General features: G+C 70.3%; 54 protein-coding genes and 4 pseudogenes (1 of these 58 running past the window's edge). 25 read left to right on the top strand and 33 right to left on the bottom strand.

Features of this window, described 5'->3' with window-relative positions; all coding sequences use genetic code 11:
* Positions 1-548: 548 nt before the first annotated feature.
* On the bottom strand, positions 549-1,079 hold the full coding sequence (locus tag ACFZCD_RS11455) for a DUF6790 family protein (protein ID WP_391829584.1): 531 nt from the start codon (positions 1,077-1,079) through the stop codon (positions 549-551).
* Positions 1,080-1,136: 57 nt separating this feature from the next.
* On the opposite strand from ACFZCD_RS11455, the gene ACFZCD_RS11450 reads away from it, so the two are divergent.
* Positions 1,137-1,553, top strand: coding sequence for a MarR family winged helix-turn-helix transcriptional regulator (locus tag ACFZCD_RS11450; RefSeq protein ID WP_391829583.1), 417 nt, complete (start codon positions 1,137-1,139; stop codon positions 1,551-1,553).
* Positions 1,554-2,443: 890 nt separating this feature from the next.
* Positions 2,444-3,208 (top strand): membrane protein insertase YidC, encoded by a 765-nt coding sequence (gene yidC / locus ACFZCD_RS11445; RefSeq protein ID WP_391829582.1) that lies wholly within the window; start codon positions 2,444-2,446, stop codon positions 3,206-3,208.
* Positions 3,209-3,865: 657 nt separating this feature from the next.
* On the opposite strand, the gene ACFZCD_RS11440 is transcribed toward yidC, so the two are convergent.
* Positions 3,866-4,129, bottom strand: a complete 264-nt coding sequence (locus tag ACFZCD_RS11440; RefSeq protein ID WP_391829581.1) for a hypothetical protein — start codon at positions 4,127-4,129, stop codon at positions 3,866-3,868.
* Positions 4,130-4,233: 104 nt separating this feature from the next.
* On the opposite strand from ACFZCD_RS11440, the gene ACFZCD_RS11435 reads away from it, so the two are divergent.
* Entirely contained in the window at positions 4,234-4,671 is a 438-nt protein-coding gene (locus tag ACFZCD_RS11435; protein WP_391829580.1) for an SMI1/KNR4 family protein, read from the top strand.
* 223 nt (positions 4,672-4,894) lie between these two features.
* On the opposite strand, the gene ACFZCD_RS11430 is transcribed toward ACFZCD_RS11435, so the two are convergent.
* From ACFZCD_RS11430 to ACFZCD_RS11410, 5 genes are all read right to left on the bottom strand, one after another.
* Entirely contained in the window at positions 4,895-5,458 is a 564-nt protein-coding gene (locus ACFZCD_RS11430) for a dihydrofolate reductase family protein (protein ID WP_391829579.1), read from the bottom strand.
* 617 nt (positions 5,459-6,075) lie between these two features.
* Entirely contained in the window at positions 6,076-6,435 is a 360-nt protein-coding gene (locus tag ACFZCD_RS11425; protein WP_391829578.1) for a hypothetical protein, read from the bottom strand.
* 360 nt (positions 6,436-6,795) lie between these two features.
* Positions 6,796-6,954, bottom strand: coding sequence for a hypothetical protein (locus ACFZCD_RS11420; RefSeq protein WP_391829577.1), 159 nt, complete (start codon positions 6,952-6,954; stop codon positions 6,796-6,798).
* Positions 6,955-7,045: 91 nt separating this feature from the next.
* Positions 7,046-7,690: an NADPH-dependent F420 reductase gene (locus tag ACFZCD_RS11415; protein ID WP_391829576.1), complete on the bottom strand. Its 645-nt coding sequence runs from the start codon at positions 7,688-7,690 to the stop codon at positions 7,046-7,048.
* 53 nt (positions 7,691-7,743) lie between these two features.
* Entirely contained in the window at positions 7,744-8,553 is an 810-nt protein-coding gene (locus ACFZCD_RS11410) for an inositol monophosphatase family protein (protein WP_391829575.1), read from the bottom strand.
* 125 nt (positions 8,554-8,678) lie between these two features.
* On the opposite strand from ACFZCD_RS11410, the gene ACFZCD_RS11405 reads away from it, so the two are divergent.
* The 4 genes from ACFZCD_RS11405 (at position 8,679) to ACFZCD_RS11390 (ending at position 13,993) form a co-directional block, all read left to right on the top strand.
* On the top strand, positions 8,679-9,590 hold the full coding sequence (locus ACFZCD_RS11405; RefSeq protein WP_391829574.1) for a LysR family transcriptional regulator: 912 nt from the start codon (positions 8,679-8,681) through the stop codon (positions 9,588-9,590).
* A gap of 259 nt (positions 9,591-9,849) precedes the next feature.
* Positions 9,850-10,383, top strand: coding sequence for a hypothetical protein (locus tag ACFZCD_RS11400; protein WP_391829573.1), 534 nt, complete (start codon positions 9,850-9,852; stop codon positions 10,381-10,383).
* A 227-nt stretch (positions 10,384-10,610) separates the two neighbouring features.
* Positions 10,611-11,081 carry a hypothetical protein gene (locus tag ACFZCD_RS11395; RefSeq protein WP_391829572.1) on the top strand — a complete coding sequence of 157 codons (471 nt, stop codon included), beginning with the start codon at positions 10,611-10,613 and terminating at the stop codon, positions 11,079-11,081.
* A complete protein-coding gene (locus ACFZCD_RS11390) occupies positions 11,078-13,993 on the top strand; it encodes a BTAD domain-containing putative transcriptional regulator (protein ID WP_391829571.1) in 2,916 nt (971 codons plus the stop codon). The genes ACFZCD_RS11395 and ACFZCD_RS11390 overlap by 4 nt, the downstream gene beginning before the upstream one ends.
* A 3-nt stretch (positions 13,994-13,996) precedes the next feature.
* Here the strand turns inward: ACFZCD_RS11390 and ACFZCD_RS11385 are convergent, their stop codons facing one another.
* Together ACFZCD_RS11385 and ACFZCD_RS11380 are read right to left on the bottom strand one after the other, a co-directional pair.
* Positions 13,997-14,482: a hypothetical protein gene (locus ACFZCD_RS11385; RefSeq protein WP_391829570.1), complete on the bottom strand. Its 486-nt coding sequence runs from the start codon at positions 14,480-14,482 to the stop codon at positions 13,997-13,999.
* A 160-nt stretch (positions 14,483-14,642) separates the two neighbouring features.
* Positions 14,643-14,927, bottom strand: a complete 285-nt coding sequence (locus ACFZCD_RS11380) for a ribosomal protein L7/L12 (RefSeq protein WP_391829569.1) — start codon at positions 14,925-14,927, stop codon at positions 14,643-14,645.
* Positions 14,928-15,303: 376 nt separating this feature from the next.
* On the opposite strand from ACFZCD_RS11380, the gene ACFZCD_RS11375 reads away from it, so the two are divergent.
* The 4 genes from ACFZCD_RS11375 to ACFZCD_RS11360 all read left to right on the top strand — a co-directional run bounded on the left by ACFZCD_RS11375 (position 15,304) and on the right by ACFZCD_RS11360 (position 20,086).
* The gene (locus ACFZCD_RS11375) at positions 15,304-16,293 is read left to right on the top strand and encodes a phospholipase (RefSeq protein ID WP_391829568.1); all 990 of its coding nucleotides are present in this window, start codon (positions 15,304-15,306) and stop codon (positions 16,291-16,293) included.
* Positions 16,294-16,489: 196 nt separating this feature from the next.
* Positions 16,490-18,148, top strand: coding sequence for a helix-turn-helix domain-containing protein (locus ACFZCD_RS11370; RefSeq protein ID WP_391829567.1), 1,659 nt, complete (start codon positions 16,490-16,492; stop codon positions 18,146-18,148).
* A gap of 256 nt (positions 18,149-18,404) precedes the next feature.
* Positions 18,405-19,868 (top strand): diaminopimelate decarboxylase, encoded by a 1,464-nt coding sequence (locus tag ACFZCD_RS11365; protein WP_391829566.1) that lies wholly within the window; start codon positions 18,405-18,407, stop codon positions 19,866-19,868.
* An 11-nt stretch (positions 19,869-19,879) separates the two neighbouring features.
* Entirely contained in the window at positions 19,880-20,086 is a 207-nt protein-coding gene (locus ACFZCD_RS11360; RefSeq protein ID WP_391829565.1) for a hypothetical protein, read from the top strand.
* 15 nt (positions 20,087-20,101) lie between these two features.
* Here ACFZCD_RS11360 and ACFZCD_RS11355 read toward each other — a convergent pair.
* Positions 20,102-20,539: pseudogene (locus ACFZCD_RS11355) on the bottom strand (IS5 family transposase); the annotation flags it as partial.
* Positions 20,540-20,552: 13 nt separating this feature from the next.
* Here ACFZCD_RS11355 and ACFZCD_RS11350 point away from each other — a divergent pair.
* From ACFZCD_RS11350 to ACFZCD_RS11330, 5 genes are all read left to right on the top strand, one after another.
* Positions 20,553-21,017 (top strand): hypothetical protein, encoded by a 465-nt coding sequence (locus tag ACFZCD_RS11350; protein ID WP_391829564.1) that lies wholly within the window; start codon positions 20,553-20,555, stop codon positions 21,015-21,017.
* A gap of 152 nt (positions 21,018-21,169) precedes the next feature.
* Positions 21,170-21,382, top strand: coding sequence for a hypothetical protein (locus ACFZCD_RS11345; protein WP_391829563.1), 213 nt, complete (start codon positions 21,170-21,172; stop codon positions 21,380-21,382).
* Positions 21,383-21,410: 28 nt separating this feature from the next.
* On the top strand, positions 21,411-22,544 hold the full coding sequence (locus tag ACFZCD_RS11340; RefSeq protein ID WP_391829562.1) for a UbiA family prenyltransferase: 1,134 nt from the start codon (positions 21,411-21,413) through the stop codon (positions 22,542-22,544).
* A gap of 60 nt (positions 22,545-22,604) precedes the next feature.
* Positions 22,605-22,967, top strand: coding sequence for a hypothetical protein (locus ACFZCD_RS11335; protein ID WP_391829561.1), 363 nt, complete (start codon positions 22,605-22,607; stop codon positions 22,965-22,967).
* Positions 22,968-23,028: 61 nt separating this feature from the next.
* Positions 23,029-24,087, top strand: coding sequence for a CPBP family intramembrane glutamic endopeptidase (locus ACFZCD_RS11330; protein ID WP_391829560.1), 1,059 nt, complete (start codon positions 23,029-23,031; stop codon positions 24,085-24,087).
* 86 nt (positions 24,088-24,173) lie between these two features.
* On the opposite strand, the gene ACFZCD_RS11325 is transcribed toward ACFZCD_RS11330, so the two are convergent.
* From ACFZCD_RS11325 to ACFZCD_RS11315, 3 genes are all read right to left on the bottom strand, one after another.
* Positions 24,174-24,734 carry a CGNR zinc finger domain-containing protein gene (locus tag ACFZCD_RS11325; protein WP_391829559.1) on the bottom strand — a complete coding sequence of 187 codons (561 nt, stop codon included), beginning with the start codon at positions 24,732-24,734 and terminating at the stop codon, positions 24,174-24,176.
* A gap of 84 nt (positions 24,735-24,818) precedes the next feature.
* Complete coding sequence (locus ACFZCD_RS11320) at positions 24,819-25,019, bottom strand: hypothetical protein (RefSeq protein ID WP_391829558.1); 201 nt, start codon at positions 25,017-25,019, stop codon at positions 24,819-24,821.
* 35 nt (positions 25,020-25,054) lie between these two features.
* Complete coding sequence (locus tag ACFZCD_RS11315) at positions 25,055-26,149, bottom strand: alpha/beta fold hydrolase (RefSeq protein ID WP_391829557.1); 1,095 nt, start codon at positions 26,147-26,149, stop codon at positions 25,055-25,057.
* A 358-nt stretch (positions 26,150-26,507) separates the two neighbouring features.
* Here ACFZCD_RS11315 and ACFZCD_RS11310 point away from each other — a divergent pair, with 358 nt between their 5' ends.
* From ACFZCD_RS11310 to ACFZCD_RS11300, 3 genes are all read left to right on the top strand, one after another.
* A complete protein-coding gene (locus tag ACFZCD_RS11310; RefSeq protein WP_391829556.1) occupies positions 26,508-27,041 on the top strand; it encodes a cupin domain-containing protein in 534 nt (177 codons plus the stop codon).
* A 38-nt stretch (positions 27,042-27,079) separates the two neighbouring features.
* Positions 27,080-27,649, top strand: a complete 570-nt coding sequence (locus ACFZCD_RS11305) for a TetR/AcrR family transcriptional regulator (RefSeq protein ID WP_391829555.1) — start codon at positions 27,080-27,082, stop codon at positions 27,647-27,649.
* A 234-nt stretch (positions 27,650-27,883) separates the two neighbouring features.
* Positions 27,884-29,374 (top strand): RICIN domain-containing protein, encoded by a 1,491-nt coding sequence (locus tag ACFZCD_RS11300; protein WP_391829554.1) that lies wholly within the window; start codon positions 27,884-27,886, stop codon positions 29,372-29,374.
* Between the two features lie 125 nt (positions 29,375-29,499).
* Here ACFZCD_RS11300 and ACFZCD_RS11295 read toward each other — a convergent pair whose 3' ends face one another.
* On the bottom strand, positions 29,500-30,042 hold the full coding sequence (locus ACFZCD_RS11295) for a TetR/AcrR family transcriptional regulator (protein WP_391829633.1): 543 nt from the start codon (positions 30,040-30,042) through the stop codon (positions 29,500-29,502).
* A 208-nt stretch (positions 30,043-30,250) separates the two neighbouring features.
* Here ACFZCD_RS11295 and ACFZCD_RS11290 point away from each other — a divergent pair, with 208 nt between their 5' ends.
* The gene (locus ACFZCD_RS11290) at positions 30,251-31,693 is read left to right on the top strand and encodes an aldehyde dehydrogenase (protein ID WP_391829553.1); all 1,443 of its coding nucleotides are present in this window, start codon (positions 30,251-30,253) and stop codon (positions 31,691-31,693) included.
* Between the two features lie 118 nt (positions 31,694-31,811).
* Here the strand turns inward: ACFZCD_RS11290 and abc-f are convergent, their stop codons facing one another.
* From abc-f to ACFZCD_RS11270, 4 genes are all read right to left on the bottom strand, one after another.
* Positions 31,812-33,476, bottom strand: a complete 1,665-nt coding sequence (abc-f, locus tag ACFZCD_RS11285; RefSeq protein WP_391829552.1) for a ribosomal protection-like ABC-F family protein — start codon at positions 33,474-33,476, stop codon at positions 31,812-31,814.
* 315 nt (positions 33,477-33,791) lie between these two features.
* Positions 33,792-34,211 (bottom strand): hypothetical protein, encoded by a 420-nt coding sequence (locus ACFZCD_RS11280; RefSeq protein WP_391829551.1) that lies wholly within the window; start codon positions 34,209-34,211, stop codon positions 33,792-33,794.
* 268 nt (positions 34,212-34,479) lie between these two features.
* Positions 34,480-35,022 (bottom strand): FHA domain-containing protein, encoded by a 543-nt coding sequence (locus ACFZCD_RS11275; protein WP_391829550.1) that lies wholly within the window; start codon positions 35,020-35,022, stop codon positions 34,480-34,482.
* A 152-nt stretch (positions 35,023-35,174) separates the two neighbouring features.
* Positions 35,175-35,852 carry a macro domain-containing protein gene (locus ACFZCD_RS11270; protein ID WP_391829549.1) on the bottom strand — a complete coding sequence of 226 codons (678 nt, stop codon included), beginning with the start codon at positions 35,850-35,852 and terminating at the stop codon, positions 35,175-35,177.
* 268 nt (positions 35,853-36,120) lie between these two features.
* On the opposite strand from ACFZCD_RS11270, the gene ACFZCD_RS11265 reads away from it, so the two are divergent.
* Positions 36,121-37,749: an ADP-ribosyltransferase domain-containing protein gene (locus tag ACFZCD_RS11265; protein ID WP_391829548.1), complete on the top strand. Its 1,629-nt coding sequence runs from the start codon at positions 36,121-36,123 to the stop codon at positions 37,747-37,749.
* Positions 37,750-37,877: 128 nt separating this feature from the next.
* Here the strand turns inward: ACFZCD_RS11265 and ACFZCD_RS11260 are convergent, their stop codons facing one another.
* A complete protein-coding gene (locus tag ACFZCD_RS11260; RefSeq protein ID WP_391829547.1) occupies positions 37,878-38,912 on the bottom strand; it encodes a PQQ-binding-like beta-propeller repeat protein in 1,035 nt (344 codons plus the stop codon).
* A gap of 460 nt (positions 38,913-39,372) precedes the next feature.
* Between ACFZCD_RS11260 and ACFZCD_RS11255 the strand changes: the two genes are divergently transcribed.
* Entirely contained in the window at positions 39,373-40,632 is a 1,260-nt protein-coding gene (locus ACFZCD_RS11255; protein ID WP_391829546.1) for a serine hydrolase domain-containing protein, read from the top strand.
* Positions 40,633-40,776: 144 nt separating this feature from the next.
* On the opposite strand, the gene ACFZCD_RS11250 is transcribed toward ACFZCD_RS11255, so the two are convergent.
* The 4 genes and pseudogenes from ACFZCD_RS11250 to ACFZCD_RS11235 form a co-directional block, all read right to left on the bottom strand.
* On the bottom strand, positions 40,777-41,289 hold the full coding sequence (locus ACFZCD_RS11250) for a hypothetical protein (protein ID WP_391829632.1): 513 nt from the start codon (positions 41,287-41,289) through the stop codon (positions 40,777-40,779).
* Between the two features lie 216 nt (positions 41,290-41,505).
* Positions 41,506-41,811, bottom strand: a pseudogene (locus tag ACFZCD_RS11245) (AAA family ATPase); the annotation flags it as partial.
* A 177-nt stretch (positions 41,812-41,988) separates the two neighbouring features.
* Entirely contained in the window at positions 41,989-43,203 is a 1,215-nt protein-coding gene (locus tag ACFZCD_RS11240; RefSeq protein WP_391829545.1) for a glycosyltransferase, read from the bottom strand.
* Positions 43,200-44,000 (bottom strand): MerR family transcriptional regulator, encoded by an 801-nt coding sequence (locus tag ACFZCD_RS11235; RefSeq protein WP_391829544.1) that lies wholly within the window; start codon positions 43,998-44,000, stop codon positions 43,200-43,202. Before ACFZCD_RS11235 ends, ACFZCD_RS11240 begins: the two co-directional genes overlap by 4 nt.
* Before the next feature lie 201 nt (positions 44,001-44,201).
* Between ACFZCD_RS11235 and ACFZCD_RS11230 the strand changes: the two genes are divergently transcribed.
* On the top strand, positions 44,202-44,384 hold the full coding sequence (locus ACFZCD_RS11230; RefSeq protein ID WP_391829543.1) for a VOC family protein: 183 nt from the start codon (positions 44,202-44,204) through the stop codon (positions 44,382-44,384).
* Between the two features lie 39 nt (positions 44,385-44,423).
* On the opposite strand, the gene ACFZCD_RS11225 is transcribed toward ACFZCD_RS11230, so the two are convergent.
* Positions 44,424-44,612, bottom strand: coding sequence for a hypothetical protein (locus ACFZCD_RS11225; protein ID WP_391829542.1), 189 nt, complete (start codon positions 44,610-44,612; stop codon positions 44,424-44,426).
* A 165-nt stretch (positions 44,613-44,777) separates the two neighbouring features.
* Here ACFZCD_RS11225 and ACFZCD_RS11220 point away from each other — a divergent pair, with 165 nt between their 5' ends.
* Entirely contained in the window at positions 44,778-46,175 is a 1,398-nt protein-coding gene (locus ACFZCD_RS11220; RefSeq protein ID WP_391829541.1) for a DEAD/DEAH box helicase, read from the top strand.
* 102 nt (positions 46,176-46,277) lie between these two features.
* Here the strand turns inward: ACFZCD_RS11220 and ACFZCD_RS11215 are convergent, their stop codons facing one another.
* The 6 genes from ACFZCD_RS11215 to ACFZCD_RS11190 form a co-directional block, all read right to left on the bottom strand.
* Complete coding sequence (locus tag ACFZCD_RS11215) at positions 46,278-47,213, bottom strand: alpha/beta hydrolase (protein WP_391829631.1); 936 nt, start codon at positions 47,211-47,213, stop codon at positions 46,278-46,280.
* A gap of 214 nt (positions 47,214-47,427) precedes the next feature.
* Complete coding sequence (locus ACFZCD_RS11210) at positions 47,428-48,435, bottom strand: hypothetical protein (protein WP_391829540.1); 1,008 nt, start codon at positions 48,433-48,435, stop codon at positions 47,428-47,430.
* A 12-nt stretch (positions 48,436-48,447) separates the two neighbouring features.
* Positions 48,448-49,482 (bottom strand): LGFP repeat-containing protein, encoded by a 1,035-nt coding sequence (locus ACFZCD_RS11205; RefSeq protein ID WP_391829539.1) that lies wholly within the window; start codon positions 49,480-49,482, stop codon positions 48,448-48,450.
* A gap of 80 nt (positions 49,483-49,562) precedes the next feature.
* A complete protein-coding gene (locus tag ACFZCD_RS11200) occupies positions 49,563-50,027 on the bottom strand; it encodes an RICIN domain-containing protein (RefSeq protein ID WP_391829538.1) in 465 nt (154 codons plus the stop codon).
* Between the two features lie 220 nt (positions 50,028-50,247).
* Positions 50,248-51,834: a serine/threonine-protein kinase gene (locus ACFZCD_RS11195; protein ID WP_391829537.1), complete on the bottom strand. Its 1,587-nt coding sequence runs from the start codon at positions 51,832-51,834 to the stop codon at positions 50,248-50,250.
* A gap of 24 nt (positions 51,835-51,858) precedes the next feature.
* Positions 51,859-52,665 (bottom strand): serine/threonine protein kinase, encoded by an 807-nt coding sequence (locus ACFZCD_RS11190; RefSeq protein ID WP_391829536.1) that lies wholly within the window; start codon positions 52,663-52,665, stop codon positions 51,859-51,861.
* Between the two features lie 62 nt (positions 52,666-52,727).
* Between ACFZCD_RS11190 and ACFZCD_RS11185 the strand changes: the two genes are divergently transcribed.
* Positions 52,728-52,997, top strand: coding sequence for a hypothetical protein (locus ACFZCD_RS11185; RefSeq protein WP_391829636.1), 270 nt, complete (start codon positions 52,728-52,730; stop codon positions 52,995-52,997).
* 8 nt (positions 52,998-53,005) lie between these two features.
* On the opposite strand, the pseudogene ACFZCD_RS11180 reads toward ACFZCD_RS11185, so the two are convergent.
* The 3 genes and pseudogenes from ACFZCD_RS11180 to ACFZCD_RS11170 form a co-directional block, all read right to left on the bottom strand.
* A pseudogene (locus tag ACFZCD_RS11180) lies at positions 53,006-53,113 on the bottom strand (SDR family NAD(P)-dependent oxidoreductase); the annotation flags it as partial.
* 427 nt (positions 53,114-53,540) lie between these two features.
* A complete protein-coding gene (locus ACFZCD_RS11175) occupies positions 53,541-54,317 on the bottom strand; it encodes a MerR family transcriptional regulator (protein WP_391829535.1) in 777 nt (258 codons plus the stop codon).
* Positions 54,314-54,797: pseudogene (locus ACFZCD_RS11170) on the bottom strand (serine hydrolase domain-containing protein); it runs 615 nt beyond the window's last position. Before ACFZCD_RS11170 ends, ACFZCD_RS11175 begins: the two are co-directional and overlap by 4 nt.

Below are 54,797 nucleotides of genomic sequence, written 5' to 3'. Positions count from 1 at the left end.
CGCCGGTCTGCGGGGAGCGGTTGGCCATAGTGGTTGCGGCCCGTGAGCCGGAGCCGGAATGGGTGTTATGGAACACCGGCAGACCTTGCACCTCACCGCCGGTGTCCCGAAACCCTCGCCGAGAGGGAAGGACAGGGATCGAGAGCAAGCAGCAGGAGCGCCCGGGGCCAGCGCGTGCCCGGTCGGCGGGTGAGGGCCGGAGCACGGCGCGCGGAGCACGCGCGGCCGAGAGGTCCGTTACGAGGACATCCGGCGGAGCGTCACCCTGATGGGCCGCCGCTCGCCGAGACGTAGCTACACGGTCGCCGTCCCTGGCAACGCGGACGGTGGTGAGACGATGGATGCTACCCGCGTTCTACGCAGAGAGCAGTACGAGGCGCCCGGCGACCCGGTCTGCTGCGGGCAGGGTGTCGTCGTGTCAGAAGGCGGCGGGCGACGGCCGGTGCGTGTCCTGGTCGTGCGGGCCGACGGATCCGGACCAGCGGATCGCCGGGGGGGATTGAGCTTGAGCATGGTGAAACCAGCTCAGCAGATTGTGTCGGTTGTCCTCAGACGTTGGCTGCGGTGGCGGGCCGCTCGGCCGTGGACAGCCGTCGTGAGCGACGAGCAAGGATGATCACCACGGCGGGGAAGAGCACGTCGCAGACCAGGACCCCACCGCCATTGCCCGGAGCGTGGTTGCCGTTGGCAAACCACTGGTACACGTGGCCGATCACCGCGCCCCAGAGGAACATGCCGGCGCCGAGGCCGACGGTGATGCGCTCACGGGGTGTGGCCGAGGATGAGGCGGCGCGGAAGCCCATGACGGCGAGTCCGAGGTTGGCGAAGGCGATCTCGAATTCGAATGGGCTTCGGTTGAAGCCGATCGTGTCGGCCATCCCGTCCGGGATGGTGATGAACGCGATCGTCAGCCACAGGCTCCCGCAGCCGAGCGCGGCGACGGCCCACCACCGCTGCCAGGTTTCCAGTGCCGCTCGGTGGGAGGGGCTGTGCCGGGTGCGGATCAGCGCGCCGATAACCGCCACCAGCACCCAGATCAGAGGAAGAGCGGACTGCGCGACGTACGAGACTTCACTCATAACCACGAGTCTTGCATGGTTAATATTAACGCCGCAAGACTTTGCTACGCTTGTCCCATGGACGACGGACTCGCTGACTTGCTGCATCGCGTGGTGTTCCTGCTCGGGGAGGCCGCGCGACAGCGCGGGGACGGCCTCGCTGGTCTGAGCTACAGCCAGATGCGATTGCTGGGGACGCTGGAGGACCTGCAGCCGGTGACTCAGCACCGTCTGGCGCAGGCGCTGTCAGTCTCCGACCCGGCGATCAGCCGGGCACTGCGCCCGCTGGAGGCAGCCGGGCTCGTGCAGGTCCGCCCCGATCCCGAACACGGACGGCGGCGGCTGGTCCGTATCACCGACGCCGGCCGCGAAGCCTTTCACGAGAGCGGGAAACCGCTCTACGACGAGCTGCGCAACGCCCTGCTCGAGGCCGGCTTCCCCTACGAGCGGTACCTGTCCGACACGCTCCAGCTGGTGCAGATCCTGGAGAAGTGAAGCGGCGGGCGAATGCGAAGCGAGTCTTCCCGACCCGTCGCAATGCGCCAGCCGATCGAAGTGTCCCGCCCCAGCGCCGGCCCGCCAGGCCGCGGCTACCGCGGCCACCGGGGACCGCAACGCAGCACAGGAAGGTCAAAATCACGCCATTGCCGCCATTGTCCTGGACGGCGAGGGGGGCGAACCAGGCCTGATCGGCGCGCGAAGATTACGCCTTCACCACGGCATGAGGCGTGGCAAGAGGCCCAGTTCTCGATCACGGCCTAGGCGGCCATCGTGCAGGTTGTTGGCCATGTCCGTCAGGGCGGTCCAAGCGGTGGCGCCGAAGGCGGCGTTCGTCACCTTCTGACGCGGGGGCGCTTCCTGGAGACACTTTGAACGTGGTCGACTGCCGGCCGCCGGACAGAATGACGAACTCTTATCTGTCTCACCCGGCCACCAGCAGCTAGCGTCGAGACAACAGGCCAAACCTGACTGCCCCGATGAGGCACTCAGCATCCAGCACGAGGCAGAAAGGCAGACAGTGGGCTCGTTGCTTGCCGAGCGCGGTGCCGCGACCCTGCATCTGCTGCTGCTCCTTACTCTGCTGGCCGAACTGCTCCTGCTGGCAATCCCGGCACTGGCATGCGCCGACTCCTGCAGTGCCCTCATGCGCTCCCTGCAGGGAGTGCTGGGCGCTCTGAACTTGCGCATTCCCGCACCGCCTCGCAGGAGGCCCCTCCCCCACCCGGGCTTCGTCCTGGCCCTGCCCCTGCGCCAGCAAGACCCCACAGCGGGCGGCCGCCCTCTTCCTCGCGCACCCGGCCGCTGAAGGCAGCAAACCCCTGGCATCCCCACACCACCGGGATGCCGGCTCCTGTCCTTCAGCGAACCGCTTGCGAGGAACCGTCATGCTCGATTCCATGACGGGCGTCTGCTACACGCTCGTCCACCATCTCTCCACCTGGCTCACGCCCGCCTTCGGACAGGCCGCGACAGCCGCAGCCGTCGTACTGGCAACCGTCCTCATCCACATCGTCCTGCACCCCCTCGCCCGCAGGGAAATCAAGGGCGAACGCACGCGCGCACAAATTCTTCCCCACATCCAGCAACTCGCCGCCCAGCACCGCGGAAACCCCCGTGCCTTCCGCGCAGCCGTCACCCGGCTACGGAAGGAGAAGAACATCTCCCCGTATGCCGGCCTGGGCCCGGCCCTCCTGCAGTTCCCCATCCTCGTCGTGCTGCTCAACCTCTTCATGGCAAGCACGATCTCCGGCCACCCCAACGAACTCCTGCACGAACAACTAGCAGGCACCCCTATGGGCGCCTACTGGATTGGCGCACTCTCCACCGGATACACCAGCCGGCAAACGTTCGTCTTCACCGCCCTGACCCTGCTGACCATCCTGGCCTGCTGGCTCGCCAGCATCGACGCCAAAAAACGTGCCAGCTCCTCCCCCAACCCGCTTCCCATACACACAGCACGCCTGCTGCGCCTGACGCCGTTCATCCCCGCCCTTTTCCTGGTGGTCACTCCCCTGGCCGCCAGCCTGTACACGCTCGTATCCACCATCTGGGTGACCGGAGAACGCTGGCTTCTGCGCCGCCGATACGCCCCTGCGCAGGCCGAACAGCCAGCCCCGGCACACACGGCCGAAATGCGACGCTCAGGCTGACCTCCTACAGGCGCGGGCGGGAGAAGGGACAGCAACCAGGGCCAGGCATCCGTCCGGCTTGGGACGGCGGAGCAGCGTCCGGAGACGGTGATGCCGACCGTGTGCGCCGGCTGATGCGGCGGGGTACGGGGCTGCGACGGGCGGTGACCGGATGCCGTCTCGGCGCCCCGGTGCTTCCCGGCCGGGTCTTCACCAACCCGGAGGGCTTCAACGTCCGCCGTCGTATCCGGAGCGTCGGCGCAACTGAGATTTTGACCTAGCAGGATTCGCCAAGGAGGCACACAGCACGAGCTGCGTATTCGTCTGGAGCGGCGGGTGTCCCGTGCAGCCGTGTCGTCGCCGCGCCAACGAGCCAAAACACTGCTGACCTGCTCGCGCGGCACAGAAAAGTGCTCGTCCCATCGGGACTTATAGCCGTGCGGGTAGCCGAGCAGGTTACCCAGCACACTGTTGACCGGGTCTTCGTCGCTCTCAGGATCCAGCGGGGATGGCCAGGCGGCTGCAAAACCGGCAATTTCACTACGGGTGAAGCCCATGAGGGTCTGGAACTCCCAGTCCTCAAAGAAGGGGCCGTTCACCGCGGCATCCACGCACTCCCTGATGATCCGCAGATCATCATCAGACATCCGCTCAACAGCGCTCATACTACGCATGCTCTCATGGCGTTCTGACGCCAAAGCACCCCCATCCCACCACGCATAGCAGCAGGTCAGCGGGCTTGCGTGCGTACGCCTGCTCCAGGGCGGCCGAATGATGGCTCTGGGTGCTGCAGAAGCGGCTGGGCCGGAGGCAGATATCGGCTCGCAACGGCTTCCTACGGCTGCGGCGCTGCAGGTCGTCGACCGAAGAACCGATGCCCAGCGGGCCGTTGCCGCGATGAAGGACCTGTCCCCGACCGTTTGCGAACAGCGCCATAGCCATTGAGCTGTCTCCTCCGCAACCTTCGGGGCGGCGACCTGCTGCTCGTGAGGAACGGAAGGCGGGGTACGAGAGCCGGCCTTCTCCCTGGGTCTCGGCTTTTGCTCATGTGGCGAGAAGTAGCAGGTCAGAAGTTTTCCGGGGTCGAATTTCATGGGCCTGTCAGTGCGGCCGGGCCGGCCGCTGCCGAGCAGCAGCTGGGGTGCCGTTTGCCGGCAGAGCTCGTGAGCCTGCTCCAGGAAACCGACGGCATCGTGGGACACGACGGTGTGGACACCGTCTGGCCGTTGGAGCGGATCGTCGAGGACAACCTTCACTTCTGGTCGGACGGCTCTCTCGCCGACTTGTACATGCCTTTCGAGGCACTCATCTTCTTCGGCGACAACGGCGGCGGCGACCAGTTCGCCTTCGTCCGCACCCCGCCCCGATCCGACATCTTCGTATGGCAGCACGAAGACGACAGCCGCCGATGGGTAGCCCGGGATCTGCAGGACTATCTGGAGCGTGCGCTCGCCGATGATGGCGGAGACGATTGGTACCAGTAACCAGCCGCCCGCGGCCAAGACGAGCCGCCCAGGTTTAGCGGCCTCTCAGTACCGCTTCGTGAGGGGGCCTGCCGGATGGCCTGATGAAGCGCTCAGGTGCGGTGAAGGCGGTGCTTGACAGCCCCTGTACGACAAGGAATTCGGGATCCTGGCCTACGGTAGCGGCTCGCCAAGGGAAGTCGGCCTTCCCCTACAAGTCGAAGGGCCGGAGAGCCGCCCGCCGTCAGCGCGCCACGCGGTAGCGGAGGCAGACGACTTTCGAGCCGAAGGTGCGGGTCTCAAGGAGTTCGAGATCCACCCGGCGCTCGCGTTGGGGAAAGAACGGGATACCGCCGCCGACCAGTACCGGGTAGACCCTGGCCCGGTACTCGTCGATCAGACCCATCGCGGCCGCCTCGGTCGCGAGAGTCGCGCCGCCGATCGCGATGTCGCCCTCCCCCGGCTCGGCTCGCAACCGCTCGATCTCCTCCGCCAGGCCGCCGGAGACCAGGCGGGCATTGCCCTGCACCGACGACAGCGTGGTCGAGAACACCACCTTCGGGAGTGCCTTCCAGAGCGCGGCCCACTCGAGCATGGAGTCGTCGAGCGACGGGTCCTGGTCGGCGGTCTCCCAGTACAGCATCGTCTCGTACAGCCGTCGCCCCAGAAGGTGGACGCCGACGTCTCTGATCTCGTCGGTGACGAAGCGAAACACTTCCTCGTCGGGCGCCGTCCAGTTGAAGTCGCCTTCCGGCCCGACGATGTAGCCGTCAAGTGAGATGCCCATCGAATAGGTCACGCTGCGCATGACAAATCCTCCTCGGTACAGGGTTCGACAGTACGACCGCCGGACGCCGCAGGAGGTGCGACACCAACGGACACTGCCTCCCAGTCGTGGCGCGCCGAGAGGCGATCGGAACACTGTCCGCTCATGCGTGCGGGCGATTCAGGACAGCAGCGCGTCGATAGCTCCAGCCCCCTGGCTAGGCGTTGAGGTCGCCGCCCTGCTGGGGCGTTGAGGGATGAACAGGGTGACGCCTGCTGCGCGCAGCGTCTCGACGCTGCCGGGCGTGGCCGGATCCCGGCCCTGGGCGTCGTTCCAGTGCAACAGTGCGACAGCGCAACGATCGGCAGGCCGAGGCCGGTGCCTTCGGTGCGGTGGATGCGCCATGCGGGCGGGGCCATGCGGTGATCAGGTACAGGGTTCGGGTCGTGGCCACCGGGGGCCGGTCCACAGCGACGGGTCAGCGCCCGCAACCGTCCCTCGGCGGAGCCCACGCCGAGCAGGTTCAGGTCCTCGACGAGTTGCTTCGTACGGGGTCGGCAGCCGACTCGGAACGGGCGGCGCGCACGTCCGCAAGTCCATCACCGTCGCCATCGAGGCGGCCTGGATGCCCGGACGGCGCACGCGGCGCCGTGCCGCGGTCACACCCCGATGAGTATGAAGAACGGGACCGTCAGCAGCGCAATGTGCAGGCAGGCCACGCCGAAGCGGAGGGCGGCGGCGCGCCGGGGAAGGAGTACGGCGACCACTCCCGTGGCACCGGCCAGCCACATCACACGCCAGGACAGGTGAATGGCCTCCATCAAGGGCTTCGTGCACCCCTGATAGGCGCAGTGGTCGTGGGAGACCTGCTTGGTGAGATCGGCCAGCCCCAGCAGCACGAGAGCGGGCAAGAACAGGATCAACCCGGTGATGGCCAGTCTTCCGCCCAGCACGGCGTAGGCCGGCTGTGCGTCGTACTGGCGAGTCGTGACGTCGCAGGAAGCAGGGGTGGTGTCCATGGTGACCATCTCACTTCGTGCGGCTGATCTGCCGTATCCGTCCGTGTACTCATGATCGGCTGCCTGCCGTACTCAGGAAACCAGGACAGTGCTCTTGCTCCCGGCCTCGTCGCGGTGGCACGGCCGGCCTGGCGCCCGTTGGCGACCGGCTCCTCAGCCCCTCAGATTGAGGAGGTCCCTGAGGTGTGCGCGCCCTGGATCAGCAGTCCACGCTGTACCGCCCGCCGCCGAGGTGCAGTCCGGGATCGTCGGCGGCCGTGAGTGCGAGGGACATTGCCAGCTCGTACTGGGGCCCTGGCCTACCTGGCCACGACGGTTGGCATAAACCCGCCGCACCGATGCACACATTTTCGGGTCTGGTCAGGTGGGGGCGAGGCGGGTGGTGCAGGCCGCCAAGGCCGCCAGCGTCTCAGCGGCCGCGAGGTCCCGGATGGCTTCGGCCTTCTCCTCCACCGTCACCGTCGCCGGCGTCGCGGTCGACTCGCCCGCGGCCGGGACGTTCTGGAGACCATCGCCCACGAGCGCAACCACCGTCCGTGCAAGTCCACGGCTACGCACTCCAGTGAAGGCCTACTGTCAGGCCGGGGCACCTGCCCTTGGCGGGGCGGGGTCAGCGGGCGAGGGAGACGGCGAAGGGGGTGAAGCCGTGGCGGCGCAGGATATGGGGGACGACGAGGATCATGGCCTCTGTCGCGCGGGCGGTGGTGATGCCGCCGAGGTCTTCGATCCGGTCGGTCTCCCAGCCCAGGTCGCCGAGCAGGCTGGTGACGGTCTTCTTGGCCTGCTCGTCGTTTCCGGAGAGGTAGGCCGTGGGCGGGGTGGTCAGTGCCTCGGGGGCGGTCATGACCATGAACAGCATGGTGTTGAGGGTCTTGACGACGTGGGTGTCGGGCAGAGCGGTCTGGAGCTGTTCGGCGAGGCTGCTGCCCGAGTAGCACAGGTCGCCGGGCAGTCCGTCGTCGGCGTCGTGGGTGGCGTTGGAGACATCGATGATGATCTTGCCGGCGAGTTCGGCCCGCAGGGCGGTGAGCCGGCTCAGCGAGCTGTCACCGGGGGTGGCGTTGATCACGATGTCCGCGGTGCGGGCGGTGGTGGAGTGATCGGCATAGCGGATGGCGGTGCCGTCCGCGGGCGGGGTACCAGTCTCGTCGCCGTTCTCACGGCGGCCGAGGGTGACGTGGTGTCCCGCCGCGGCGAGGGCGCGGGCGAGGTTGGTGCCGACGCGGCCGGCGCCGAGGATACCGATGTCGGTCATAAGGGGTGCTCCTTGCGGTCTGGGGGAGGGTCAGGATCGTTCGGGCGGGGCGGTCAGATCGAGGACAGGACGTCGAGCGCGGCGGTGTGGATGCGGGGGGCGGCGGCCAGGAAATCGCGGCTGGCCGTGTTCCAGGGCTTGCCGTCCAGGTCGGTGACGGTGCCTCCGGCCTCGGTGACCAGCAGGGCGCCGGCGACGAGGCCGGAGCGGACATCGGAGAACTGCCAGAAGGCGTCGATGCGTCCGGCGGCGACATGGATGAGCTGCAGCGTGGCCGGGACGGACACGCGCACGACAAGACCGGCGGTGAGCATGGCGGTGACCGATGCGCCGATGCGGCGGAAGGTGTCGGTGCTCTCGCCGGGCCGGGCCTGGCCGGTACCGATCAGTGCAGCACCCAGGTCATTCTTGGCCGACACGGTCAGGGTACGGCCGTTGAGGTGGGCACCACCGCCGGCGGTGGCGGTGTAGGTATCGCCGGTGAGCGGGAGGTGAACGACCGTGAGGACCGGCTGGTTGTCACGCACCAGGGTGGCGGTGACGGCCCAGTCCGGCATGCCGTGCACGTGGTTGATATTGCCCTCGGCCGGGTCGGCGACCCACCACTCGCCCGGCGGAAGCGCCCCGCCGGCCAGCTCGTCCTCCGCCCACTGCGACCCCGGCCTCGCCCGCAGCAGCGGCTCACGCATCACGGCGAGGACCGCGTCGTCATTCGCGTGGATCTCGCCGACGACCTCTTCCAGGCTCACGCCCCGGGCATGCGTCGTGTAGCGCTCCCGCAGGGTGACTCCGCCGTCCTCCACCACAGCGGTCACCGCGGACAGGAGCGTGGCGTCGAGGCCGAAAGGCATGGCTGTGGTCATGGTGCACTCCCTGGATTCGGCAGAAGCGGGGCGACTGTGGGTGCTTCCCCCGGCCCCGCACCTCAAAGCTAGGAGCCGCAATCGTTATCAACAAGTGCATGGTTAACACTCGTACAGTTACTGACATGCAACTGGATTTGAATCTGCTCACCGCTCTGGACGCCCTGCTGGAAGAGGGCAGCGTGGCCGGGGCCGCAGCCCGCCTCCATGTCACCGCACCGGCGATGAGCCGCTCCCTGGGCCGTATCCGCAAAGCCACCGGCGACCAGATCCTGGTCCGCACCGGACGCCACATGACTCCCACCACCCGTGCCCTGGCCATGCGCACCCAGGTCCACACCCTGGTGCAGCAGGCCCACCAGCTGCTGTCCGCTCAGACGGAACTCGATCTAACAACGCTGGAACGGGTGTTCACCGTCCGCTGGCACGACGCTCTCACCACCGCCTGCGGGACCGCCCTGATCGCCGCAGTGCACCGCCAGGCTCCCGGGGTGCAACTGCGTCTGACCGCCGAGCCCGGCGACGACACCCCCGAGCTGCGCCGCGGCGAGGTCGACCTCGCCTCCAGTGCCGGCCCGGCATCCCTGCCCGACATCCGCCACCGCCTCATAGGCCGCGACCGGCTCGTCCTCGCCGTCCGCCCGGGCCACTCCCTCACCGAACAGCCCGTGACCGCCGAGAGGTACGCCGCGGCCGATCACCTCACCGTCTCCCGACGCGGACGTCTCCACAACCGGATCGACGACGCCCTGACCGCACTCGGCCACGAGCGCCGCGTGATCGCCTCCGCCCCCACCACGGCCACCGCGCTGCAACTCGCCAGTGACACCGACCTCGTGGTCACTCTCCCCGACGCGGCCACCCGCTCCGCCCGCCACCAGCTCGGCCTGACCACTCTGCCGCTGCCACTCGACCTGCCCGAAGTACCCCTCTACCTGTTCTGGCACCAGCGCTACGACAACGACCCCGCCCACGCCTGGCTTCGCGAAACAGCCACCCGAACCCTCCGGGCCCTGTTCACTCCCCCCGGCCAGTAGCGGCCTGGCAGGTCACACGCCCAGCGGAGTCGGGCGCCCCTCGCGTCCTGACCGCCACCCGCCCCGGCGGACGAGGCGATCGGGCGAGGGCGCCGCGGAAGGCCTCGGCAGCGAGCGTGGATGAAGGAACTGCGGGTCTTCAACCGGTCTCGCCGCACCAGGCCGTTCGGAGAGCCCGAGGCTGGAAGCGGCCATGTGGCGGCGCCCGGAAGTGGGCCCGGCTATCGCTTGTGCAGGTCTATCGGCCATACTGCCCGCCGTGGAAAACCGCCCAGGCCAGAACAGCCCGCTCGTGCACGCCGCCGGAATCGATCCGGCGTTCGTCCCCGGTCTCACCCCGCCACGCCCTGCCGAGGCCGGGGAGCCGGCGACGGGGCCGGTGGACGTCGTACCGGATGCCGTCGCTGCTTCAGAACCGAGCACGGAAACGGAGGTGGAAGCGGAGACGGAAGCGGAAGCGGAGACCGCTGTCGCTGCTGAGGAACCGCGACCGGTGGTCGACGGGCCGGTCTTCGAGGCATCCGATCCGCGCAGCTCGATCACCGTCGACAGCACCGGCGTCACGTTCCGGCTGGACGACGAGACGGCCGAGTTCGACTGGCCGGAGATCGGCGCGGTGGAGACGGACACCCCGCGGTTCGCCCGCCGGCTCACCGTCAGGGTCTACACCACCAACCGGCGCAGTTACGACGTCCATATCCAGGCCTCCAGCCGGAAACTGCTCAAGCAGTGGGTAACGGAGCTGGACACCGTACTCGACAGCTACTTCGAAGACACCGACGCCGCCGGCTGATCAGCAGATCCGATCAGACAGTGCCGCGCAGGACAACCATGGGGGCGGGGACAGGGCCTGGCGCCGCCCACTCCCCCGCCCCTGCCCCGCCCGTCCCGTGAAGGCAGGAGCCACGTCAGCATCACCGATGTAAGGGTCGTTTAGCCCTCATCAATCGAACGTGTATCGGCTGCCGCGAGAGTCGTGAGGTGTTCTCGTCCACTCACCCCACGACCGAAGGACCAGCCATGCGCCGCAGACTCTCCCGCCGTCTCGCCGCCGTCGCCGCGACCACGATGGTCGCCGCCGCCGGTGTGATGGCGACCGCCGGGACGGCCTCAGCGGACCGGAACGACGCCCAGGGCGTCATCTGGAACAACGAGACCCTCACCAAGGGATCGGACCTCAGGAACGGCAACGCCCAGCTCACCTTGCAGGACGACGGCAACCTCGTCGTCTACACCACCGGCGACAACTGGGCGCACCGGACGCCGGTCTGGCACACCGACACGGCGCGTTGCGGTGACCGCGCCGTGATGCAGTCCGACGGCAACTTCGTGGTGTACGGCCGGGACAACCGCGTGTGCTGGAACAGCCACACCGCCCAGAACGAGCTGGGTACGAACTACCCGGTGATGAAGCTCGGCCTGTTTCCCGACGGCACGCTGAGGGTCTTCAGCGAGGCCCCGTACATCATTCAGGTCTGGTCGAGTCGGTGACGCCGGAGCTCCGGTTCTCCCTCCTGGGCCCGGTGCGGGGCTGGAGCGGTGGCGCCGAGCTGGCCCTGGGCAGACCGCAGCAGCGGGAAGTGTTCGCGGTCCTGCTCGCCGCCGCCGGACGGACGGTGGCGATGCCGCTGCTCGTCGAGGGGGTGTGGGACGAGGGTGACCGTCCTGCCAGACCGGAGCATGCGATTCGTACTCATGTCTGGCGGCTGCGCCGGGCCCTCGGCGGAAGCGGCGCGTCGGCGCTGGAGACGGTCGGCGACGGCTATGCGCTGCGGGTCGCCGGAAGCGCCGTGGACGCCTGGGCGTTCGAGGGTGCCGTGGCCGGGGCCGAGGAGGTGCGGTCCGCCGAGGGGGCGGGCCGCGCCCGCGAGGTCATCGAGGAGGCCCTCGCGCTGTGGGCCGCCGAGCCGCTGGCGGGTCTGCACGGGCCGGCGGCCAGGGCGTTGCGCACCCGGCTGTGCGCAGTCCGGCAGGCGTTGCTGGAGACCCGTCTGGAGCTCGACGCCGAGCTCGGGGACCGGCCCGGGCTGGCCGCGGAGGCCGGTGCCCTGGTGGTGGAGTACCCCGGGAGCGAGCGGTTGCGCGGGGTGCAGATGCTGGCGCTGTACCGGTCGGGCCGCCAGGCCGAGGCGCTGGGGGTCTTCGAGGACACCAGGCGGTTCCTGGGAACGGTACGGCCGGGAGAGGCATTACGGGAGCTGCAACGGCGGATCCTGTGCTCGGATCCGTCTCTCAGGCTTCCCGGACCGGCCCACGGCATCCGGGCTGCGGGGCCGCGTCCGGCCTCGCTGCCGCGCGACATCGACGACTTCACCGGGCGCCGGGAGCAGGTCGGGACGCTCACCGGAATGCTGGACCTGGACGGTGACGCGGTCGCCGTCGTGGTCTCGGCGGTCAACGGCATGGCCGGCGTCGGCAAGACCACGCTCGCGGTGCACACTGCGCGCGGGCTCCGCAACCGGTACCCGGACGGCCAGCTGTACGCGGACCTGCGCGGCGCCGACCGGGAGCCGGCCGACCCTCGGTCCGTGCTCGGCACGTTCCTGCGGGAGCTGGGGACCGCCGCGAGCGATGTCCCGGACGGTATGGCCGAACGCGTCGCGCTGTTCCGCTCGTCGCTGGCGGAACGGCGGGTGCTCCTGCTGCTCGACAATGCGGCGTCGGGCGAGCAGGTGCGCCCGCTGATCCCGGGCGCGCCGGGCTGCGCCGTGCTGGTGACCAGCCGGGCCTGGTTGTCCGGGCTGGAGGGCGCGCGGCACATGCGGCTCGGCGTCATGCTGCCCGGGGAAGCGCTGGCGCTGCTGCGGCGGATCATCGGTGCCCGCCGCGTCGACGCCGAGCCGCGGGCGGCGGCGGAGCTGTCGGAGGCCTGCGGGGCGCTGCCCCTGGCGCTGCGGATCGCCGCGTCCCGGCTGGCCGCGGAGCCCGGCCGGCCCCTGGCGGACATGGTCCGTCTGCTCAGGGACGAACGGACGCGCCTGGAGGAGCTGCGCAGCGGGGACACGGCGGTGGAGGCCGTGTTCGACCTGTCGTACTCCAAGCTCACCGGCGAGCGGTCGCGGGCCTTCAGGCTGCTGGCGGTCCTGGACGTGCCGGACTTCGGGCCGTCGTGCGCGGCGGCGCTGCTGGGCCGGGACGCGTGCTGCCCGGAGGACACCTCGGACACCGAAGAACTGCTCGAGTCGCTCGTCGACCTGAGTCTCCTGGAGTCCCGCCGGCCGGGCCGGTACCACTTCCACGACCTGGTCCGTGCGTTTGCGCGTGCCAGGAGTGCCCGCGAGGACAGCGCCAGGGCGACGACCCGGGCCTTCGCGGGGCTCTTGGACTTCTGTGTGGCCACCGCTCGCAACGCCGATGCGGTGGCGCACTCGGTGGAGCCGTCCGAGCGTTCCCTCATCGACGTACCGACGGCATCGGCGGGCCTGGTGTTCGGCACCGCCCAGGACGCCACCGACTGGATGCGGGAGGAACTTCCTGTGCAGCGCGCGCTGGTCGACCGTGCCTGCGACGACGAGGGCCTGTCGCTGACGCAGGCGGCCGACCTCATGGACAAGCTGAACACCGTACTGCCGGGGATCGCCCATGTGTCCGCCGTGGCCGAACGGGCCGAGCGGGTCGCCTGTGCGGCCGCCCGCCGCGGCCGCCCGGACGTGGAGGCCCTGGCCCGGTACGTACGGGGCAACGCCTTGTGGCACGCGAATTCCTACGCCGAGGCCGAGCGCGACCTCGTCCGTGCGCTGGAGCTGTGCGCCGGGGGTTCCGCGCGGCTGCGGGCGTCGGCGCACCTGACGTTGTGCGCGAACGCCCGCGTCCACGGCCGCTTCGACGAGGCGGTCGGCCACGGCGAGGCCTCGGTGCGGCTCTTCCGCAAGCTCGGTGCGGAGATCGCGGAAGGCACCGCTCTGGGTGAGCTGGCCTTCAACTACGCCCGCCAGGGCAGGCTTACCGAGGCCCGGGCCGCGGCCGAGCGGGGTGCGCTGCTCGTCGGCGGCCGGGAGTCGGTGTCGAAGGCCATCGGGCTGTACTACCTGGCCCGGGTCCTGCGCCTGTGCGGGGAGGGGAACGCCGCGCTGGACCGGGCTCGGGAGGCACTGGTCCTCTTCCGCGCCCTCGGCGTGACCGCCTTCGAGGCGGCCACGGGCACCCTGATGGCCGAAGTCCACGCGGAAGCGGAGCACTACGCCCTCGCGGCGGGAACAGCCGAGGAGTTCCTGCCGCTGGCCCGGCGGACCAGCGGCATGCTCGAGGGCGCGCTGCTCAGGGCGCTCGGGCGCAGCCTGTGCCGTCAGGGACAGGACGCAAGGGCGAAAGCCTGCCTGGAGACCGCTCTCGCCCTCTTCGACCGGCGCGGCGCCATGGCCGACGCCGAGCAGACCCGAAGGCTGCTGACAGCCCTCGCGTGAGGGTCAGTTCTTGTACTCGCCCCACAGGACCAGGGCGTTGTCGCCGCCACCGCCCTCGATGACGTTACGGAAGGCGCTGTCCGTGCCGTTCGTGTCGTAGCCGTTGCTGCCGGCATAGGGGTTGTTCCAGTGGAAGCGGATGGTCCGGTCGTTCCTCCAGCCCTCCTCGCAGTTGGACGTCCGGTAGGTGACGGAACCCTCGGTCCCGGTCATGAACCCGTTGCTCTCCGACTGCCAGTAGTCGTCCCCCTTGTTGTACACAGTGGCATTCGGCTCCTGCCCCTGGGTCCAGATGCCGTGGTCGAGGCCGTAGCTCTGCCGGTTCAGCTGGCAGCCGGTCCCGTTGTGGAACTTGACGTGGGTGCTGCGGGCTGCGAAGGCGGCGGAGGGGGTGGAAGGGGCGGCCGAAGCGGTACCGGTGGCGAGGGCGCCGAGCCCGATCGCGGCCACGGTGGCCGCCGCCATCAGACGGGGAGTGATGCGACGCATGAGGAACCTCTTTCGTTTGCGGTTCCGCGGGTTCTTTCCCGCGATGCCGGAAACTGTGGGGCACCCCGTTCAACAACCCATTGACGAAGCTCGTTTATCCATCCGCCGACGGCGGCCGATACGACCGACGGCTCTCTCCGGCGCAGCCCCGGGTGCTCTGTCAGGGACGTGCGGCCAGCTTCTCGACGGCGGCTTTGGCCTCCGCCAGGCCGTCGCCGGTGAGTTCGCGATAGGCCTTGATCGCCTGGATCTTCTGCCCGTCGCGTGCGAGGCCGGCAATGCGGGCCAGCTCCGGCGTGTCCTCGTGGATGCCCAACTGCTCAAGGATCAGGTCGATCTTGTGCTCGAGTCGCGCGACCTTGCGGCTGACCCTCTGGATGCGGCTCTCGATGCTCCAGGCCAGGAACCCCACGAGCGGGAAGAGGAAAATCAGTGCTATGTCCATGGGCGCAGCCTAGGCTGCGCCCATCACGAGGCGGCCCGGCGGGCAATGCCCTGACACCCGATGGCGGGCCGGCGCGTTTCGTTCCCGCGTCCCATTCCCGCATTCCAGTCCCGCGTTCCAGTCCCGCGTTCCAGGCGGCTCACGTCTCTCCTGGTCATCGTCCGTTTTCCTGTTCCAGCGTCCCGGACTCCTGCGATTTCCTTGCGGCTGGGGCAGTCCACCCCGCAATCTCGGAGCGTCCAGGCGCCGCACCCACCGAGCCGGTGGGCGGGCAGAGTGGCGGCGCTGGGCAGCTGTCTGTTTTAAGGGCACCAAAGGGCACCGAAGTACCCAAAGGACACCGATTTAAGGACACCGACATAAAGGAGTACCTTTCTTGATCACTCATCTTCGGCATGGGGCCGGCCCGAGGTCGGTACTGGCGCTGCTGGCGGCACTGTGCGGGATCGCCGGTGCCACCGTGTCCGGGACGACTCCGGCGTCGGCAGCCGATCAGCGTCACGCGATCTACGCGATCGCGCACCGGGTCGACACCCTGGACGGCGTGGACGCCGCGCTCAAGCACGGCGCCAACGGCATCGAGATCGACGTCTGCGCCTGGTGGAATCCGAACGAATGGCGCGCTTATCACGACTGTTCTTCGGCCGGTGACAACCGGCGGGGCCCCAGCTTCGACAGCATGATCGACCGCATTGTCTCCAACGCCAAAGCAGGGCGCCGGCTGAGCCTGGTCTGGCTGGACATCAAGGACCCGAACTACTGCGGAGAAGCCCCGAACCGTGCGTGCAGCGTCGCCGGGCTGCGCGACAAGGCGCAGCGGCTGACGGCTGCCGGGATCCAGGTGCTCTACGGCTTCTACGAGTACCACGGTGGTAACACCCCGGACGTCGGCGGCAGGGGCTGGAAGAGCCTTGAGGGCAAGCTCGGCAAGCTTGAGGGCATTACGACGACCGGGACCCGCGATCAGGTGGTGGGCGCCTTCAACCGGTCCGGTTCCGGGTTCCCGGCCGGTCGCCGGGTGATGGACTACGGCGACACCGATATCTCCAAGGGGTTCGGCAACTGCACGGAAGCCGGCCGCAGCACGTGCGCCGAACTGAAGAAGGGTGCCGCGGACCGTGCCGCCGGCCGGCTCGCGGCCACGCTGTCCTGGACGGCCACCTACAACGACCCGTGGTACGTCGACAAACTGCTGGGTGACGCGCGTGTGGACGGCATCATCGCCGGTTACGGCGCCTTCACCGGAGTCCGCGAATACGACGACAGCTGGCAGTGCGCCAACTCCATCAAGCTCATTCGCGACTGGGTGGGCCGCCACGGCTCCACGCATCGCATGGCCAACAGCGGTGACCGTCTGTTCAAGTAGCGGACAGCCGTCCTCGGGGCGGGTATCTACCGCCCCGCTCCGTAAGATCCTCAGACCGTCGGCCGGGAACCCGGTCGGCGGTCTTTCTTCCGGGCAATATGGGGAGAGCCACGGGAAGGGCTGCGGCGGAGGCTGCGACGCGGCCGCGGCGGATGCCGAGGCTCGTAGGGCAGGGGCGCGCGAGACGGGGGCCGGCGTGACGGATCTGGGAGGCTCGGCCGGCTGGGAGGCGGCCGGTGAGACGCGGGTGACGCTGGAGCGGCTGCTGTCCGTCGTGGGCGTGGGTGCCGTGGAGTTGCACTCGGCGCCCGAGGGGCTGGGGATCACGGTCACCGGGGTGAACGTGCTGGACCTCCTTGAGCCCGTGATCAGACCGCGAGAGCTGCTGCTCGCCGTAGGCGTCGATCCGCGCTCGCCCCAGGGCGTCGACATCGTGCGCCGGGCGGGTGAGTCGGGTGCGGCAGGTGTGGTGTTCGGGCCGGGCCGGCCCGAGTCTGCCGTGGGAGCGCTTCAGGCGGCCGCCGAGGAGGGCGGTACGGCGCTGCTCTTCCGTACCGCGTGGTGCACCTGGGCGCATCTGGTGGGCGTGCTGCGGGCGGGGCTGGCGTCGGCGGGCGTGCCGCCCGTGGCCGGGCTGGGCGGGCCGCCCCTGGGGGACCTCAACTCGCTGGCCGACGCCGTGGCGGCCCTGGTGGGCGGCGCGGTGACCATCGAGGACACGGAGTCCCGGGTGCTCGCCTACTCCTCGACCGAGGAGAACGTGGACGAGAACCGCCGGCTGACCATCCTCGGCCGCCGTGTCCCGCCGTGGCGGGTGGCCGCCATGCGCGAGGCGGGGTTCTTCCAGGCCCTGTGGGCCGGGGACGAGGTACTGCACCGGCCCGCGCACGGGCAGGATCCGGAGCGTCTGGTGGGCGCCGTCCGGGCGGGCGGGGAGGCGCTCGGGTCGATCTGGGTGGCCGCGGTGGCCGGCCGGCCGCTGGCGCCCGACGCCTCCGAGGCCCTTCGTGCGGCGGCCCGTACCGCCGCCGCCCACCTGCTGCACCACCGTACCCACAGTTCGGACGATCGCCTCGTCGAGGACGCGGCTCGCGCGCTGCTGGAGGACCGCGGATCCGTCGAGGTGCTCGCGGAGAGGGCCTCGCTGCCGCCGAGGGAGCCGTGTGCCGTCCTGGCGGTCGGCACCGGGGCCGCGGCTCAGGGGGATGACAGCCCGTCAGGGCTCCACAGGCTGCTGGCCCTGCACTGTGCCGCCTACGGTCACCGCACGGTGGTCGTCCCGGCGGGCGGCAGGATCCTGGTGCTGCTGAGCGCGCTGGACCGCGACCCCGGCCGGGCCGAGAGCCAGGTGACGCGGCTGGGGGAATCGCTGGCGAACCAGCTGTCGGCCACCCTGCGCAGGCCCCTGAGGGTCGGTCTGGGCGACGTGGCCCCCGGGCTGGCGGGGGCGCCCGAGTCGCGCAGGTCTGCCGAGCTCGCCCTCAGGGCGCTCACCGAGGCCGCGGGGTCGCGAACCGTGGCCAGGACCGGTGACGTCGCCGACACGGTCGGCGTCCTGCACGTCGTCGATGCCCTGCGCGGGGTGGCGCTGCCGCCGCAGACCTCGGTGGCCCGGCTGAGGGCGTTCGACGCGGAACACAGCGGCAGTTGCCTGGTGGAGACCCTGCGCGCCTACCTCGACCACTTCGGCGACGTGTCCGCCGCCTCCCGCGCGCTGGGCGTCCACTCCAACAGCCTGCGCTACCGGCTGCGGCGCATCACCCAGGTCTCGGGGCTGGACCTGGAGAGCCCCGATGCCAGGCTGCTGGCACAGTTGCAGTTACGCCTGAGCGGCCCGGGCGACGGCGCGCGCTGAGTGCCCTCGACGACGGTCCCTCGTCCACTGTTCGTTCGCTGCCACCGTTGTTTTGTGCGCCGCCACCGTCGTGAGGCCGCTTCTTCGTCGGGTCGCACAACGAGCCGGCCGGCGGGCGGTTGCTTGCGCCTGTCCGCCGTGGGGCGGCCCTGCGGCTTTGACGACTCGCCGAAGACGTCCTCCGCGTGCCGACAGCAGCCTGGTACTCCGCCCCGGGACGGTCCCGGGGGCTGCGCAGAGCACCGGAAGGCTCACCATGACCGGACTGACCCCCGCCGCCCAGCGGCGCGAGCGGATCCTGCGGGAGGCGGTGCGGCAGGGACTGCTGGACCGCGAACGGTCCCTGCTGGCTGCCTTCGTGGATCTGGACGGCGTAGCCGCGACGGTCGCGTCCCTGCACCGCGCCTTTCTCCCCACGTCCTACTCGCCCTCCTCGTCCTCCTCCCCCTCCTCGACCTCCTCGCCGCGCGTGCTGCACGCGTTCGCCGCCAAGGCGAACAGCCTGGTGCCGGTGCTCGCGGAGCTGCGGCGGCTCGGCATGGGGTGCGAAGTCGCCACCGCGGGCGAGCTGGCCCGCGCACTGGCCGCCGGCTTCGCGCCGGACCGGATCGTCTTCGACTCCCCGGCCAAGACCGAGGCCGAACTCCGTTACGCCCTGGACCTGGGTGTGAGCATCAACGCGGACAACTACCAGGAACTCGCCAGGATCGACCGGGCGCTCGACGGCCGCATCCCGGTGAGCAGGATCGGTGTACGGGTCAACCCCCAGCTCGGTGGCGGCGCCATCGCCGCGATGAGCACGGCCACCAGCACCTCCAAGTTCGGTGTCCCGCTGAACGACCCGGGCAGCCGACGGGAATTGCTGCGCGCCTACCGTGCACGGCCGTGGCTCACCCGGGTGCACACGCACGCCGGTTCCCAGGGCTGCCCGCTCGACCTCATGGCGCGCGGGGTCGCGCAGGCCGTGGCGTTCGCCGACGAGGTCAACGCCGCCGTCCGACGGCGCCAGGTCACCGGCATCGACATCGGCGGCGGACTACCCGTCAACTTCACCGACGACCGGACCGCACCGGCCTTCGACACATACGTCGGACAGCTGCGCGCGCACGCGCCCTCACTGTTCTCCGGCGGGTACGAGATCGTCACCGAGTTCGGGCGTTCCGTCCTCGCCAAGAACGGCTTCATCGCCGCTTACGTCGAGTACACGAAGAGCACGGGCGGCCGGGCCATCGCGGTCACCCACGCCGGTGTGCAGGTGGCCACCCGGACCGTGTTCGATCCCGGCGCCTGGCCACTGCGGATCGAGGCGTACGACGGTGGCGGCACGGCCAAGCGGGGCGGGGCGGTCCCCCAGGACATCGCAGGTCCTGCCTGCTTCGCCGGCGACCTGCTCGCGCGCGACCGCGCATTGCCGCTGCTGGAACCCGGCGACATCATCGCCGTCCCCGACACCGGGGCCTACTACTTCTCGACGCCCTTCCACTACAACAGCCTGCCCGAGCCCGCCGTACACGGGGTCCGCACGAGCGCTGACGGCCGTGTCGCCTTCGCACTCCTGCGTCCCGCCCAGGACCCGTGGGACGTGCCCGTGCCCGTGCCGGACCGGGGTAGCCAGGATGGCCAGGCGGGCTACAACGGCCAGGAGGGCCATGACTGCCACGACGGCCAGGGCGAGCTTCGGCGAGAACGGGCGCACGAGCCCGTACACGGCGTCGGGTGAGGTGCACCGAGGTGGCACAACCCAGCCGTCGGCGGCCCGGCCAGGACGGGCCGCTCCTCACTCAGCGCGCCGCCATCGTCTTCCTGCTGGCATCCCTGGCCGGTATTGGTGCCACGGTTCTCGCGGCGCTGGCCGGCAACGCGTGGCCCGTCGCGGTGAGCATCGGCGGCGGGGTGATTGCCCCGGCCGTCCTGTTCTTCAACCAGATCATCGACTAGGCCGCTTCTTTCGGATCAGCGTGCTGACCAGGGGAAGATGTCTGCGAGGTGGAGTCCGGCGAGGTAGACGGTGGCGGTCTTTTCGTAGCGGGTGGCGATGCCCCGCCACTGTTTGAGTCGGTTGATGCAGCGTTCGACGGTGTTGCGTTGCTTGTAGGCGTCGCGGTCGAAGGCAGGTGGCCGGCCGCCGTGGCCGCCGCGTCGTTTGCGGTGGGCCTGCTGGTCGGCAGGGACCGGGATCACTGCCCGGATCCCGCGGCGTCGCAAGTGTCCCCGGATCGCGCGGGACGAATAGGCCTTGTCGGCCGGGACCACATCCGGCCTCGTCCGGGGCCTTCCGACGGGCCGTGGCACCCGGACCTTGGCCATGACGTGCTCGAAAGCAGGTGCGTCACCGGCCTGCCCGGGCGTGAGGACAAAGCACAAAGGGCAGCAGCAGCCATCGGCGGCCAGGCCCGAGTTCAGCGTGGAAGCGGTCAGCTCGGCCGGCCGGCACACGGTACTGGCGATCACCGCGAAGCAGACGACGGGCAGCCCCGTCGTCATCGAGACGCACGCCCGGGTCGGCGGGGACTGCATCCCGGAGCTCGTCGAACTGGCCACGGGACAGGACCAGTACGAGCACGCGATAGCGGCCCTGCTGGGCACGGCCTCCGTGCGGTCCCCGGCCCCGGCCGCACCGGCGGCGGCGATCAGCTGCGTGGCACCGCCGCCCACGCCGGGCACCCTCACGGGCCTTGCCCTCACTCCCGTCGACGGCGACCTGCGCTGGAACTTCGACCGCATGCCCGGCTCCGCCCTGTCCGAACTCCGCAGCTCGGAGGACCGCGTCGGCTACGCCATCGCCCTGGGCGCGACCCCGGCGGAGGCCATGGAGACCGCCGCGAAGGCCACGGCGGGCGTCAACCTCCAGGTGTCCCCCGCGCCTTGAACCGCCCCCGCGCGCCAGTCAGCAGCCCCTTCGGAACGCCCGCCGAGGGGGCTGCTCCCCGGGCGGCACCTGAGTACGCGTACTCAGGTGCCGGGGCGACGCCGGAGTGGACACTGACCGGTGGCCCGTCAAACCATCGAGGAGGGGAGCCCATGCGGGATCCGTCGCCGCCACCGCCCGACCCGGAGTACCGGTCCGCACTGCGCGGCCCCGCGACCGGGGAGCAGACGCCGGGGTGCCTGGCGACCATCGCCACCATGGTCGGCTGCGTGCTGGCCGCCGCCCTGATACTCGCCGGCCTGGGAGTCCTCGGAGTGATGGTGCTGCTCATGACCGGCTCCTTCCAGTTATTTCCGAACAAGTGAGGGCGGGCGCAAGATGATGTACCGACAGTTGGCAGACCGGGTCCGTGTGCTGATCGTGCTCAGCCGGCCCGCCGTCGCCGTGCTCTTCGCCCTCTACGTAGCGCTGGGCCTCGCCCAGGCCGGACACGCGGAGGACCGCCTGCTGCTGGCCGAGTGCCTCGTACCGGTCATGGCCTTCCTGCTCTGCTCGGTCTGTGTCAACGACCTGTCCGACCAGGCCATCGACCGGGTCAACCTCCCCGGCGACCGGAACCGGCCCCTGGTGACCGCCGCCGCGGGCGGCCGGGACCTCGTCGTCACCGCCGTGGTGTCCGCCGCCGTCGCGCTCGGCTCGGCGTTCGTCCTCGGGCTCCGCCCCGGACTGCTGATGCTCGCCGCCCTCGCGGTGAGCGCCGGCTACTCCCTGCGCCCGGTCCGTCTCGCCGACCGGGGGGCCGTAGCGGCCCTGGCACTGCCGGCCTGCTACGTCGCGCTGCCGTACCTGCTCGCCCTCACCGCGGCCCGCTCCGCCGTCCACCCGCGCGACCTGCTGATGCTCCTCGGGCTCTACACGGGCTTCATCGGCCGGATCCTGCTCAAGGACTTCCGCGACGTGCGCGGCGACGCCCTCTTCGGCAAGCGGACGTTCCTGGTCCGGCACGGGCGACGCGCGACTTGCCTCTTCAGCGCCTGTTGCTGGACCGCCGGCGGCTGCGTCATCCTGATCGCGACGCCCCGGCCGACGCCGGCGCTCGTGTGCTCCTACCTCCTCTGCCTCGCCCTCGCGTTGGTGATCCTTCGCGTCCTGGCGGGCGAGGTCGGGCACCGGCGGGAGGAAGGGCTCATCACCGGCGCGGCGGCCACCGGCCGCGGGCTGCTGATCCTTCAGCTGGCGCACCTGGCGACGGGCCAGGCCGGATGGGGCGTGCTCGCGCAGTCGGCGGTCGAGGTCGCGCTGCTGGTGCTCACGCTCGGTCAGGTCGTCAGCGTGGTGCGGCACGGCCGGATGACCGGTCTCACCCTCGCCTCCCTGCAGGCGGAGACGAACGCCTCGCCCGGCGAAGACAGCCGGTCGCGGGACGGCAGCCGTGCGGCGAGGGTCTGCCGGCACCACGTTCCCCGCCCGCCCGCACCTACGCCCGCACCCGTAGCCGCACTTGGCCGTTTCCTTCGAATCGGCTGAACCGCTGGTCCTGGTAGCAGCACATTCCACCGTATTTCCGTGCGCACGAAGGACACCACGATGCGCATTCTCCGTCCGTTGGCCCTCGCGTTCGGCGGGCTCGCCCTCGCCGTGGCCGGCACGGGCGACGCGATCGCCACGAGCGGGAGGTTCGCCTGGGTGGGGCCCCAGGGCAGGACGTACTCGATCCAGAACCCGCCGGACAACAAGTGTTACGACCTCGGCCGGGAAGCGCGCGGCGCGCGCAACGCGACGAAGCAGCCGGTCGTCGTCTACACCCGCAAGAAGTGCAAGGGCGATCCCACGCGCCTGGCGCCGGGTCAGGCCGCACCGAGCCGCGCGCGCTTCGCCGGCGCCATCTTCAACCCCCGCTCGGCAAGCTTCGGCATCTCGGAGGTCGTTCCCCCGCGTCCGGAAGAATGAAGGATGCCGGGCCGGCACACCGGCTCGGTCTTCCCCATGCGAAGCGGAGGAACACACGACCATGGCCACGCCCAGCCCGGACCCGGTACCGGAGGTCATGCGAGAACCCGCCCCCGGCCCCGTGCCGGGGCCCGGGGCGGAACGCTGCGACGGCCCGTCCGTCGCTCCCGCCGGGTCGCGCTATCACCAGCAGGCCCGCAACGGACGCCAGGGCGCGCTCGGCCGGGTGGGGGAGTTCTTCCTGATGCTCCTGCTCGCGGTTGCGGGTCCGGTGCTGGCGTTCCTGGTCGTCATGGCCGTCGGGTCCGCCGCGGGCCTGGAGGCCGCCGCGGACGACGGCGACCGTGTGTTCGCCAACCCCTTGGCCGATCAGGCCGCGGGGCTCGCGAGCCTCGCGGTCGGCATACCGGCGGTCTTCGTGGTGGTGCGCCGGTGCGGCCGGCGGCCCGCGGGAACGGTCGGTTCGGTGCGCGGACGCCTGCGCTGGGGGTGGCTGGGCCGGTGCGCGGGCGTGGCGTTCCCCTTGCTGGCCCTGCAACTGGGGCTGCTCGTGGCGTGGGAGGCGGCCGCAGAAGGCACCGTGCCGGACGGGTTCGCCTTCCCCGGCTGGCCCTCGTTCCTCCTCGCCGTCGCCGTCATCGCCCTCCTCGTGCCCTTCCAGGCGGCGGCCGAGGAGTTCGTCTTCCGGGGCTGGGTGACCCAGTTCTGCGGCGGCTTCCTGCGATCGCCGTGGCCCGGCGTCGCCGTCGGGTCGCTGCTCTTCGCCCTGGCCCACGGGCTGGGGCAGGTGTCCGGGTTCGCGCTCCTTCTCTACTCGGCGCTGTGGTGGGGCTGGCTGGTGGTCCGCACGGGCGGGCTGGAGGCCGTGATCGCGATCCACACGGCGAACAACGTCCTCACCTTCTGGCTGGCCGCGGCTGCCGGTCAGCTCTCCGACGACTCGACGGCGGCCGACGCCCCCTGGCCGGCCCTCGCCCTCGAAGTGGTCTTCGCGCCGCTCTACTGCCTGATCGTCGCCCGGCTGGCCAAGCGGCACCGGATCGAGGACCGGTCCTCCCCCGCGGCCGCGGAGGCCGGGCCGCCGCCCGGTGTCACGGCGCCCGGCCACGGCCGGCCTTGAGGGAACTAGAGGTCCGAACTCTGGGTTTCCGGTTCCGGTCCCGGTTCCGCACTACGAGCACGTGCGGCGTTCCTCGCGCCCCTCGGTCACCCCGCGGAGACGACCGCGGTCTTCCTGCGGGCGCGGTACGCGGCGGCCTTGATCTTGTTGCCGCAGGATTCCATGCCGCACCACTGGCGTCGGCTGCCGCGCGAGCGGTCGATGTACACGCGGGTGCACTCGGGGTTGCCGCACTCCTTGAGCAGCGGTACGTCCGGGCCGCTCAGCAGTTCCACGGCGTGCCGGGCGAGGGTGGACAGCGCTTCTCGCTGCGTTGCCGCAGTCCAGCGGCCGGAGTGCGTCAGCTGCGGTGCCGCGGGAGGCCGGCGGGCCGCGTCGTTGACCGTGGCCAGCGCCTCGTCGTCGAAGTCCGCACCGAGGCGCCGGGCCGTGATCAGCTGGTAGACGGCCTCCCGCAGGGTCGTCGCCCGCGCCACGTCGGCCGGCCGGGCAGGCGATACGGAGTCGACCATGCCGGACTCCACGTACCAAGCGTCGAGGCGGTCCGGTGCCGCGAACATCTCGAATCGCACCGTGCGGCGCGCCCGGAGCGTGGCCGCGAAGTCCAGCGCCGGATTGCCGCACACGAAGACGTGATCCATGTTCACGTCACCATCCTGACGGGTGACGGCGACGCCCACAAGCTGCCGGCGCGAAGTCCCTCGGCCCACCCGGTGAGGGTAGGGCGCGTATCAGAGCACCAAGTCCCATGCCAGGCAGGAGAGGAGGTTTCCTGCCCCTTCGGGGTTGCAGGTGTCTTGCGCCGGGTCCCTCGGCGAGGCCTCCTTCGTCTCGACCATGTCCTCGTAGGCGATCCGTTCCGGCAGCGCGCCGAACCGCGCGCGGCGCATCGCCGAACCGCTGTCCTGTGCGGTGCTGTCTTGCATCGTCATTCTCCCGCTCCTTCAGTAATGCAGTTGATGAGCTATCAGAGCCGAGTCGCGTCGATGACAGCGCGGGCGAACGCCGCGGGTGCCTCCTGCGGCAGGTTGTGGCCGATGCCCTTCAGGGTGCGGTGGTCGTACGGGCCCGTGAATCTGTCCCGGTACGCGGTCCCGTCGCCCGGGACGGTGAACGGGTCGTGCTCGGCGTCGAGCGTCACGGTCGGCGCGGCGATGAACGGCCGGGTGGCGAGCCGCTTCTCGTACGGCTCGTAGCGCCGTTCGCCCTCGGCGAGGCTCAGCCGCCAGCGGTAGTTGTGAATGACGACGGCGGCGTAGTCAGGGTTCTCGAAGGCGGCGGCCGTGCGCTCGAAGGTGGCGTCGTCGAAGTCCCATGTCGGGGACACGGTGTCCCAGACCAGCCGCGTCAGGTCGTGCCGTTTGGTCTTGTCCTCCATGGCGATCCGGCCCCGCTCCGTGGCGAAGTAGTACTGGTACCACCAGGCGTGCTCGGTCGCCGGGGCCAGCGGCTGGAGATTCGCCTCGAGGTTGACGGTGAGGTAACCGCCCACCGACACCAGGGCCTTGCAGCGTTCGGGCCACAGCGCCGCGATGATGCCGGCGGTCCGGGCTCCCCAGTCGAAGCCGGCGAGCACCGCCTGCTCCAGCCCCAGCGCGTCCATCAGGGCGACGATGTCGAGGGCGATGGCCGACTGCTGGCCGTTTCTGAAGGTCCGGGGCGAGACGAAGCGCGTCGTGCCGTGGCCGCGCAGATAGGGAACGATCACTCGGTAGCCCTCCGCCGCCAGCAGGGGCGCGACATCGGCAAAGCTGTGGATGTCGTACGGCCAGCCGTGCAGGCAGATCACCGGCGTTCCGTGAGCCGGCCCCACCTCGGCGTAGCCGATCTCCAGTAGACCGGCTCTGACCTTCTTCAGCGGGGGGAACTCGGTGCGCCCGCGGGGACGGGGCTCAGGCGCGGAGCCCGGAGCCGCTGCGGCCGTAGATGCTGCGGTCGCAGCGGCACGCTGCCCTGTCACGGCCGAGGCCTGTGCCGGTGCCGTCGGCCCCGCCAGTGTTGCGGCGACCGCGCCGCCGGCACCCACGCCGAGAGCCCTGCCGAACGTACGCCTGTTGATCATGTGAACCCTCCGCGCGTCTCGAAGTGCCGGCCTGCGACCGATCTGCGCCTCGCAGGAGATCCCACGCGCATGCCGGCCCCGGCGAATCCCGGCGGCCGCCGTGGGCGTGCCAGACGACTGTGGCACAGCATGCGTCACCGGTCAAACAGGTGATGCACGCCAAGTCGGCGCAACTCAGCGGCGTTTGACCTTCAGGATCGTCCGGAAATGATGCGTCGTCCTCTTGCGCTCCCCCGCGGCGGTACGACACTCTGCGGAAGCAGAAAGACCGATCGTTCTCCCTTGGCAGTCCTACCGAGATGACTTCCTGGAAGGGCTCCGCGAAGACCTTCCGAGAACACCTCCCGAACGGAGCCCGATGATGATCGACCGCCGCACTGTGATCCGTAACGGAGGCGCAGCCACCGCCGGCGTCCTGGGCATGGCCGCTCTCGCCCCGACAACGGCGGCCGCAGCAACAGCCGGCCACGGGGCCACGGACACTCACCGCCACCACCCCGCAGGCCACGCCACTCCCACAGGAGCCGCGGACCCCACGGACCCGACGTCCGGAGTCACCCGGACCCTGCTCCAGCGCCACCCCTCCCCCGCCGAGGGCTGGGACACCGTCCAGACACTGGTGGAGATTCCCAGAGGCAGGGAATCCGGCCGGCACAGCCACCCCGGGGTGGAGGTCGGGTACATCGTCCGCGGCGACGTGCTGATGGTGTTCGACGACGGCAACGTCCTGCGGCTGCGCACCGGCGACCCCTTCTTCATCCCTTCCGGCGCCATCCACAACGCCCGCAACGTCGGCACGGTGACCACGATGATGCTGTCCACCTACGTCGTCGACGCGACGAAACCTCTGGTCACGACGTACGAGCACGTGCCCTCGAAGTCCCGCCCCTGACCGCACGGCACCGGCCGTCCCTTCCCTACGCTGTGCCCATGACCACGGGAGCCACCGAGAGAAGCCATCCCCGAGAACGCCTGCTGGACACCGCAGAGCGTCTGTTCTACGCGCAGGGCATCCAAGCCGTGGGCGTGGAGCAGCTGGTCACGGAGGCGGGGGTCACCAGGGCGACCTTCTACCGCCACTTCTCCGGCAAGGAGGGGCTGGTCGTCGCCTACTTGGAGGCCCGTGGAGCGAGGGTGGAGAACGCCGTGGCGGCCATTCTCGCCGTCCACCGGGGCCGTGACGCCCTGCTCGCCATCATGGAAATGATCGGCGACAACCTCTGCCGGCCGGGGTTCCGCGGCTGCGCCTTCCTCAACGCCGCCGCGGAGTACCCCGACCCCGCACACCGGGTCCGCGTCCGCATCGCCGAGCATCGCCGCTGGTTCCACGGCGTGCTGCGCGACGTGGCCCGCGACGCCGGTCATCCCGATCCCGAGCAAGTGGCCCGGGCCCTGGTCGTCCTGCGGGACGGAGCCATGGTGGGCGGTCATCTCGACGACCCCCGCGCCATCAGGGCGACCCTGCGCGAGGCCGCGGAGAGCCTTCTGACGACGTCATGACGCCCTTGCTTTCACTCCGATTTCATCGGTCCGGTAGAGACTCGTGAAACGAGGACTGCGACCACCCCGTGGCTGATCTCACACCACACCGTCAAAGGGGTCGGACGGCGCGTCCGGGGTATTCATAGGCCCGTCATGTTCACAGGTTCATCACGAAAGGTCGATATGTACACACACCCCAAGGGCGTCGGACGCCTCAGACGCCTCGTATTGGCCCCGTTAGTCACCTTGTTCATGCTCACCACCGGTGTCATCGCCACTACCACCATGGCGCAGGCCGCGGACTCCGATGCCTGGACGTTTACCAACACCGACGGCACCCTCAACGCGACGGGCAACAACGACGGAAACCAGATCTCCGTCACCCCCGACGGCACCAACTACAAGAACTGGCGCCTGATCAAGCTCGGTGCCCCCGGCACGTTCAACGTCGCCAGCACCTCCTCCGGGAAGTGCATTTACGCCACCCAGCCCGCCGTTCAGCAGTCCTGTGGCAAGGACGGCGAGCAGTGGAACTTCCGCCCCGTCGACGGCAAGCCCAACACGTTCGGCATCGTCCGCCGCGACGAGGGCAGCGGCACCGAGTGGTGCATGGACAACCGGGGCGGCCTCCACCTGTGGGGGATCCTCGCCCAGCCCAACGTCTGCAACGGCAGTGCGAGTCAGGAGTGGACGGTCCCCGCGTCGAAGGCGGCCGAGGCGAGGAAGCTCGCCCTCGACTACTACGCCGACCTGTGCTCCAGGAAGACCTCCACCTGTTCCTGGACGCAGAAGTCCGAAGGGCAGCCCGAAGTGCTGCCGCGTCAGCCCGCCTCGTCGGTCTGGTACAACGACACCGCTTCGTCCATGAAGCAGGTCTTCACCACCATTTACCACTCCGGATGGTCGCAGGCGTTCTCCGCGGGCCTGTCGACCTCCGTCGGTGTCTCCGTCCCGGTCCAGGCGATGATCTCCAGCCAGCTGACCGCGACGACGGTGTACACCTCCGACGAGACGACGATCAACGGCATCGCCGTGGACGTCCCCTCGAAGAACTACGCCTGGGTCGACTTCGCGGCCGTCGGCAAGAAGGTCACCGGCACGTGGACCTTCGACACCGACAACCAGCCGTGGACCGCCGACGCGACCGTGACCGTCCCCGTCATCAACTCGGCGGCGGGCTCCACGATGTACGTCGCCCACACCAGCACCGACCCGTCCGGCAGCAGTGGCAGTACGACCAGCCCTGATGTGAAGCCGCAGACCTTCGCCACGACCACGACGAAGACCTTCAGCCTTCCTGCGGGAAGCAAGGTGACGTCGTCCGACGGCACCGTCACCGCGACCGACACCGACGGCACTGTCGCCACCATCCTCCCCACCACGATGAAGGACACCAACGGCGCGACCCACAAGGTGGGCCTGACCGTCTCCGGCAACACGGTGACCCAGACCATCGAGGGCGTCACCGGTGACACGGTCACGGGCACCATGAGCCCGCCGGTCTTCTCGGTGAGAGCAGGAGCAGCCGCACCGGCCGCCACGAAGAAGTCCCTGATGAAGACGGCCGCCATGATGCAGCCCGCCGCCTCCGGCGACAAGAGGGGCCGCATGAACTGCATCGGGGACAAGATGGGCGAGGGAGCCACCTTCGGCCTCCTCGGTGCTGCCCTCGGGCAGCCCGAAGCCGTCCTGGGCGGAGTCTTCGGCGGCCTCATCATCGGCCTCGCCGAATGCACCAGGTGATCTGACCCCCTGCTGAACGAAGTGTCCCCCTGCCTGTGACCGGGTGGGGGGACACGGTGTTTTCCGGGAGAAAGGGCGACCGCTCGGATCATCCGCCCGCATACTCTCGAACAGCCGGCCTTTGCCTAGCCGGCCGTGGGCCGGGCCGGGGGTGCAGTGGTCCGCGGGGCGGCCCCGGTGGCGCCCGCACCGAGCCCGTTCAGGAGCGTGTCGACCACCGTGTCGGCGGCCTGCGCGGGGGTGAGGCCGGTCAGTTGGTGCGAGGCGATGTTCATGAGCTGCGGCAGGACCGCGCTCACCCAGCCGTCGGGCAGCCCGGAGCGGAGCAGGCCCTCGTCCGTGGCGCGGCGCAGGAAGTCGGCGAGCTCACGGACCGAGCGCTCGCGCCGTTGGCGGACGGGCTCGTCGGCCAGCATCCGGCTCAGATCGACCGGCCACGTGCGGTTGACGCCGATGATGCCCTCGACGTAGCGGTGCAGGGCGACGGCGACCGGGGCCTCGCGCAGCCGGGCGTCCTCGGTGGCCCGCTCGATGGCCGTCAGGCGCGCCTCGTAGATGGCCGCCAGCAACTCCTCGCGCGAGGCGAAGTTCCGGTAGACGGTGCGCCGGTCCACGCCGGCCTCCGCAGCGATGGCGGTGATGCTCACGGCCGGATCGGCGGCCAGCATCCGTGCACCGGTCGTCATGACTGCTTCCAAGTTGCGCGCTGCGTCGGCTCTCACGCCCGCAGGATAGCCAGCCATGGGCGGAACATCCTAACTATCGCGACGCTTATGTGCTCACTACACCATTAAGCGCTACAGTGATGTGACAGTTAGCAGGGAAGCTTCGAGCTGCGGACCGAAGCTTTCAGGGACCGGCTCGGGAGGAAGACACGTGATCACATACAACAAGCTCTTCATCGGCGGCACCTGGACGGAGCCGAGCGATCCCCAGCTGCTCGACATCCTGTCCCCGCACGACGAATCCGTCGTCGGCCGCGCCGCCCAGGCCCAGCCCGCCGACGTGGACCGCGCGGTGGCCGTCGCCCGCGCCGCCTTCGACGCGGGCGCCTGGCCGGACACCCCGCCGGCCGAGCGGATCGCGGTCCTGCGCCGGCTCAATGCCCTGCGGGAGGCCCGGGCGGACGAGATAGCGGCCGTGATCACCGCGGAGACCGGCTCGGCAGGCTGGTTCACGCGCGCCGGTCAGCCGGGGCTGTCCCGTCAAGCCGACGCCTACCTGAAGGCGGCCGAGAAACTGGCATGGGAGGAGGTCCTGACGCCCACCGACCCCGCGGCCGCCGTTCGCAGCGTGGTCCGCCGGGAAGCCATCGGCGTCGTCGCCGCCGTCATCCCGTGGAACTCGCCGTTCTCCGCCGCCATGGCGAAGATCATTCCAGCGCTGCTGGCCGGCAACACGGTCATCCTGAAGGTCTCGCCGGAGAACTCGCTGAGCATGGGCCTGCTGGCCGACTTGCTGTCCGGCTGCGGGCTGCCCGAGGGCACGATCAGCGTGCTGCCGGCCGACCGTGAGACCAGCGAGCACCTGGTGTCCCACCGCGACGTCGACAAGGTAGCGTTCACCGGCTCGACCCGCGCGGGGCGCCGGATCGCCTCGATCGCGGGTGAGCAGCTCAAGCGGGTCAGCCTGGAGCTGGGCGGCAAGTCCGCCGCCGTCTTCCTGCCCGACGCGGACTTGGAGAAGTTCAAGGCGGGCCTGAAGTTCTCCTCCCTCCTCAACAACGGTGAGGCGTGCATCGCGCACACCCGCATCCTCGCGCCGCGCAGCCGCTACGAAGAGGTCGTCGCTGCCGTCAAGGAAGTCGTCGAGTCACTGAAGGTCGGTGACCCGCGGGATCCGGACACGTTCATCGGCCCGATGATCCGCCGCGACCAGCAGCAACGAGTGCGAGACCACATCGAGACCGGCATCGAGGAGGGCGCCCGCCTGGTCACCGGCGGCCCCGAGGTGCCGGCCGGCCTGGAGAAGGGTTACTACGTCACCCCGACCGTCTTCGCCGACGTCAGCAACTCGATGCGGATCGCCCAGGAGGAGATCTTCGGCCCGGTGCTGGTCGTCATCGCCTACGAGGACGAGGACGACGCCGTGCACATCGCCAACGACTCCGAGTACGGGCTGTCGGGCGGCGTGTGGAGTGCGGACGAGCGACACGCCCTGGAGATCGCCCGCCGCATGCGGACCGGTACCGTCACGATCAACGGCACTCCCATCGGCTTCGACGGTCCGTTCGGCGGCTTCAAGGCCAGCGGCGTGGGACGCGAGTACGGCTTCGCCGGGCTGAACACCTACATCGAGTACAAGACCATCACCATCTGACTCGAAGTCAGGCGCATGCGTCCGCCCGCCGATGGCTCGGGAACGCGTTCGGCCGCCCCCGAGCCCGGCTCGGGCTCGAAGACGGACCGTCGGCGTGCCGGCTCACATCCTCAAGGGCTCACATCTCGGAGGCTCCGGGATCGGAGGCTCCCGGCTCGGGGGCTCCTGTCTCCTTCAGTTCGCCGCCGGCCAGCTGCAGCCACCGGTTCACGCGGATGTTGTGGAGGAACCGCTCGTCGTGGCTGACCACCACGAAGGCTCCCTGGTAGGAGTTCAGGGCACTTTCCAGCTGGCCCGTGCTGACCAGGTCGAGGTTGTTCGTCGGCTCGTCCAGGAGGAGCAGGTGCGGGGCCAGTTCCGCGCACAGGACGCAGGCCAGGGTGGCGCGCAGCCGCTCGCCGCCGGAGAGGACACCGACGGGCAGATGGGCGCGGGCACCCCGGAAGAGGAAGCGGGCGAGCAGGTTCATCCGCTCGGCCTCCGGCCGCTCCGGGGCGTAGTCGGCGAAGTTCTCGGCCACCGTGCGGTTCGGGTCCAGCAGGTCGAGGCGCTGCGAGAGGTAGGCGATGCGTCCGTCGGCCCGCTTGATCTCGCCGCCCTCCGGGGTCAGGTCGCCGTTGAGCAGGCGCAGCAAGGTGCTCTTCCCGGCGCCGTTGGGGCCGGTCAGCGCGATGCGTTCCGGGCCGCGGACCGTCAGGTCGACACCGGGTCCGGCGAACACGTCCGTGCCGCCGAGCCGGACGCGGAGCCGCTCGCCGAGGAACAGGTTGCGTCTGGAGGGCACTTGGGTGGCGGGCAGGTCCACGGTGATGCGCTGTTCCTCGCGCAGTGCGCGCCCGGCCTCGTCCAGCCTGGCCTTCGCCTCGGTGACCCGTCCCGCGTGCATCTGGCCGGCCCGTCCGGCGGACTCCTGCGCGCCGCGCTTCATGTTGCCGGCGAAGATACGGGGCAGGCCGGCGCTCTTCAGGTTGCGGGCGGCGTTGCTCTGCCGGCGTTCGGCGCGTTCGCGGGCCAGTTGCATCTCCCGCTTCTCCCGCTTGAGCTCTTGTTCGGCGTTGCGGATGTTCTTCTCGGCGACCTCCCGCTCGGCACGGACGGCTTCCTCGTACTCGGTGAAGTTGCCGCCGTAGGAGCGCAGTTCCCCGCGGTCGAGTTCGGCGATGTGTTCCATGCGGTCGAGCAGGGCCCGGTCGTGACTGACCAGGAGCAGGCAGCCGTTGAAGTCCGCCAGCACGTCGTAGAGCTTGTGCCGGGCGGCGAGGTCGAGGTTGTTGGTGGGTTCGTCGAGCAGCAGAACGTCCGGCCGCTTGAGGAGCTGGGCAGCAAGGCCGAGGGTGACGGCCTGGCCGCCGCTGAGGGTGCTCAGCGTGCGCTCCAGCGTGAGGCTGCCCAGGCCCAGGCGGTCCAGCTGGGCGCGGGTGCGTTCTTCGATGTCCCAGTCGTCGCCGATGGTGGTGAAGTGCTTCTCGTCGACGTCCCCCGACTCCACGGCGTCGATGGCCCGGATGATCGCGGCGATGCCCAGCACGTCGGCGACAGTGAGATCACCGGTCAGGGGGAGGCTCTGCGGGAGGTAGCCGAGGGTGCCGGCCACGGAGACCGATCCGGTGCCGGGCTGCAGGTCACCGGCGATGAGCTTGAGCAGGGTGCTCTTGCCGGTGCCGTTGGGCGCCACGAGGCCGGTGCGGCCGGAGCCGAGGGTGAAGGTCAGGTCCTGGAAGACGGGGGTGTCGTCGGGCCAGGCGAAGGAAAGGTTCGAGCAGACGACGGAAACGTCGGACATGGAAGTGGCCTCGCGAAGGAGAAAGGAGGAGGCAGGGGTGACACCTCTGCCTCGGCAGCAGACAAGGGGAAGGAGGAACGACAACGAAGCCACTGCGGCGGTGCTTCCACGCACCGGCCGGTGGCCTGTCGGGTCCGGGTATCACCCGGAGATGTCGTCGTCCACCACCATGTCCGGTCTCCTCAACGCAAGATCAGTTTCCCTGCCAGTGTAGCAACAGAGGCATTGCGGTGGGAGCCTGGGGTGTTGAGAGGCGATGAGGGCGTCGGGCTGCGCCTGGGGAAAACCGCCGCAACGCAGCCCACCAGCCGGGGGTCAGCCGTTCAGGTCGAGGATGTAGTTGCCGGTGATGAGGAACGTCGTCACCATGCCGGTGCCGAACGTGCCCGTGCCGGACTCGGTTTCACCGGCGCCGCCGAAGGGGCCGCCTCCGATGACCAGTCCTGTGCCTCGCTCGGTGGCGTTGCCGGAGGCCGTGTCGGAGAGCTTTTCCAGTCTCCGGTTCACCGAGAGGTCGATGATCTCGCCACTGCTGCCGCTGAAGATGCTGAGCCGGTCGGACGTTTTGGTCTGGTAGACCAGCCCGCTGCTGCTCGTCACCGATCCCGAGAGCGTCAACTGACCGTCGTACGAGGTGGTGGGTGTCGCGCAGCGGAGGGTGCCTTTGCCGTCGACGGCTCCGTTGCCGGTGATGTTCACGGTGATGGAACCGGCGCAGTTCAGGGTTGCGGCCATGGTGCTCCCTGCGGCAGCGGCAGGGGTGGCCCCGGCTGTTGCCAGGGGGAACGCCCCGACAACGGCGGCTCCGAAGGCGGCGATGAGTCTGCGGGTGCGGAACGGGAGCATGAGGTCCCTCCTCCGGTCTTCACGGACGTCGGAGGTGTACACCCTCCACTCGAAAGTGTGCTCTCACCTCACTCCGGAGCGGAATCACTCGTTCAGGTGACGGTCTGCTGCCGGTCTACCGGCTCGCAGCCGGCCTGCTGCCCGGTCGGCCCGCCCGTCAGACCGACAGGCGGAAGCCGAGGTCACCGAAGGCGACTTGGTCACCGGGGCCGACGCGCACGGAGCCGGCGATGCGCAGGCCGTTGACGTACGTGCCGTTGCGGGAGCCCAGGTCCGTCAGGCGCCAGCCGTGGTCGATCCAGCGCAGTTCCGCGTGGCGGCGGGAGACCGTGTCGTTCTCGAGTCGCAGGTCGGACACCGGGGCACGGCCGATGGTCAGCGGCTTCGTGCCGGACTCGGGGAGCCGGAGTCCGGGGAGCCGTGCACCCCGCCACGCTCCGCGCACGGCGGCCCCGAACGATGACAGGCGGCCCACCACCCGCAGGACGAAGTCCGAGAACCGCCCGCGGGCGGGGAGGTCGGCCATGGCCAGCTCGATCTCGGCGCTGGTGCGGGCGGTGAGGACGAGGTCCATGCGGCGCATGAACGTGTCGTGAGAGAGCCTGCCGTCGCCGGTGCCGTCGCGCAGGATCGCCAGGGCCCGCTCCCGGTCGGCCTCGGAAGGCCGTGTCACGCGCGTACGGAACTCAGGAGACGTCATGAGGATGATTCTCGGGTTTTCGGACTGCCGTGTCCATGTAATCAAACAGATGCGCGCCCGGTGCCACTGACAGGGGGCTCGGTGCCACTGACAGGGAGCCCGGCGCCGCTGACAAGGGCCCGGCCCCGGCCGGGCCCCGCGCCGGGCCTCGGTCAGCGGCGGGGGGTGGCGCGCTTGGGCGGTGCGATGCGCACGGGCTTTTCTTCGGGTGCGTTCTCGATGTCGTCCAGCTGGGCGGTGATCGTGCTGCGCAGGTCGTCGTAGTCGTCGAAGCGGTAGTCGTTGAACAGCGTGTAGCCCGTCCACATCAGGTTGGCGCAGACCCGGGCCGGCACCCGGCCGGTTTGGGCGCCCATGCCGACCAGGGCCACGGACGCGATGCTGCCCGGCGCGTGTTCGTTCTGCCGGTGGATCGCCTGGAACGCGGCGGCGCACGCCAGGGCCACGTTCAGGGTCTCGCTCACGTTCTGCGCGGAGTATTCCATCGTGGGCGTCGAGATCAGGAATTTTGGATTGACCGCCCCGGACGATACGCATACCGCACTGCCCACCGGGAGTTTCCCTTCGAACTGGTCGCGTATCGCCCGCTGCACGCGCAATTGGATACCCGCCCCGAGATACCGCTTGACAGCCGCGTCGACACCACCGTCCATCCGGCCGCGGGAGTTGGTCGGAGAAACCCAGGCGTCGACCTCCTCATCGAGGATCGAACCCTTGCGGATCTCGATCCCGGGGGTGTCGGCGAACGCCGCTCGCCACGCCTCCACCACCTTCGTGTTGATATCGGTCAGCACCACCCTGAGCGGCGGCTGCACACGGGTTACGGTCATAGTCCACTCCCATCGGGAACACGGTCGTTCCAGCGCTCATGACGTTACCGTGCCCCACTGACAACGCCGCTCCTACCTGCGGTTCGTGACGTAGTGTCACGATTGCCAGTGTCCTGACCCGGTGCTAGCCTGCCGCCAGTTTCCACGAGACAGGCCCGAAGCGGCGTTTCAGGCGCTTGTCGCCGCATTCAGCCGCCCGCATGGCGCTTTCACCACTCTTGCCGAGCATGCCCTATCAGCACGTTTTGATATTCGGAGTCCCTTCACGATGAGCGATGCCCCCACCCCGGCCGAGCCCGACGCAAATGACCCGCTTTCCCTCGCCGAGCTCTTCACGGGCGGCGGCGAACCGTGGCTTCCCTTGCTGAAGCCGGTTATCGAAGCGCAGCCGGAAGCGGCCGCGTTCATCGGTTCGGGCCGCGGCCAGGAAATCGTCCCCGTCCGTGAACTGACCTTCCAGGCGCTCAAGCCCAATCCACCCCACAAGTGGAAGGTCGTCGTCTTCGGTCAGAATCCGTACCCGCGGCCGGAAAGCGCCACGGGCATCGCGATGTTCGACAACACCTTCCACGACTGGAAGGACAGCCAGTTCGGCAGGGTCGTCAGCATCCGCTGCATCATCAAGGCGGCGGCGATGTGGAAGTACGGCATACCCAAGAAGACCCCGATCGCCGACGTCCGGGCCCTGTTGAAGGAGCAGGACACCGTCCGGCCGCCGGAGTGGTTCCAGGCGATGCTCACGCAGGGCGTGCTGCTGCTGAACACGGCGCTGACCGCCAGCAGCGCCGGGGGAAGGGGCACCGATGCCGACCGGCACACCGCGTTCTGGCGTCCGGTCGCCGAGCGGATCGTCGAGGAGATCCTCAAGGCCAAGCAGGACGCCGGCGAGGAGGACCGCAGCGTCGTCTTCGCCTGGTGGGGAGCTCACGCGCGCAGCCTCAAGAAGGTCGTCCTCCGGCTCCAGGAGCAGTACCCCGCGGTCGAGGTCCGGCACATCGACCACCCCAACCCCGCGGCCCAGGGCGACGTCTTCTGCGAAGGCGACCACTTCGGAGTGGTGAACGAAGCCCTCGCGTCGCTGGGTGCCGATCAGATCGACTGGCTGCCGAGCAAGGGGTGGGACCAGCTCGCGGAGGAGGACGGCGGGGCGGACGGCGGCGTCGCCGAACGCATGGGCGCGTTCATCACGTCCACCATGGAGCTGCACCAGCTCTATCTCGAGCGGCTCGCAGCCGTTAAGGAAGAGGGCCTCGCCCTCCCCGCGATCACCGGTGTGTACGACACCCCGCTCATGGACTTCCGCGAGGCCGTCGGACCGGTCGCCGAACTGCTCTCCGGTCTCGACCGGCACGTCGGCGTGTCCCACGCATTCGGCAGGAGCCTGGCGGACGACCCGGCCACGACCGGCGGACTGTCCGCCGACGCGATCGCCGCCCTCTACCTCTACACCTGCCAGTCCGCGTTCTATCGCGAGATCAACGCCATTCTGCGCTCCCCGGACCGGTCCAAGGTCGTCCCGTACCTCCCGTACCTGCGGCTGCTGTTCTCGGCGGTGTCGGGCCTTCCCGCCCGTACGGAGCCTTTGTGGCGCGGGGTGGGGCTGGACCTGCGCGCGCAGTACCCGGTCGGCCGGACAGTGACCTGGTGGGGCGTCTCGTCCTGCACGCCCAAGCTCGGCGTGGCACGGGCGTTCCTCGGCAGCCGCGGCAAGCGGACGCTCTTCGAGGTCCGGCCCGCCCGGGCCGTGGGCATCCAGCGCTTCTCGGCGTTCACCGGTGAGGAGGAGTACATCCTCCTGCCCGGTACGCAGCTCAAGGTGGAGGACGTGACGGTCGAGCGGGGCGGCCTGTGCACCGTGAGGCTGACCGAGTTGGAGGAGCAGATCCTGGTCTCCTGAGCGACCTCCTGCCGGCCGGCGCGGTATGAGCCGGGTGGCACGACGCGAGGAGTCCGGGGCCGCACCTCGATCGCCTTGGTGTGGCCCCGCTCGGCTCAGGGCTGACGGTGTGCCGGGCCGGCAGGTGCTCAGCCGGAAGCGGATGCCGATGCGCCGGCGGCGCGGTAGACGTCGATCGCTCGGGCCGAGTCGTCGTAGACCAGGCCGTAGCCGTCGTTGACCATGGTGGGCGAGACGTGGCCGATGCCCGTACGGAGGTCTTTGCCCGTACGGGCGTCAAGGGTCATGGCCTGAGCGGCCCGGGCGTAGACGATCCCGTGCCATGCCGAGGTGATCTCGGGTGCGACGCGGTTCGTGGATGCGTCGGGCAGACGCCACAGGACGTGCGAGGTGCGGACGTCCACCGCCCATACGGCAGCGTTGCCGGATCCGTCGGCTCCGGTGCAGATCGTCGTCTTCCACCCGTCGTAGTGGCAGTCGGGCAGCGATGTGTCACCGGAGTCCAGACGGGTCGCGCCCGTCGCGGCGTCGATGAGCAGGGTCCCGTCGGCGGCGGTCCCGTCGGCAAGGGTCAGCCCCGGGCCGGGATCCGTCGCCCTGGTCTCGCCGAACTGCAGGTCCTTCCTCCACTGCTGCCTGCCGTCGGAGGTCGACTTTCCCGCCAAGTCACCGTCGTCGCGGACACCGACGGCCACTGACTCCTCCAGATCCACTGCCTTGAAGTCGTCGTCGGTCCAGATGACCCGGCCCGTACGCGTATCGAGCAGGACGGAAAGCGGCGACGTTTCCGAAAAGCCCTCCTCGTAGGAGGCGACGAGGACGTGCCGGGCGTCGGCACCCACCACATGGGGTACGGCGGCGGTGTTCGCGCCGGAGTCGGAGCCGCTGTCCGTGGTGATGTCACGCGTCCAGAGGATCCTGCCGGTGCGGGCCTCCATGGCGACGACGCTGATGCCGTGCCGGTCGGCGTACGTTCCTGCACCGCTCTTCGTGGTGGCGAAGGCTCCGATCACCGTATGACCCGTGAGGCGGGGCGCCTGTGCGACGGAGCCGCCCTCCGGGCCGGTCGCGTGCCAGGCGATGTCACCGTCGTCCAGCCGGAAGGCGGTGATGCCGGAGTCGTTCCGGTCGTAGGCATACGCGAGGCGTGCGCCCAACGCCACGACGTCGGCCGGATCGTGCCGGGCATCCGGGGAAGGCCAAGCACCCTGAAACGTCGCGGTGGGATCCTGCGAGAAGGACCCGGGGGGTGCCTTCGGCTCGGCTGTCTCGCTACCGCTGGGCGGATGTCCGCCGCCGCACCCGGCCACGGCAAACAGGATGCCAAGGACAACGCATACCAAACGTAGTGGACACCGTGCGGCGTTGCGCCCGTTCGCGGAAGCCATGAACTTCATGGACACCAGAGGGTGGCAGAAGAAGGAGCCCTGTGCGTCCGCGTCCGCGAACATCCGTGACTTCGGAGGTCGCCACTGTGGTCTTGTTCTCCGTTGCCCGGGTGAACAGGGGGTTAGCCCTACCCGGAGCAGGCGGGTGGCAGGATCGCCCCGGGCGGCAGCAAGCGGAATCGTTGGGCCCGGCGGATACCGCCGGTTTCCCGATGTCTCCCCCAGGAGTTGGATCGTGTGTGAGCAGGCATGGCAGGAGTCCCGTTCGTCCGGGCGGCAGCAGGACCGCCGACGCGGAGCACGCGCCGCGCGGGTCGCGACCACGGTGGCCCTCGGCGCCATGGCCTTGGGTGTCCTGGCGCCGCCTGCGGCGTTTGCCGCAGCCGGACCGGATACCGCCGGCACCGTCGATACCGTCGACACCGTCCGGCAGGGCCTGAACGCGCTGGTGCGCGCCGACGGCCTGCCGGGCGCGCTGGCGAGCGTCAAGGACCGCAAAGGCCGCACCCGTACCTACACGGCAGGGGTGGGCGACCTGGCCACCGGCTCCGCGGTGCCGGTCGACGGTCAGGTGCGGATCGGCAGCAACACCAAGACGTTCACGGCGGTGGTCGTGCTGCAGCTGGTCGCCGAAGGGAAGATCGGTCTGGACGCCAAAGTCGACACCTATCTGCCCGGCCTCGTCCACGGGAAGGGGATCGACGGGCGGCACATCACCGTCCGTCAGCTCCTGCAACACACCAGCGGACTTCCCGACTACAGCAAGTACTTGGGCGACGACGTCCGGTATTTCGAACCCCGCGAGCTCCTCGGCATCGCTCTCCGGCACGAGGCTCGCTTCGCCCCCGGGGCGAAGTGGGAGTACAGCAACACGAACTACGTGCTGGCCGGCCTGATCATCCAGAAGGTCACCGGCCGCCCACTCGCCGAGGAGATGGACCGGCGCGTCATCAAACGCGCCGGGCTGCGCCACACGTACTTCCCCGGTCCCGGCGACGCGACGATCCGAGAGCCCCATCCCAAGGGCTACTACCAGGATTCGGCAGGCGCGCCCCTGCGCGATGTTACGGAAATCGACCCCTCCTGGGGCTGGGCGGCAGGCCAGGTGATCTCCACCAATTCCGACCTCAACCGGTTCTTCACCGCGCTCCTGGCCGGCCGCCTCCTCCCGCCGGCCCAGCTCGCCCAAATGCGCACGACCGTCCCCGCCGGACACCCCTTCGCCACCGGTGCCCGCTACGGCCTGGGGCTCGTGAGCATCCCGTTGTCGTGCGGCGGCGTCGCCTGGGGCCACGGCGGCAGCTTCCCGGGATACGAGACGCGGGGCGGCGTCACCGACGACGGCCGCGCGGCCAACGTCGCGGTGACCGTCCAGCCGTCCGACAAGGCGGCCATGAAGCGTGTCGAGCGCGTCGTGGACACGGCCCTGTGCCGTGAAACCTTCACCGTCGGGACGGCGACACAGGCGCAGGACCCTCGTCAAACGGACCACTGACGAGGCCTGTGCTCCCTCCCGAGCCGGTGAGAAGCGCTGGCTGAACACGTTCTTCGGCGTACGGACCGTCGCGCGCTCGCCCGGTGTGCAACGGCGTTACGACGCTGGATCATTGCGGGAGGGACCGGGCCGGTGTGTGGGCGCTCATGTGCGGCCCTCTCTTTCCTGGGCCTGTTCCAGGAGAGGTTGCGTGTCCGTCCAGGTGGCCCGCAGCACCTGGAATCCTTCGGCTTCGTAGGCGTCGCACACCTGGCGGTCGTCGTCGACCACCACTGCGACGACGCGGTCGCGGGCGAGTCTGCGCAGCAGTTCCGGCTTGCAGATCCTGGCCGGCCGGCGGTCGCCCCGGTTGCGCATGAAGAGCAAGCCCTCGGGCAGGCCGTGCCGGGCGAGCCAGTCGAGGGTGTCCCGGCGGCAGTGTTCCGGGCGGCCGGTCACGTAGGCCACCTCGCAGCGCTGGGCGGCGGCCGCGAGCAAGGCGACTCCCTCGGCGAGCGGGGGATCCTGTCCTGCGGCGGCGAAGAAGGCGTCCCAGTCGCGCGGCCGGCTGTCCAAGTGGTGCAGGCGGTGGCGGACGTCGGCCAGTGTGCCGTCCAGGTCGAAGACGGCGAGCGGCCGGGGCTCCGTGCCGGGGGTGGGGGCGGGCCATGGGGGCATGTCGAGGCCCCAGGTGGGCTCGTTGCCCGGCCCGGGATCCTCCGCGGGGTCCACCAGGAACCCGCCCTCGCCGTCGAACCGGACCTCGTACACCGCGTCGAAGCCGTCGGACCGCCGGGGCCTGCGGAGCCGTTTCAGCGTCGCGTACATGCCGACGTCGGGCACGCGCTCGGGGCCCTCGCGTGCGGCGTTGCGGGCGAGGGCGCCCGTGACGTCGGGCGGGAACCAGCAGGCGACCACGCGGGCGCCATGCGCGCGGCCGGCCGCGATGAGGGGTGCCCATTCGTGCGGCGAGGGGTTGGTGTTGTCCACCACCACCGGCACGCCCTCGGCCAGGGCCTCCTCTACCAGCCGCATCTGGCGGCGCTGCCGGTGCTTGGCCCGGGGGAAGAGGTCCTTGCTCACGTGCGCGTGCGTACCGGCGAAGGTCCGGGCGTAGAAGGTGGACTTGCCCGATGCCTGGAGGCCGACCAGTACGATCAGCTCCGGTCGCCCGTCATCCGGGGGATTGGTCAACGGCACGGTGGCTCTACCCTTCCGCAACGGCCTGCTGGTGGCCGGCTCGGCACCGCTGTACGTCGTTCATCGAACGGCCGTACATCGTCCATCGAGGGTACGGCGTCGGCCGCGTTCTCGTCCGCCGCGTTCCCGGTCCGGCCGCAGGAGCTGATGCCGGGAGCCGCGGGGAACGCGTCGCCGTCAGCCTTTCGTCAGCTGCTCGATGGCCTTGAGGGTCCGGGCGGCTCCGTCCTCGGTCGCCATGTGCTGCGCCGCTCTCGCGGCCGCCCGCGTGTGTGCCTGCTGCTTCACCGCCCGGCCGAGTGCGTCGGCGAGCCGTTCGGCCGTGAGGGATCCGAAGGGGATCGGGTCGGTGGCGGCGCCGAGGGCGGCGAGGCGTTTCGCCCAGAACGGCTGGTCGGCGGTCACCGGTACGGTGACGGCCGGCACGCCGGCGCGCAACGCGGCGGCCGAGGTTCCGGCCCCGGCGTGGTGGACCACCGCAGCCAGGCGCGGGAACAGCAGGGCGTGCGGTACGTCGCCGATGGTGAGCACGTCGTCGCCGCCGGCCGCGAGCCCGGCGCTGCCGGTCTGGAGGATGCCGCGCAGCCCGGCGCGGCGCAGGGCCCGTACGGCGATCTCGCTGAGCCGTTCCCCCTCCCCCGCCGCCATGCTCCCGAAGCCGATGAGGACGGGCCGGGGGCCGGCGCGGAGGAAGTCCTCCAGGTCCGCGGGCAGCCGGCCGGCCGCATCGTGGTGGGGCCACCAGGTGCCCACGACCTCCAGGCCCGGGCGCCAGTCGGCGGGGCGGGGCACCAGTGCCGTGCTGAAGCCGTGCAGGACGGGCCAGTTCGCCTGTTCCTGCCGCCGGCGCATCGCGGAGGGGGAGAGCGGGGGCAGCTGGAGACGGCGGCGCAGCTCCGTGACCGCCTGCTCGAAGACGCGGTCGGCCATGCGGAGGGCGAAGCGTCCGGTCGCGCGGTTGGCGAGGCGGCCCAGTGAGCGGGAGCCCGTGACGACGGGCGGGAAGTCACCGGTCGGCGCGGTGGGCTGGAGGTACGCGCCGAGGCTCGCTGTGCCCGTGGCCTCGGTGAGGTGCCAGCCGAGCGGGGCCGTGGTGGCCGACAGCAGGAGCAGGTCGGTGCCGTGGTCCACCGCGTCGGCGAATCCCCGGCCCAGTTCGGTGATGAACCTGGCGGCGGTGCGCATCAGCTCCCGTCTGTCCCTGACGTCGCCGCGCGCCCGGGTGTCGCCGGGGAGGCTGCGGAACTCCAGCCCGGCGGCGCGTACGAGTGGCGCGTAGGCGTCCGTGGCGGCGAGGGCGACGTCGTGTCCGGCCCGGCGCAGTGCGGCGCCCAGGCCCGTGTAGGGCGCGACGTCGCCGCGCGATCCGGCCGCGGCGATCAGGATCCTCATCGGTGCTCCTCGGAGTCGGTGGGGCCGCCGGCGTGGCGGGCGGCGTTGGCGTGGACCGCCTTGCACGTGTAGGCGGCCAGGCCCGGGCGTTGCTGTGAGGGCGGTACGACCAGGGCGAAGGCGCGCGGGTCGGCTGTGAAGTCGTCCGCGATGCGCCTGTGCATGTCGGGCGGGCAGGAGGTGAACCAGCGAGAGATGTGCAGGCGGTGTTCTTCGGCGAGGTCCATGGCCCGCTCGCCGTTGCTCGGCTCGCCCTCGTCGAAGGCCGCGAGCAGCTCCGCGCGCCAGGCGGCGGCTTCGCCCATGAGCTGCCGCCAGTCGTCCTTGGTGTGGGCAGCAGCGCGCGCCATCGCCTCGCGTTGACCTTCCGAATGCGCCCACTTCTGCTCCGCCTGTGTGGCGTAGCTCAGGTCGAAGGTGATCTCGCCGAAGACCTCGAAGCGTTCCTGGGGAGTCAGGGACACACCGGTCTGCTGGACCTCTATGGCGCGTTCCGCCACCTCGGCCAGCCGCTGCAGCCTGGCGATCTCCTCGCTCAGCTGCCGCTGGCGGGCTCGCAGGTGCTCCACGGCGTTCGCCTGTGGCTCCTGGAAGATCGCGGCGATTTCGTCGAGGGGGAAGCCGAGCTCGCGGTAGAAGAGGATCTGCTGGAGGCGTGCCAGGTCGGCGTCGTTGTAGAGCCGGTAGCCGGCGTGGCTGCGCTCGCTGGGCGAGAGCAGCCCGGCCTTGTCGTAGTGGTGCAGCGTGCGCACCGTCACTCCGGCAAAAGCCGACACTTGCCCCACGGAGTAGCTCATCCACCTGCCCTTTCGTCGAAATGCAGCCTCAAGCCTGACGTAAGGGGAGGGTCAAATCCTCCGGGGCATCCCCGGGCCCGCCCGGGTCCCATTCGGGCACACCCGGGTGAGCCCGGCCTCACGGCCCGAGCGTCACCGGTACGGCACCGGTGGGCGTGCGCGTGCGGCGCCTGTGGTGCACAAAGGCGTCACCGGCCCGGCATGAGGACGTCCGGATTCCTCGCCACGGTCTCCGAGCGCACCGAGATCGTCAAAGGCCTCTTGACGGAACACACAGGGCAGCGCGTCTTCTGCTTCCGCGACCCCGACGGCTACGTCATCGGTGTCAACGACAATGCCGCGTTCCGGAACAGCGACCTGGGCAGCAAATACGCGGAGTCCTGAGGGCGCGGAGTTGCCCCGTCCCAGCGCTGCAGACTGCGCCTACCCACTGCGCCAGGCCGCGCGCAACGCGGCCCAGTCACGGGTGAGGGTGGCGAGGCGGGCCTGCTGAAAGGGCGCGGGGGGCAGTTCCCGGTGGGTGCGCAGTTCGCGGGTCAGGAGCATGGCCCGGTTGACGGTGAACGCGGCCTGTGGGCGGGTCCGGGCGGGCGGCTGAGGGCGGGCGGGCATGCCCGGGGCCACGGTGGGAGAGGCGGGCCGTCACCGTGTGTTAATCTTAAACGTTTGAACGGCCGTGGCAGCCGGCGATGCGGCCGTCCGGATTTCCTTGTCCGTCGGCCGGCTCCTCGTCCCTGCCGTGCCTTCCTCGGTACGTTTCCCTGCGGAAGGCTCTTCGTGAACCACCCGGACCGTCCCGCCACGTCCCCCGGCGACCTCTCCCCCGCAGCATCCCCGGTCGCCTCTTTCGCCGGCCTGGAACTGCCGGCCGAGGTGCTGCGCACGCTCACCCGGCTGGGCCTGCGCGAGCCCTTCCCGATTCAGGCGGCCACCCTGCCCAGCGCCCTCGCGGGACGCGACGTCCTGGGGCGCGGGCGCACCGGATCGGGCAAGACGCTCGCCTTCGGCCTGCCGCTGCTCGCACGGACGGCCGGGCGGCGGGCGGATCCGAAGCAGCCCCTCGCTCTGGTCCTGGTGCCCACCCGGGAGCTGGCCCAGCAGGTCACCGAGGCGCTCGCGCCGTATGCGGACGCGCTCGGGCTGCGGATGGCCACGGTCGTCGGTGGCATGTCGATCGGCCGGCAGACCGCGGCGCTGCGCGACGGGGCCGAGGTCGTCATCGCCACGCCCGGCCGCCTGCACGACCTCGTCGCGCGCAAGGCCTGCCGCCTGGGCCGGGTGCGGATCACTGTCCTCGACGAGGCCGACCAGATGTGCGACATGGGCTTCCTGCCGCAGGTCACCGAGGTGCTCGACCAGGTGCACCACGACGGCCAGCGGATGCTGTTCTCGGCCACTCTGGACCGCGACGTCGACGACCTGGTCCACCGCTACCTCCACGACCCCGTCGTCCACTCGGTCGACCCCTCCGCGGGCGCGGTCACGACGATGGACCACCATGTGCTGATCGTCCACGGCCCCGACCGGTACGCCGTCACCACGGAGATCGCCGCCCGCGACGGCCGCGTGCTGCTGTTCCTGGACACCAAGCACGCCGTCGACCAGCTCACCCGGCACCTGCGGGCCAGCGGAGTGCACGCCGCCGCCCTGCACAGCGGCAAATCCCAGCCGCAGCGCACGCGGACCCTTGCGCAGTTCAAGAACGGCGGGGTCACCGCCCTGGTGGCGACCAACGTGGCGGCCCGTGGTCTGCACGTCGACGATCTCGATCTCGTGGTCAACGTCGACCCGCCCACCGACCCCAAGGACTATCTGCACCGCGCGGGCCGCACGGCCCGGGCCGGCGAGTCCGGCCGGGTCGTCACGCTGGTGCTTCCGGGGCAGCGCCGCGAGATGAGTCAGCTGATGGCCGGAGCAGGCATCCAGCCGGCGATCACGAAGGTGCGGTCGGGCGAAGCGGAGCTGAGCCGGATCACCGGGGCGAAGGCTCCCTCCGGCAACCCCCTCGACGGCGGTCCTGCCGCGCCCCGGGCCAAGAACACCAACACCCCGTTCCGTGGCCTGGGCACCAGCAAGGACACCTCCCGCCGCGGCGGCGGCAAGTCCCGCAAGGCCGACGAGGCCCGCAAGCTCGCCGAGGCCCGTCAGGCGGCCCGGATACGGCGCGGCGGCTGAGAGCCGCTGCCGTGTGAGTCCGATCGACCGGACGGGTACGGGCAGGGCCTCCCGGGCTGCCGGAAGGCCCTGTCGCTACCTCTGTACCTGCTGTACCTGTGCCTACGCCTTGCGGAGGCGGTCGATGATGCCGTCGAGGTCCTGCCGGAAGAGGTGCTCCCGGACGAAGTGGCCGCCGGGCTCCTCGTGCCACTCGTACGGGATGCCGGCCCGGTCGAGGTAGCCGCGCCACTCGCGCTGGGTGTCGAGCACGCCCGTCTCGTTGAACTTGTCCCAGAAGGTCGGCGCGGGGCTCGTGCCGGCGACCATGAAGATGCGCTTGTTGCGGTAGCTCTCGACGCGCTCGCAGGGGTTGTCCATGCTGACGCGGTTCTGGTCCCAGGGCATGCCGTAGACCATGCCCCCGCCGAGTTCGGCCGCCGCGGAGGAGGCGTTGGCCCAGTGGACGACTCCGCCGGCGATCCCGCCCGCGACGCCGCGCAGGCTGGCCGGGCCGGAGTGGGAACTCACGGAGGCGAAGTGGCCCCAGTACTTGGCCGCGTACTTCAGGGCGCCGAAGCCGCCCATCGAGAAACCGGAGACGGCACGGCCGTCGTACTCGGCGTACGTCCGGAAGTTGTCGTCGATCCAGGGGACCAGCTGCTCGATGTGGAACTGCTCCCAGTTCCGGGGGCCGACGAAGGAGCTGACCGGGTTGGAGTACCAGCCGGCCTTTCCGCCGTCTGGCATGACGACGATGAGGGGCTTGCCGGCGGTCCAGGCGCGGATGCCCCCGTTCACCTGGCGGTCGAACTCGATGAAGTCGCCCCCGCCGCCGTGCAGCAGGTACAGGACGGGGTACCTGCGGCCGCTGGTGTGGTAGTCGTCGGGGAGCAGGACGTTGACGGCGGGCTTCCAGCCGATCGCCGCGGTTTCGAACCGGTAGTACCACATGCGGGGGTCGGACTCGCCCGCTTCGACGATGCGCAGTCCGCGGCCGTCGCCGGCCGCACTGGCCGCCGACGCGGCCGCGAGGACGCCTCCGCCGCCCAGGGTCATCGCCGCGGAGAGCCCTCCGACGGCCTTCAGGACGCTTCTGCGGGTGGGACGGTTGCCGGTGGTGGGGCGGTGCTCGCTCAACAGGGTCTCCTGACCGGTGGTCGGGACGTACGGTCGGGTACTCGTCCGTCGCCGGTTGTCGGTTGTCGGTTGTCGGTTGTCGGTTGTCGGTTGTCGGTGTTAGTTGCCGGTTTTCTGTTGCTAGTTGCAGTTGCTAGTTGTTGGTGGTCCAGGTGCCCCTGGACGGGTTCCAGTGGATGGTGACCTTCTGGAACTTCTGGGCCTTGCCCCCGGCCTCATCCATCTCATCCGTCACGGGATAACCGAGTGCCTGCTCATGACCGGACGCGTTGAAGGCCTTGTAGATCTCACCGTGCACGGGATGCGCACCCGTCTGCGGCGACCACAAGAACAACCCCTGCTCGAAGAACTGATAACGGCCCCGCGTCCCGTCCGGCGCCCGCCCCGCATCCGCCTCGTCCATCGTCGGAAAACCCCAACGACGCTCCGAATCCGTAGCCCAGAACTTGCTCAGAATCTCGCCGAAGACCGCGTAGGTCACGTCCGGGTGCCAGATGATGATGCCGTTCCGGAACTGCTGGAAGCGTCCGCCCATCATGGAGTCGCGCTCGCCGGTGACCGGTGCGCCGAGCACGCTGCCCAGGCCGCCCATGCTGTCGTACTTCACCCTGATCGAGCCGTAGGGCATGAGGTCGTCCAGGCGCTGGTACCGGCGAGGGGTGAAGCCGCGGAGGCCGTTGCCCCACGTGCGCTCCTCGGCCACCTGCCCGAAGTCCCACTCCTCGCGCACCACGGGCTGGGTGTGTGCCGCGTCCGCCCAGTGGACGAACAGGGCCACGTGGTCGATCCCGTCCGAGTCGCGGAGGAGGATGTCGCCGGGCTGCAGGTCGTTCGCGGGGATGTCGGAAGTGACGTTCCACAGGGCCCAGGTGGTCAGGGACGATCCCAGGTTCCAGGCCATCGACACGTAGCCCGAGCAGTCCGGGCGGTAGCAGCCGAACTGGTTGTCGTGGCAGCCGCTCTGGCTGTAGGGCACCCGCTCGGCGACCCACGACCACGCGCGGTCCATCACCTCGCCCCGTCCGATGGGCCCGTCCCGGTCGGACGCGCTCGCCGCCGGTGCCGTGCCGAGCAGGGCCGCGACGGCCGCCAGGGCCAGCACCACGGCTCCCGCCAAACGCTGAAGGATCAGCGGTCTCATGGCTGTCCTCCGTTAGTTGTTGGTGGTCCAGGTGCCCCTGGACGGGTTCCAGTGGATGGTGACCTTCTGGAACTTCTGGGCCTTGCCCCCGGCCTCGTCCATCTCATCCGTCACGGGATAACCCAGCGCCTGCTCATGACCGGACGCGTTGAAGGCCTTGTAGATCTCACCGTGCACGGGATGCGCACCCGTCTGCGGCGACCACAAGAACAACCCCTGCTCGAAGAACTGATAACGGCCCCGCGTCCCGTCCGGCGCCCGCCCCGCATCCGCCTCGTCCATCGTCGGAAAACCCCAACGACGCTCCGAATCCGTAGCCCAGAACTTGCTCAGAATCTCGCCGTAGATCGCATAGGCCGCGTCGGGATGCCAGATGACGATCCCGTTCTGGAACAGCTGGAAGCGCCCGCCCTGCATGGCGTCCTCTTCGGCGCGCAGAGGGCGGCCGAGGGGACCGCCGGGGCCTCCCGTGCTGTCGTACTTGGCGCCGATCGTGCCGTACGGCTGGAACGCCTCGTCGCGCATGGCGATCGCGTGGGCCTCGGCCTGGTCGTAGCGGTCCGGGTAGGCGGAACGCTGGACGGCCTGGGCCAGCTGGCCGGCGGAGCTGCCGTCCATGCCGGGCTCCATCTGCTGCGCGACCTCGAAGAACTTGTTGGCCGCGTAGTCGACGTCCGTGACCTGCTCGGGGGTGCCCCAGCCCTGCGAGGGGCGCTGCTGGAAGACGCCGAGCGAGTCACGGTCGCCGCAGGTCAGATTGTTCATGTGGGACTCGACCCAGCCCGTCTCGAAGCCGGCGAGCATCACCTTCGCGGAGACGTTCCGGCGCTGGCCCACCTCGTAGACCTTGCGGGTCACGGCGATGTCGCGCTCGGCGGGGACGCCGCAGAAGGCCTCGGCCGTCATGGGGTGGCCGAGGGGGCCGGGCAGGGGCGTGTCGCCGGTGCCCTGCGCTCCCGCCGGACGGGTCAGGACGGCGGAGAGGGCCGTCACGAGCAGGAGGATCGCCGTTCCGGATCTCGCGCGCCGCACAGATCTGCCATGCACGTGCTTGCTCCTTTGCGTCGGACTCGTCTTGCGAGGGGGAGGGAGCAGGAGGGAAGGAAGGCGTGTGCGCCTTCACGTCCTCACGACCAGCTCTGGTACGGGCTGTCGTTGCACGCCCACGTACGGAATCCCTGGTTGCTGTCGTCGATGCACCGCAGGGTGGCCTGGTTCTGGAAGCGGACGGTGCCGTCGGCCCAGACCTTGACCCACCAGCTCTGCTCGGGATTGGAGCCGCAGTTCCCCACCGTCCGGAAGCCGTTGTCGGTGTCCTCGACGCAGCGGCCGGTGTTGGCGCTCCTCAGCTGGCGGGTCCCGTCGTTCCAGACGTGCACGGACCACTTCTGCGGGGTGCTGCCGTTGCAGCTCCACGTGCGGAAGCCGTTGTTCGTGTCGTCCATGCACTTGCCCGTCGCCTGGTTCCTGAAGGTCTGGACGGCGTCCTGGGCACCTGCGGGGGACGCCGCGGCGGCGAGGGCGCCGGGGGCGGGGACGAGGGAGGTGGCGACAAGGAAGCCGCCGATCAGAAGAGTTCGCATGCTGCGCATGGGTCTGTTCCGTTCCTTCCGTTCCGTTCCTTCCCGACCGCACCAGGCGGTGTGACCGGACGGCCCGCAAGGTAGCCAGGGGTGCTCCGGGCGCGGCATCCGGAACGATCCGGAGTGACGGCGGCCTGCGGTTCCCGGTAGGGATGGGGGTGCGGAAAGGGTCAGGAGGGACCGGGCAGTGACACGGACGGCGGTTCGGCGGCGATCCCCGGGCGCCCGGTCACCGGGCGGATGCGGAGGGGAAGGCGGAGGCGAGGCGCGGGCACTGTGGCACCGCGGGACGGTCCTTGGTGCGCACGGCGGGCAGCCACGCGGTGGCCCGCGCCGGACCGTGCGGCAGGCGGACGCGGTACCACTCGGCCGACCACGTCCCCGACTCGTCGACGATGGGCACCCCGCTGGGGAGGCGGCACTCGACGTCCAGGACGTCACCGTGCCAGACCCGCACCGGGACGACGTTGTCGATGGTGTAGGGCCGCCGGGGGTCGATCGCCATGCCGAGGCTGCACTGCGGGTCCCGGTCCGTGCGCTCCTGGCAGCTCCGCTCGGCGTTGTACACGCGGATGCGGCCGGGCGCGCCGTACGCGGTACCGGACGCTGTCTCGGCGGTGGGCGCGCCGGGCCGGGACGGTGGGCCGGACCCGTGGCCGAGCAGGGCGTACGACGCGACCGCCGCGACCGCTCCGCAGACGGCGACGACTGCCAGGGCGGCGCGGGTCCTCCGCCGACGGCGCGGGCCGGGGGGTGCCGGGGTGGGCTCGTCCGCGCCCCGTTCGTCCGCGTCCTGTTCCCTCGGATCTCGTTCGTCCGGGCCTCGTTCGTCCGGGCCCCGTTCCTCCGCGCCTCCGTTGGCCCCGCTTGCTGCGGGTGCAGCTGCCCGGTGCTCCGCGATGCGGGCCAGCAGGCTCTCGGCGGTGTGCGCGGCGCGCGCGGCGTGGGCCGGCGCCAGGCAGTCGGCGGCCAGTGCGCGCCAGAACGGCGGCACCGCGTCGTCCATGCGCAGCGGCGCCCGGCCGTCGGCGTACTCCTGGGCGGCGGCCGCGCGGGCCACGGGGGTGCCGCCGGGGAACGGGGAGGCGCCTGCGGTGAACACCTCGTGGATCACGATGCCGAGGGCCCAGATGTCGGCGCTCGGGCGGACCTGCACGCCGTGCTCGCCGAGCGGGGCCTTCCAGCGTTCGGGCGGGAGGTAGTCGAAGGTGCCCATCGGGGGCCCGTAGCCGTGGGTTCCGTGGGTGTCGGTGAGCTGGGTGACGAGGCCGAAGTCGGAGAGCCGGACGGAGCCGTCGGGCATGAGGAGGACGTTGTCCGGTTTGAGGTCGCCGTGGACCCAGCCGCTGCGGTGCAGGTGGGCCAGGCCCTCGCAGATCTCGGTGAGGAGCCGCTCCGCAGTGGCCGTGGTCGTCCGGTCCTCCCGGGCGTCGTGGAGCAGGTCCCGCAGGCTGTGTTCGGCGCGCTCCATGACGAGGACGATGGCACCGTCGAGGAGCGGACGGCCCGGTTCGCTCAGCACGAAGGAGTCCAGGAGACGGATGATCCGGGGGTGGCGGGTGCGGCGGCCGAACTCGACCTCGCGCCGGGCGGTTTCGGCGACTTTCCGGGCCTGGCTGGGGGCGAGGCCGCCGGTCGGCAGGAACTTGAGTGCGACGTCCTCCCGCAGTCCGTCGGTGACCGGCCGTCCCGCGTAGACCGTCGCCCAGCCGCCGGTTCCGAGCGGCGCGGTGACCTCCCACCGGCCGACGACGTGGCCGGGCGGGAGCAGTTCCGTCGCGTCACTTCCCGAGCTGTCGCCGGCCGGGCCGTGCACCGTTGCCTCCTTCGGTCCCGCGGTTCATCGTGCGGTATCCCGCGCCGGTGCGCCCGCGCCGGTCCGGGGCGGCAGCAGGGCCAGGTGATCCTCGCGGACGAGGCCGAAGCGCAGTGCGAGGCCGACGATCGTCTCCCGCTTGCCGTTGCGCCGGGCTTCCCTGCGCGATTCGGCTCCGGCCGGGGCGCTGATGCGCATCTTCTCCTCGGCCAGGTAGTCGATGTGCGAGCTGACGGCCCGGGCCGTCAGACGGCCGCAGGCGGGGTGCCCCCGGAGCCGTTCGACGATCTGGGGCGTAGTGGGCACGGCGACCGGCGACTCGTCGCGCAGCCGCGGTTCGCAGAGCGCGACGAGCACGAGGAAGTAGGCGGCGGTCTCGTCGAGCGAGTAGGCGGTGACGGTGCGGCTCCCCCAGGCCCCGCCCGCGCCGTCGGGGTCCAGGTAGACGTGGTCCGGTGCGTACACCTGGAAGGAGACGGTGGTGCCGTGGCGGGTCGGCAGGACGATCCGCGAGAACTCGAAGGGGATCGGGGCTCCGGCCCGCCGCGGCGGCACCCTGAAGTACTCCCCCGCCCCTTCCGGGTTCTCCACGAGGTAGCTCTGGGTGGTGCTGTGGTTGCTGAGCTGCCAGTGGTCGTCCGTCACCCGGATCTCCCCCGCCAGCCGCGAGATCGCCGCGTCGGTGAGGCGCAGCTCGACGGGCGTCCTCGCGGATCCGCGGCCGAAGCGGGCCACTTCCCCCGGGCCGAGCCGTAACGTCACGCCGCCACCCGTCGGCTCCCCGCCGGCCTCTCCGCTCCCCTGCGGCAGGTGCACCACTATTCCGCTCACTGTCCCCTCCTCACTCCCCGTCAGCTCCAGTCGCGCAGGGCGAACGTTACACATCCCTGCGCATGAATGTCCTTCGTGCTCATGACATACCGTGGGCCCGACCGTCGACGGTCACGGACGAGAAGGCACCGGCCGAGCGGCCGGCCGTTGAGGTCTGTGCGGACGAGCTGGTGGAGGACCGACAACACGCGGCCCTGCTGCGCGAGGAGGTCGCGGGCCACGGGGTCCGCGTTGTCACTATCGCCCCGGGAGCCGTTGAGACGGAGCTGCTCTCGCACACCGCCGACGAGGTGGCGAACTTGCTGCCGCTGCAGACGGTGTGGTTGGCGTAGGTCCTGCGTCCCGCGACCGAGCTGACGTTGATCACCGTGCCGCGGCCGCGCTCGATCATGCCGGGCAGGACCGCACGCACCCCATGGAGCAGGCCCCGCACATTGACGTCGAACATCCGCTCCCACTCGTCGGGGAGAAGGTGCTCAGCCTCTCGGGGCCCGTACCGGACTACTGGCTCGACCATCTCCTGCCGCGCCCGACTCCGACGGGCCGTCCGTCGAGCGCGGTGAGCGGGCAGCGACCCGGCAGGAGCTCCTCGCCCTGGTCGGGGCGGGACGAGGGATACACCCGGCCGCCGCACACGAGGTCAGGTACCACGCCCGGCCGAACATCGCGTACGTCCCCTTCGACGACGCTCCCCCGCTGGAGTACGGCCTGGTGTGGAGGGCCGCAGCGGACACGGGCCGCATCCGCGCCTTCGCCGAGGCGGCGGTGGAGACGGTACGGCGGCAGGGCGGTCCGGGGGACGTCTGCGCGGAGTGCCGCTGATCCGGCCCAGGCCGGCGATCCGGTCCGAGGCACGACTTCCAGGGCCTCAGGCCTCATCGGTGGGGGACGGGCACGCCTGCGGAGCGGAGCCTGATCTCGGTGAGCGCGGTGAGGCGGGCTGAGATCGGTGCCTGGTCCCCGCGGTGGTTGTTGATCAGCTTGTACTGGGCGGATGCCTTGGCCCATGCCTGCATGCTGGCGGCATTCCCCAGTAGTGCGGGGTTGGCGAGGTAGCGGTCGGCCATGGCGGCCGCGAGTTCTTCGATCCTGGGGTCGTCCGCTGCCCAGGTCTCGGCTTCCCAGCCGCGCTTGGTCAGGTCGATGTACTCGGGGTCGTCCAGCCCGTGTTCGAGCTGGGTCAGGAAGCCGTCGAAGCCCTCCGGCACGAGCGCCCGGGCCAGTACCAGGGCCTCGCGTTGCGCGGCCACGTAGTCGGGGCTGAAGCCGAGGCCGGGCATCCGGTCCAGGATCGCGCAGGCGCGGTCGGGCAGCAGGGACCGGTCGCTGTCGGCGAGCCGGTGCAGCGTCTCGCGGCGGGCGACCAGCTCATCGATGCGTTCGGTGAGCTGCCGCTCGACGTCCGTGAGCGCGGCGCCGAACTGCGCGGCGTCGGCGTCGAGCATGGGCCCGATCTCGGCCAGCGGCACGCCTGCGGCGGCCAGCGTCCGCACCTGCACCAGCTGCAGCAGCTCGCCGGATCCGTACCGCCGATAGCCGGAGCTGTCGCGTTCCGGCTCCGGGACCAGCCCGAGCTTGTGGTAGTGCCGCACTGTCTTCACCGTGACGCCGACGAATGCCGCCGCCTGCCCAATTGTGACTCCGTTGCTCATCGGCTCAGCTTGCCGCAGAACACCTGGTCGACGAAACGCTGTTGGGCGGTCCGGAATGCCGGTGCTATCGACAGGTCGGCGTCGTCCACCCAGGTCAGCCCGGCGGTGAGGGTCTTGCTGCCGTCGGCGGTGCTGTACATCAGCGCCGCCGAGCCCATGACGGCGCCGTTGTGGTGGAAGACGGGGCCGTCCTCCGTTTCCTGTGCGAACACTCCCAGGCCGTAGCCGGCCGTTACCTCCGGCGTGCGCATCTCGGCCAGCAGCCCGGCCGGCAGGAGCTTGCCGCTCATCAGCGCGGAAAAGTACGTGTGCAGGTCCCGAGTGGTCGAGATCATGTCACCACCCGCTCCGACCCAGGACGGGTTCTGACGGGTGACATCGATCGTCCGCTCCTGCCCGGCGTCCTCGTAGCGGTAGTAGCCGTGGTTGTGCGGCTCGGGAATCTCCGGTGAGGCGCCCGGCGCCACGGTGCCGGTCATC

Source organism: Streptomyces sp. NPDC008001, from assembly GCF_042958085.1.
Classification (GTDB): Bacteria; Actinomycetota; Actinomycetes; order Streptomycetales; family Streptomycetaceae; genus Streptomyces.
This window is presented reverse-complemented; position numbering and strand designations above follow the sequence as displayed.

Excerpts from the sequence above, each read along its gene's own strand:
- ACFZCD_RS11335 (WP_391829561.1), top strand. The coding sequence starts at position 22,605 with ATGCGCATTCTCCGTCCGTTGGCCCTCGCGTTCGGCGGGCTCGCCCTC.
- ACFZCD_RS11430 (WP_391829579.1), bottom strand. The coding sequence starts at position 5,458 with ATGCGCAGCGTGACCTATTCGATGGGCATCTCACTTGACGGCTACATC.
- ACFZCD_RS11235 (WP_391829544.1), bottom strand. The coding sequence starts at position 44,000 with ATGAGCTACTCCGTGGGGCAAGTGTCGGCTTTTGCCGGAGTGACGGTG.
- ACFZCD_RS11200 (WP_391829538.1), bottom strand. The coding sequence starts at position 50,027 with ATGCGCAGCATGCGAACTCTTCTGATCGGCGGCTTCCTTGTCGCCACC.
- ACFZCD_RS11320 (WP_391829558.1), bottom strand. The coding sequence starts at position 25,019 with ATGACGATGCAAGACAGCACCGCACAGGACAGCGGTTCGGCGATGCGC.
- ACFZCD_RS11250 (WP_391829632.1), bottom strand. The coding sequence starts at position 41,289 with ATGCCCCCATGGCCCGCCCCCACCCCCGGCACGGAGCCCCGGCCGCTC.
- ACFZCD_RS11450 (WP_391829583.1), top strand. The coding sequence starts at position 1,137 with ATGGACGACGGACTCGCTGACTTGCTGCATCGCGTGGTGTTCCTGCTC.
- ACFZCD_RS11175 (WP_391829535.1), bottom strand. The coding sequence starts at position 54,317 with ATGAGCAACGGAGTCACAATTGGGCAGGCGGCGGCATTCGTCGGCGTC.
- ACFZCD_RS11345 (WP_391829563.1), top strand. The coding sequence starts at position 21,170 with ATGCGGGATCCGTCGCCGCCACCGCCCGACCCGGAGTACCGGTCCGCA.
- ACFZCD_RS11425 (WP_391829578.1), bottom strand. The coding sequence starts at position 6,435 with ATGGACACCACCCCTGCTTCCTGCGACGTCACGACTCGCCAGTACGAC.
- ACFZCD_RS11295 (WP_391829633.1), bottom strand. The coding sequence starts at position 30,042 with ATGCTGGCCGCCGATCCGGCCGTGAGCATCACCGCCATCGCTGCGGAG.
- ACFZCD_RS11270 (WP_391829549.1), bottom strand. The coding sequence starts at position 35,852 with ATGACCGTAACCCGTGTGCAGCCGCCGCTCAGGGTGGTGCTGACCGAT.
- ACFZCD_RS11440 (WP_391829581.1), bottom strand. The coding sequence starts at position 4,129 with ATGGCTATGGCGCTGTTCGCAAACGGTCGGGGACAGGTCCTTCATCGC.
- ACFZCD_RS11405 (WP_391829574.1), top strand. The coding sequence starts at position 8,679 with ATGCAACTGGATTTGAATCTGCTCACCGCTCTGGACGCCCTGCTGGAA.
- yidC (WP_391829582.1), top strand. The coding sequence starts at position 2,444 with ATGCTCGATTCCATGACGGGCGTCTGCTACACGCTCGTCCACCATCTC.
- ACFZCD_RS11415 (WP_391829576.1), bottom strand. The coding sequence starts at position 7,690 with ATGACCGACATCGGTATCCTCGGCGCCGGCCGCGTCGGCACCAACCTC.
- ACFZCD_RS11300 (WP_391829554.1), top strand. The coding sequence starts at position 27,884 with ATGCTCACCACCGGTGTCATCGCCACTACCACCATGGCGCAGGCCGCG.
- ACFZCD_RS11240 (WP_391829545.1), bottom strand. The coding sequence starts at position 43,203 with ATGAGGATCCTGATCGCCGCGGCCGGATCGCGCGGCGACGTCGCGCCC.
- ACFZCD_RS11455 (WP_391829584.1), bottom strand. The coding sequence starts at position 1,079 with ATGAGTGAAGTCTCGTACGTCGCGCAGTCCGCTCTTCCTCTGATCTGG.
- ACFZCD_RS11230 (WP_391829543.1), top strand. The coding sequence starts at position 44,202 with ATGAGGACGTCCGGATTCCTCGCCACGGTCTCCGAGCGCACCGAGATC.
- ACFZCD_RS11310 (WP_391829556.1), top strand. The coding sequence starts at position 26,508 with ATGATGATCGACCGCCGCACTGTGATCCGTAACGGAGGCGCAGCCACC.
- ACFZCD_RS11380 (WP_391829569.1), bottom strand. The coding sequence starts at position 14,927 with ATGGACATAGCACTGATTTTCCTCTTCCCGCTCGTGGGGTTCCTGGCC.
- ACFZCD_RS11410 (WP_391829575.1), bottom strand. The coding sequence starts at position 8,553 with ATGACCACAGCCATGCCTTTCGGCCTCGACGCCACGCTCCTGTCCGCG.
- ACFZCD_RS11305 (WP_391829555.1), top strand. The coding sequence starts at position 27,080 with ATGACCACGGGAGCCACCGAGAGAAGCCATCCCCGAGAACGCCTGCTG.
- ACFZCD_RS11275 (WP_391829550.1), bottom strand. The coding sequence starts at position 35,022 with ATGACGTCTCCTGAGTTCCGTACGCGCGTGACACGGCCTTCCGAGGCC.
- ACFZCD_RS11280 (WP_391829551.1), bottom strand. The coding sequence starts at position 34,211 with ATGGCCGCAACCCTGAACTGCGCCGGTTCCATCACCGTGAACATCACC.
- ACFZCD_RS11185 (WP_391829636.1), top strand. The coding sequence starts at position 52,728 with ATGAATGTCCTTCGTGCTCATGACATACCGTGGGCCCGACCGTCGACG.
- ACFZCD_RS11215 (WP_391829631.1), bottom strand. The coding sequence starts at position 47,213 with ATGACCCTGGGCGGCGGAGGCGTCCTCGCGGCCGCGTCGGCGGCCAGT.
- ACFZCD_RS11330 (WP_391829560.1), top strand. The coding sequence starts at position 23,029 with ATGGCCACGCCCAGCCCGGACCCGGTACCGGAGGTCATGCGAGAACCC.
- ACFZCD_RS11395 (WP_391829572.1), top strand. The coding sequence starts at position 10,611 with ATGCGCCGCAGACTCTCCCGCCGTCTCGCCGCCGTCGCCGCGACCACG.
- ACFZCD_RS11265 (WP_391829548.1), top strand. The coding sequence starts at position 36,121 with ATGAGCGATGCCCCCACCCCGGCCGAGCCCGACGCAAATGACCCGCTT.
- ACFZCD_RS11315 (WP_391829557.1), bottom strand. The coding sequence starts at position 26,149 with ATGATCAACAGGCGTACGTTCGGCAGGGCTCTCGGCGTGGGTGCCGGC.
- ACFZCD_RS11225 (WP_391829542.1), bottom strand. The coding sequence starts at position 44,612 with ATGCCCGCCCGCCCTCAGCCGCCCGCCCGGACCCGCCCACAGGCCGCG.
- abc-f (WP_391829552.1), bottom strand. The coding sequence starts at position 33,476 with ATGTCCGACGTTTCCGTCGTCTGCTCGAACCTTTCCTTCGCCTGGCCC.
- ACFZCD_RS11210 (WP_391829540.1), bottom strand. The coding sequence starts at position 48,435 with ATGAGACCGCTGATCCTTCAGCGTTTGGCGGGAGCCGTGGTGCTGGCC.
- ACFZCD_RS11385 (WP_391829570.1), bottom strand. The coding sequence starts at position 14,482 with ATGCGTCGCATCACTCCCCGTCTGATGGCGGCGGCCACCGTGGCCGCG.
- ACFZCD_RS11365 (WP_391829566.1), top strand. The coding sequence starts at position 18,405 with ATGACCGGACTGACCCCCGCCGCCCAGCGGCGCGAGCGGATCCTGCGG.
- ACFZCD_RS11435 (WP_391829580.1), top strand. The coding sequence starts at position 4,234 with ATGTGGCGAGAAGTAGCAGGTCAGAAGTTTTCCGGGGTCGAATTTCAT.